Below are 54,358 nucleotides of genomic sequence, written 5' to 3'. Positions count from 1 at the left end.
CCAGCGCTCGACATATTTCTGCCCGAACTGCCAAAAGTACTGAAAGCCCGGCAGACTATTGGCACGCCAGCGCCATGCGGGTGCTAATATTTGTAAGCAACCCTTACACACCTTGACTCGCTCATTCAATCAGCAATTCGACCAGCACGGCGCCTGGCGGCGCAACTTCGCGCACCGCCTCAAGTGGCTGGCCCGCTGGCTCGACGAGAACGAACTGCTCGATCAGAGCGTGGCGGAGCGTTTGCGCGAACTCGAATCGCAAATGCGCACCAGCAAGGTCATGGTCGCGTTCGTGGCCGAGTTTTCACGCGGCAAGTCCGAGCTGATCAATGCGATCTTCTTTGCTGCGTACGGACGCCGCATCATGCCGGCGAGCGCGGGCCGCACGACGATGTGCCCGACCGAGCTGGGCTACGACGCCGGCGTTGCGCCCTGCCTGCGGCTCTTGCCCATCGAAACCCGGCTGGAGCCGCATTCGCTCGCACATTGGCGCGACAAGCCAGAGCACTGGACCGAGATCCCGATTGACGTCGAAGACGCCGAGCAGCTCTCGCAGACCATGAGCAAGGTGGCCGAGGTCCGGCGCGTGCCGCTGGCCGAGGCGCGCTCACTGGGCTTCTGGAGCGACGAATCGCCCGACGACAATCCCGTGCCCGATGGCGAGGGCCAGCTCGAGATTCCGCGGTGGCGGCATGCGTTGCTGAACATGCCGCATCCCTTGCTCGAGCAGGGCCTCGTCATCCTGGACACCCCGGGCCTCAACGCCATCGGCGCCGAGCCCGAGTTGACGGTGAGCCTGATTCCGCAGGCCCACGCCGTGGTCTTCATCCTCGCCGCGGACACTGGCGTGACCCGTTCCGACCTCGCCATCTGGCGCGAGCACCTGATCACTGAGGGCGATCCGGGCGAGACCCGCATCGTGGTGCTCAACAAGATCGACACGATGTGGGACACGCTGAGCACGCCGGCCCAGATCGATGCGCAGATCCAGCGTCAGCGCAAGGGCGCTGCCGAACTGCTGGGCGTGCCGCTCACGCAGGTGCTTCCGGTGTCGGCGCAAAAGGGCCTGCAGGCCAAGATCCGCCGCGACGTGCCTTTGCTGCAGGCGAGCCGACTGCCGGCGCTGGAGTCCGTGCTGGGCGAAGGCCTGCTCGGCAAACGCGAGCGCATGCTGCGGTTGGCCGTCGACGCCGGCATCTCGGCCTTGCATGCCGAGGCAGCGCGAATTCTCAAGGTGCGCCAGCGCGACCTGTCGGAGCAGGCGCTCGAGCTACAGGGCCTGCGCGGCAAGAACGTCTCGGTCATCCGCCACATGCGCACCCGCATCGAGCAGGAGCAGGCCGAGTTCGAGGGCAGCAACACCCGCATCCTGGCGCTGCGGTCGGTGCAGGGCAAGTTGCTGCGCGAGGTCTACGCAGTGCTCGGCAGTACGGCCCTCAAGGCCGACATGGCTCGCCTGTCCTCGTCTCTCAAACGGCCCGGCATCAAGTTCAACGTGCGCAAGGTGTACGGTGCGACTTTCGACGCATTGCGCAACAACCTGCGCGAGGTGCAGGCGACCACCGCCGAGATCCAGTCGATGCTGCACGCCACCTTCCGCCAGCTGAATGCCGAGCACGGCTTCGCGCTCCAGGCGCCGGCAGAGCCAGACCTGACGAGCTTTCAGGAGCAGCTGATCCAGATCGAGCGCAGCCACATCCACTATCTCGGCATCGGCAATGTGCTGAAGCTCGCGCAACCCGACTTCTGCGACAAGCTCGTGCGCGCGCTGGCCAGTCGGCTGCGCGTGGTCAACGAGGCGGCCATGACCGAGGTGGAGCGCTGGAGCAAGGGCGCCGGCGCCCAGCTCGACACGCAGCTCAAGGAGCGCCGCCGCAACTTCACCAAACGAATCGAGACCGTCGAGCGCATCCAGAGCGCCGCTGGCAATCTTGACGAGCGCCTGGCCGAGCTTGCCACTCAGGAGGCGGGCCTGGCCGAGCTGCACGTGCGCCTGCGCGAGTTCACGGCGCTGTTGACGAGCAATGAGGCGCCCTCAGCGGCTGCCGCGCGCGGCGAACTCAGTGCCGCTTGAAGACCGGGAGTCGGCGGCCCCTGGGCTGCCTGAGGACTTCGCCACGCGGGTGGTGGCATGGCAGCGCAGCCACGGGCGCAGCGAGCTGCCGTGGCAGAACACCCAGGACCCGTTCCGCGTGTGGCTTTCGGAAGTCATGCTCCAGCAGACCCAGGTCTCGACCGTGCTGGGTTACTTCGCCCGCTTTCTCGACCGCTTTCCGTCGGTTCAGGCCTTGGCTGCGGGCAGCGAAGACGAGGTGCTCGGCCTGTGGAGCGGCCTGGGCTACTACAGCCGAGCGCGCAACATGCATCGGTGCGCCCAGGACGTGGTGTCGCGCTTCGGCGGCGTCTTCCCGCGAACGGCGGCCGAGCTGCAGACGCTGCCCGGTATCGGCCGTTCCACCGCCGCCGCCATCGCCGCTTTCTGCTTCGGCGAGCGCGTCGCGATCCTCGACGGCAACGTCAAGCGTGTGCTGACGCGAGTGCTGGGCTTTGAAGGCGACCTGGCGTCGGCCGCACAGGAGAAAGCGCTCTGGGCGCTGGCGACGGACCTGCTGCCGCCGCCCGCTCAGCGGGATGCCATGGCCGGATACACGCAGGGGCTGATGGACCTGGGCGCGACCGTCTGCCTGCCGCGCAAGCCCAGCTGCATGATCTGCCCGGCCAGCGAGCTGTGCCTGGGACGGCGAGCGGGCGCGCCGGAGCGCTTTCCGGTCAAGACGCGCAAGCTGCGGCGCAGCGCGCAATCGCTTTGGATGCTGAAGGCATTCGACCGGAAGGGGCGCATATGGCTGGAAAAGCGTCCGCCGCGCGGGATCTGGGCCGGCCTCTACTGCCTGCCGGTTTACGAGAGCCGTGCCTTGCTGCTGGACGAGCTTGCGCCCGATGCGCATGGTGCCGCGCAGGACGACCCGGCCTTCCTGCACGTGCTCACGCACAAGGACCTGCACCTGCATCCGGTGTCTGTCGCGTATGCGGCGGAGCGCCCGCCGACTGCGTCGGGAAGCTGGTTCGAGGCCGGCGAATGGCCAGTGCTCGGTCTGCCGGCGCCAGTGCGCAAGCTGCTCGCGGCCAGCGACTAGCTCAAGGCGTCCAGCTCGCGGTGACGCTTGAGGGCGGCCCAGCGTCTGCTGAAGCCGCGGGCCAGCTGTTCCACCAGGAAAACCGAGCGGTGCTGCCCGCCGGTGCACCCGATCGCCACCGTCACATAGCTGCGATGGTCGCGCGCCAACGCATCGAGCCAGCGATCAAGGAATTGCTCGATGTCGCTTTGCATGCGCGCGACGTCATCGTGCTCGCGCAGCCACTCGATGACGGGCACGTCCCGGCCGGTCAAAGGCCGCAGCGTGGGCACGTAGTGCGGGTTGGGAAGCATGCGCACGTCGAACACGTAGTCGGCATCGAGGGGCACGCCGCGCTTGAAGGCGAAGGACTCGAAAACCAATGTGAGTGCGCTCTCGGGCGCGGCAATCAGTGCCTTGATGTAGCTCTGCAGCTGCGCCGGCCGGATGATGCTGGTGTCGATCACGTCCGCACCGTCGCGCAACTCGGCCAGCAACTCGCGTTCGAGCTCGATGGCCTGCACGAGGACGCGCTGCTGCTCCGGCGCATCCGTGCGGCCATCGTTGCGCGACAGGGGATGGCGGCGCCGCGTTTCCGAATAGCGTCGCACCAGCGCGTCGGTGGTCGAGTCGAGAAACAGCGAACGCAGCGACACGCCCTCGTTGCGCAGGCGCTCGAGCTGCTGCGGCACCAGCGGCAGCGAAATGCCGCTGCGCACATCCATCGCGATCGCCACGCGTCCTGCCTGTTGCTCGCGCTGCAGGGCGATGAAGGGCATGAGGAGCTCGGGCGGCAGGTTGTCGACGCAGTAGTAGCCTGCGTCTTCGAGTGCGTGCAGGGCGACCGACTTGCCCGAGCCGGACATCCCGGTGATCAGCACCAGCTCCAGGCTTGCTGGAGTGCCTTCGTTTTCGACTGCGGTGCTGTCCGCTTTCGGAACGGCCGTGTGGCTCATGCAGGAACCTCCGGCGTCTTCTTGCCCAGCATTTCTCGCGCATGCGCGAGCGAGGTCTGGGACACGCGCTCGCCGCCCAGCATGCGGGCGATCTCGCGGGTGCGGTTGTCGTCGTCGAGCGTCGACACGCTGCTCTCGGTTCGAACGCCGCCCAGGCTTTTTGCGCTCGTCTGCTGCTTGGCGACCAGCAGGTGGTGATCTGCGCAGGCAGCCACCTGCGGCAGATGGGTGACCGCAAGTACCTGGCGATCGCGGCCCAACTGCTTCATGAGGCGGCCGACGGTCTCGGCCACTGCGCCGCCGACCCCGGCGTCAACCTCGTCGAAGATCAGGGTCTGCGCGGCGCCGAGCTGGCTTGTCGTGACCGCGATCGCCAGCGCGATGCGCGAGAGCTCGCCGCCGGAGGCGACCTTGCCGATTGCGCGTGGCGTGCTGCCCGGATGGCCCGCGACCAGGAAGGCCACGTCCTCCAACCCATGGCGGGCAGGCTCGGCCAGCGTTTCCAGCGCGACCTCGAAGCGCCCGCCCTGCATGCCGAGGCCCTGCATCGCCTGGGTCACGGCCTGTGCCAGCCGCGGGGCCGCCTGCTTCCGGGCCTTGCTCAAGGCCCTGGCGGCCTTCGTGTAGGCCTGTTGCGCCGCGTTCTCGGCGCGCTCCAGCGCTTCCAGATCACTTTGCGCATCCAAGGCCTGCAGGTCGGCCTGCCAGCTCGCGAGCAGCGAAGGAAGCTCGGCCGGCGTGCGCTTGTAGCGGCGGGCGAGCGACATCCACAGGCCCATCCGCTCGTCGAGTTCGGCAAGCCGCTGCGGGTCCGCGTCGGCTTGGCGCAAATAGCCGTGCAGGGAGTGCGCGGCATCCGAAGCCTGAGCCACGCTCGAAGCCAGCACTTCGCCCAATTCCTTGAAGGCAGGCTCGATATGCTCGCAGTTCTGCAGCAGCGTGACGGCCCGGTTCAGCGCGGCCAGGGCACCGCTCTCGTCGTCTTCCAGCGCGCCGCAGGCGCCTTCGGCGGCGTCGATGAGCGCCTGCGCATTGGATATACGGGTGTGGCTCGCCGCGAGCTCTTCCCACTCATCGGCACCCGGGGCGAGCTTCATGACCTCGCCCACTTGCCATTGGAGGCGTTCGCGCTCGCGCTGCAGCGAATCCTGGGCCGAGCGCGCCTTGTCCAGCGCTGTGACAGCGTGACGCCACCCTTGCCAAGCCTGCGCGAGAGCCGCAACTGCATCTTCGGCGCCGGCATAGGCGTCGAGCAGCCGGCGCACCGCCTCGGGGCGCGTCAGGCTTTGCCACGCGTGCTGGCCGTGGATGTCGAGGAGCCGGTCGCCGAGTTCGCGCAGTTGCGTTGCCGTCGCGGGGCTGCCGTTGATCCAGCCGCGGCTTCGGCCTTGGAGATCAACCGTCCGGCGCAGCAGCAACGCATCGCCGGCCTCGAAGCCGCCTTCGTCCAGCCAACCGGCGAGAGCAGGCTCGCTATCGAACTCGGCGCTGACGTCGAGGCGCTCCGCGCCTTCGCGAACCGCGCTGGCGTCCGCACGATTGCCGAGGGCCAATTGAAGCGCGTCGATCAGGATCGACTTGCCGGCGCCGGTCTCGCCGGTCAGCACGGTGAAGCCGGTGGCCAGATCGAGTTCGAGCGCGCGCACAATCACAAAATCGCGCAAGGCGATGCGTCGCAGTGCCATGTCAGTGCCCGCTCGAAATACTGAAGGGCGCAACATGCGCCCGGGAGCGGTGGCGAACAGATTGAGCATGCGGGCTCACTGGAGTGCCTTCGCCTTTGGCTACAGTGCTTTTCGCCGTCGAGGCGGCCGTGCGGCTCATGGATCAGGAACCTCCTTCGTTCCAGTGCAGTTTCTTGCGCAAGGTGTCGAAATAGCTCCAGCCCCGGGGGTGCAGGAAACGTACGCGGTAGTCGGAGCGCCGCACCACGATCTGGTCGCCGATTGCCATGGTTGCCAGCGACTGCATGTCGAAATTGGCGCTCGCGTCCCGGCCGCCGACCAGTTCGATCGAGACCTCGTCCGCGTCCGGCAGCAGGATCGGGCGGTTGGAGAGCGAGTGCGGTGCGATCGGCACCATCACCCAGCCCGGCACAGCCGGATGCAGAAGCGGGCCGCCGGCCGATAGTGCGTAGGCGGTGGAGCCGGTAGGCGACGCGATGATCATGCCGTCGGCGCGATGGTTGGCGACGAAGTGATGCCCCACCGAAACCCGGAGTTCGACCATGCCCGAGGTTGCGCCGCGGTTGACGACCACGTCGTTCATGGCAAGCGCATTGAATACGGAGGCGCCTTTGCGCACCACCTTCGCCTGCATGAGGCTTCGGTGGTCTTCCTCGTAGTCGCCGGCCAGCATCGGGATCAGCGTGGTCTGGTAGTCGTTCAGCGCAATGTCGGTAATGAAGCCCAGCCGCCCACGATTGATGCCGATCAACGGCAGGCCGTAGCATGCCAGTTGGCGCCCGATGCCGAGCATCGTTCCATCGCCGCCCACCACCAGGCCAAGATCGCATTGCCGGCCGATCTCCTCGACAGACAGGGCGGCGTAGCGAGTCCGCTGCGGCTCGCCGTCTTCCCCCTGCTCGACGAAGACCTCGCAGCCCTGAGATTCGAGGAACGCCCCGATGCCCTCCATGATCTCGTCCAGCGCGCCGGCTGGCGCCCGCGCGCCAGATGCCTGGTACTTGCCGATCAATGCGACGCGCCGGAAGCTGGATGTCATCGGTAAATTACAACACTAAAATCTTTCGATGCTGGACGATCGCGCCAAGTTGCTGCTCAAGACGCTGGTAGAGCGTTACATCGCCGAAGGGCAACCGGTGGGCTCCCGTACGCTCTCCCGAGCTTCGGGGCTCGAGCTCTCGCCTGCGACCATTCGCAATGTCATGTCGGACCTGGAGGGGCTTGGGCTCATTGCCAGTCCTCACACTTCGGCAGGACGCATTCCAACGGCGCGGGGCTATCGCCTGTTCGTCGACACCATGCTGACGGCACAGCGCGAGCAGTTCGCGGCTCCCAGCCTGCCGCCCGACCAGCCGCAGAAGGTGATCGCCAATGCGGCGCATTTGCTCTCGAACCTGTCGCAGTTCGTCGGCGTGGTCATGGCGCCGCGACGCGCCTCGGTATTCCGGCAGATCGAATTCCTGCGCCTGTCAGACCGTCGATTGCTGGTGATCATCGTCGCACCCGACGGCGACGTGCAGAACCGTGTGATCTTTCCCGAGGTCGACTATTCGCAATCGCAGCTGGTCGAAGCCTCGAACTACATCAATGCGCATTTCGCCGGCCTGTCCATCGAACAGGTGCGCGACCGGCTGCAGTCCGAAATGGAGCAACTGCGCGGAGAGATTGCCGCCCTCATGCAGGCAGCGGTGCAGGTCAGTTCGGAGGTGATGACGGAGGCGCAGGACGAAGTGGTGATCGCGGGCGAGCGCAACCTGTTCTCAGTCACCGATTTCTCCAGCGACATGAGCCATCTGCGCAGAGCTTTCGAGCTCTTCGAGCAGAAAGCGCAGCTGCTTCGCCTGCTGGACGTATCAAGCCAGGCCGAGGGCGTTCGGATCTTCATCGGCGGGGAAAGCCAGGTCGTGCCTTTCGACGACCTCTCGATCGTCAGCGCGAACTACGAGGTCGATGGCGAGGTGGTGGGAACACTCGGCGTCATCGGGCCGACGCGCATGCCTTACGAGCGCATGATCCAGATCGTCGACATCACGTCGAAGCTGGTCAGCAATGCGCTGAGCCACCGCAAATAGACAAGGGCGAGCCGCCCACTAGAATCCCGGCTGCGTGGGCCGTTAGCTCAGCTGGTTAGAGCAGCGGACTCATAATCCGTTGGTCGATGGTTCAAGCCCATCACGGCCTACCACCGCACTGCGTCGTCCCCCGGTACAGCTCTGCGGGCATGCTATACTCGCAAGCTGTGCGGCTGTAGCTCAGTTGGATAGAGTACTTGGCTACGAACCAAGGGGTCGTGGGTTCGAATCCTGCCAGCCGCACCACCAACAAGAAAGCCTGCAACGAGAGTTGCAGGCTTTTTTCCTTTGGAGCTTCAGGCCATGAGCAAGGCATTCACCAAAGAGAACGACGCGGACGACGACGACGATGACGGCACGGCCGGCGTGCCGCCGCTCCCCGCCGGCGGCAAGAACTACATCACGCCGCAAGGCTATGCGCGTCTGCGCGACGAGTTGCTCGAATTGATGGACGTCGAGCGGCCGAAGGTGGTCGAGGCGGTTCACTGGGCGGCCAAGAACGGTGACCGATCCGAGAATGGCGACTACCTCTACGGAAAGAAGCGCTTGCGCGAGATCGACCGGCGCATCCGCTTCCTGACCAAGCGACTCGAGGTCGCCGAGGTGACGGATCCATCCGTCCACCATGGCCGCGACCAGATCTTCTTCGGTGCCACTGTTCGCTACACGGACGAGACAGGCGATGAGCGGCAGCTGACCATCATTGGCATCGATGAAGCCGAGAGCGCGCACGGACAGGTGAGCTGGATTTCCCCGATCGCCAGGGCTCTGCTGAAGGCGCGTGAAGGCGATGTAGTCAAGTTGGCAACGCCGGGAGGCGTGCACGAGATCGAGGTGCTGTCGGTCAGCTATCCGCCACCATCGTCCGCCGTGGGCTGAGCCTCAGGAAGCCGGAACGGTCCGCGAGGCGGCGAGCACGGAAGGAGTACGTCGCGCAGCCCGCAGCACGGCCTCGAGGTGAGTCCGGTCGCGCACCGCGATCACGAAGCGCAGGTCGGTGGAGTCCTGCGGCGTCTCGTCGGCCATCTCCACATGCGTGATGTCGGCCTCGGCATCCGCCAACGTGGCGGCGACCCGCGCCAGCACACCCTTGTCGTTGCGCACGGTGATGACCACGCCAGTCTCGAAAGTGCGCACCGGTTCGTCCGCCCATTCGACGGCGAAGAAGCGTTCGCTGTCCTTGTGCCGCAGGCGCTGCCCGACGCCGCAAGCTTCGGTATGCACCACCAGGCCTTCGCCGTGGCCGAGATAACCTACGATCGGATCATCGGGAATGGGCCGGCAGCACAGCGCGAAGCGCACGGAGGAGTTCTCGCTGCCGTCCAGTGTGACGGCGCCCTGGGAGACGGCCTCGTGGGCGGTGAAGCGCTCGCGGCTCAGCATCAGTGCGTCCGGCTTTTCGCCGCGTTCTGCCAGCAGCCCCATCAGCCGCTTGGCGACGATGGTGGCGATGCGCTTGCCCAAGCCGATGTCGGTCAGCAACTCCGAGCGGGTGCGGTTGCCGGTGAAGCGCAAGAGCTTTTCCCAGATCTGCTGGTGCTCGTCGTCATCCTCCGGCAGGTTCCCGAGGCCCTCCGCGCGCAGGGCCTGCGCCAGCAGCTTTTCACCCAATCCTTCCGACTCGGCATGCGCGAGGGTCTTCAGGTAGTGGCGGATTTTCGAGCGTGCGCGGCCGGTGCGTACGAAGCCAAGCCACGCCGGATTGGGCGTCGAAACGGGTGCGGTGATGACTTCCACCACGTCGCCGTTCTTGAGCTCGGTGCGCAGCGGAACCTGGTCCCCGTTGATGCGCGCGGCCGAAGTGTGGTCGCCGATGTTGCTGTGGATGGCATAGGCGAAGTCGACCACCGTCGCACCGCGCGGCAACGCCAGGATCTGGCTCTTTGGCGTGAAGACGTAGACAGCATCAGGGAAGAGATCGACCTTGACGTGGTCCCAGAATTCGGCAGCGTCGCGTGTTTCGTCCTGAATGTCGAGCAGCGATTGCAGCCATTTGGTGCCCAGCCTCTCGCCGGTCGCCGCGCTCGGTTCGGACGCCTTGTAGAGCCAGTGGGCGGCCACGCCGGACTCGGCCACGACGTGCATGGCTTCGGTACGCAGCTGGAATTCGACGCTCACACCCGCCGGCCCCACCAGCGTGGTGTGCAGCGACTGGTAGCCATTCAGCTTCGCAATGGCAATGTGGTCCTTGAACTTGCCCGGCAGCGGCTTGTACATCTGGTGCAGGATGCCCAGACCGGTATAGCAGGCGATCACCGACGGCACGATGAGGCGAAAGCCGTAGATATCGGTCACCTGGGCGAAGCTCAGGTGCTTTTCTTCCATCTTGCGATAGATGGAATAGAGCGTTTTTTCGCGGCCGGCGATCCGCACGCTCATGCTGGCTGCCGCGAAGGCGGTTTCCAGTTCCTGCTGTACCTTCTGGATCAGGTCACGGCGCCGTCCGCGTGCCTTGGCAACCGCCTTCGCGAGGATCGCGTAGCGCCAGGGACGCAGGTGCCGAAAAGACAGATCCTGCAGTTCCCGGTAGGTCTGGTTGAGCCCGAGCCGGTGCGCAATCGGCGCGTAAATGTCGAGGGTCTCGCTGGAGATCCGGGCCCACTTCTCGCGCGGGGCATCTTCGAGCGTCCGCATGTTGTGCGTGCGGTCGGCCAGCTTGACCAGGATGACGCGCACGTCACGCGCCATCGCCAGCAGCATCTTGCGAAAGGACTCGGCCTGGTTCTCCTCGCGGGTGTTGAAGCGCAGCTTGTCGAGCTTTGTGAGGCCATCGACCAATTCAGCCACTGGCGCGCCGAAGCGCTCGATCAGCTCCGACTTGGTGACGCCGCAATCCTCGATCGCATCGTGGAGCAGGGCGGCCATGAGCGCCTGCGCATCGAGCTTCCATTCCGCACACTGCGCGGCCACGGCGATCGGATGAGTGATGTACGGTTCGCCGCTGTTGCGCAGCTGGCCCAGATGCGCCTCGTCGGCAAAGCGGTAGGCGCGGCGCACCTGCTCGACGTCTTCGGCGCTCAGGTAATCGAGCCGATCGGTGAGCGCGGCGAAGCTGGCGGCAGCTGCATTCAGCGCCGCCGGACTCGGCCTGGGCGTGCCTTTGGGGGCACCTGACTGGGGCTTGACAACCGCGCTCATGCTTGTCACTTTAGCTTGGCGACTGGTTAGATGTCTTTGTGCAATAAAAAAGCACCGCGTTGCGGTGCTTCTTTGTTGCAGGTGTGCGTCAGCTCAACCGGGGACCTTCTTGAGCATTTCGAGCCCGATCTTGCCTTCGGCGATTTCTCGCAGGGCCGTGACGCCAGGCTTGTTCTTGCTCTCGATCTTCGGCGCATGACCTTGGCTCAGCATGCGCGCACGGTAGGTGGCGGCCAGCACGAGCTGGAAGCGGTTCGGGATGTGTTGCAGGCAGTCTTCGACGGTGATGCGGGCCATTTGGGTCTTTCGGCTTACAGGCGAGGCCTGGTCGGGATCATGGAATGTTCAGGGCAGCGAAGGTGTCGGCACGCGCGCGGCGCTGTGCGGAATACCGGAGCCGCTGAGCGTGGACGATCGCCTTCAGGTCGAAAAGTGCGCGCTCAAATAACTCATTGATTATAACGAAGTCGAATTCGTTGGCACGCGCCATCTCCTCGGCGGCATTCCGCAAACGCAGCTCGATCACTTCGGCGCTGTCTTCGCCGCGCCGCTCGAGACGGGACCGCAGCTCTTCCCAGCTCGGTGGCAGGATGAAGATCATTACCGCGTTCGCAAAGGTCTTGCGGATCTGAATCGCACCCTGGAAGTCGATCTCCAGGATCACGTCGGCACCTTGGGCGATGCGATCCTCGATCGCCTTCTTCGAGGTGCCATAGCGCTGTCCGTGTACATGGGCCCACTCGACGAATGCTTCGGCCGCGACCATTGCATCGAATTCCGAAAGCGGGACAAAGAAGTATTCGCGGCCATGCTTCTCCTGGCCACGCGGTGCCCGTGTGGTGTGCGAGACGGAGGGCTGTACGGCGGAGTCCAGCTCCATCAAGGCCTTGACCAGGCTCGACTTGCCGGCGCCGCTGGGCGCCGCGACCACGAAGATGTTGCCGGGGTAGTCCATTCGCGCGTTCCCTGTTACTCGATGTTTTGAACTTGCTCGCGCATCTGTTCGACCAGCACTTTCATGTCCACCCCGATGCGGGTGAGCTCCAGCGTGGCCGACTTGGATCCGAGAGTGTTGGCTTCGCGATGCAGCTCCTGAATCAGAAAGTCGAGGCGCTTGCCAATCTCGCCGCCCTTCTTCACCAGCCGCTCGATTTCATCCAGGTGTGAACCCAAGCGCGTGAGTTCTTCAGCGACGTCGATGCGGATGGCGAAGGCCGTGGCTTCCGCGAGCGCACGGTCCTGTGCGGCCTCCGGTGGAGTTCCGCCGCTCGCGCCCAGGGCTTCCTGCCAACGTTCGAGGAAGCGGTTGCGTTGCTGCTGGACGAGCTGGGGAACCAGCGGCAGCGCCTGCGCCACCAGGACGCGCAGTTGGGCCAGATGGTCCTGCAGCATCTTGGCGAGCCGTGCGCCCTCGCGCTCGCGTGCGGTCATCAGGTCCTTGAGCGTCTTCGTCGCCAGCCCCGAAAGCTCCGGGCCCCAGTCGCTGCGGGCGGCCGTTTCGCCGGCCGCCAGGCGCAACACGTCGGCCACGCTGAGCTCGCGCGCGGCGGGCAGCCAGGCTTGGATGCTGTCCTGCAGCCCATTGAGCCGCTGCAGCAGCTTGGTCGAAGGCTCGCCGATCCCCGCTGCGGCGCCGCTCTCGATTGCCGCGCGGACCTCGACCTTGCCGCGCTTGAGCTGGCCGGTCAGCAGCTCGCGCAGCATCGGCTCGTGCTGGCGCAGCTCTTCGGGCAGCTTGAACGTGAGGTCGAGAAAACGGCTGTTGACCGAGCGGATCTCGATTCCGAGCCGGCCCGCGCCGGGGGGGCGCGGCTCGGCGTCCGGGTGACCGCTGCCCGCGGCGGTCTGGCCGCTGGCATAGCCGGTCATGCTGTAAACTGGCATCGTGCCTCGCTCTTGAATTGGTGTGCACGCCCCGAGACGACGGCACCACCTTCGCTTGCCGCACTCCCGCCTTCGGGCGAAACTCCCGGATTATGTCAAAGGTCAAACCTTCGCCCTTGTTGCCAGACACGGTCATCGGCGGATATCGCGTCGTGCGGCGCATCTCGGCAGGTGGGTTCGGCGTGGTCTACCTCGCTGTCGACCACAGCGGCCAGCAGGTGGCGATCAAGGAATACCTCCCGTCTTCGCTCGCCACCCGCGGCACCGGCGAACTCGCGCCGCAAGTGCCGCCTGAGAAACTATCGCTTTACCGTTTGGGGCTCAAGAGCTTTTTCGAGGAAGGGCGTTCGCTCGCGCAGATCTCGCATGCCTCGGTGGTCAGCGTGCTCAATTTCTTCCGAGAGAACGAGACCGTCTACATGGTCATGAACTATCTGGAGGGCGCCACCCTGCAGGACTTCATCGTGACGGCGCGCGACCTCAAGAAGCAGAAGGTCTTTCGCGAATCCACCATCCGCTCCCTGTTCGACGAGATCCTGCGCGGCTTGCGAATCGTGCACCAGCACAAGATGCTCCATCTGGACATCAAGCCAGCCAATATCTTCGTGACCGATGATGACCGCGCCGTGATGATCGACTTCGGCGCCGCGCGCGAAGTGCTCTCCAAGGAAGGCAACTTCATCCGCCCGATGTACACCCCCGGCTTTGCGGCGCCCGAAATGTACCGCCGCGATTCCTCGATGGGCCCCTGGACCGACATCTACGCCATCGGCGCCTGCATCTATGCCTGCATGCAGGGCTATCCGCCCAACGACGCGCCGCAGCGCATCGAGAAAGACCGCCTCGGCCTGTCGCTCTCGCGCCTGCGCGGCATCTATTCGGACAACCTGATCGAGGTGGTCGAGTGGTGCATGTCGCTTGACCCGCTGTCGCGACCGCAATCGGTTTTTGCGCTGCAGAAGGAGCTCAGCCGTGAAGGCGAGCGCCGCTATACCAAGCTCACGGTCAGCGAGAAGGTGCGGCTGTCGATCGACAATATGCGTTCCTTCGAAAAGAAGGGCCTGCCCAAAGCGGCGGCTCCGACCACGCGTCCGGCATGATGACCTCCCACGTTGCTAACTTCCCGAGGCGGGTGCTGTGAAATTTTCCGTCTTCCAGGTCAGCCGCAAAGGCGGCCGTCTCAAGAACGAAGACCGCATGGGCTACTGCTACACGCGCGAATCGGGCCTGTTCGTGCTGGCCGACGGCATGGGCGGGCATCCGGAAGGCGAGGTGGCCGCCCAGATGGCGCTGCAGACCATCGCGGCGCTGTACCAGCGAGAGGCGCGGCCGATGGTGAAGGATGTGAAGGCCTTTCTCACGGCTTCGGTGATGGCTGCGCACCAGCAGATCATGCGTTACGCAGGCAACAAGGGCATGCTCGACACGCCCCGCACAACCGTGGTGGTGGCGGTCCTGCAAGGCACCACCGCTACCTGGATCCACTGCGGAGACTCCCGTCTCTACGTGGTTCGCGACGGCGAGCTGCTGACGCGCACGCGCGACCACTCCCATGCCGAGCGGCCGCGCACCGGCGGAGCCACCGGCGCCGAAATCGTCAACCGCAACCTGCTGCTGACCTGCCTGGGCTCGCCCACCACGCCCCTGTTCGACATCTCCGCTCCGCTGCAGCTGCAGCGTGGCGATCGCATCATGCTGTGCTCCGACGGGCTGTGGGGCGTGCTGGACGAGAGCCTGATCGTGCGCAGCCTGTCGTCCGGCAAGCCCGTGTCCGACGTTGCGCCCGATCTCGCCGAAATGGCCTTGCGCAACGGCGGCACCCACAGCGACAACGTCACGCTGATCGCGCTCGAATGGGAGACGCCGGATGCGACAGGCCAGACGCGGGGCGTATCCACCGACAGCATCAGCGATGGCGTCTTCGCCTCCACCATCCAGGCGGGCATGCCCTCCGACAGCGAGCTCGACGATCTCGACGAAGATGCCATCGAGCGCTCGATCGCCGAGATCAACGAAGCCATCAAGCGCTCCTCCGCAGCGCGCAAGCCCTGATCCGTTCTCTTTTTCCTGGGTTGACATGACAGTTTTCGTACGAAGCGGCGACCGTGCCGCTGACCAGCTGCGTCCGGTGCGCATCACCCGCGGTTTCACCATCCACGCCGAGGGCTCGGTGCTGATCGAGTTCGGGCAGACGCGCGTGCTCTGCACCGCCTCCGTCGAGGAAAAGGTGCCGCCGCACAAGCGCGGCAGCGGCGAGGGCTGGGTCACGGCCGAGTACGGCATGCTGCCGCGAGCCACCCACACCCGCAGCGATCGCGAGGCCGCGCGCGGCAAGCAGAGTGGCCGCACCCAGGAAATCCAGCGCCTCATCGGCCGCTCGATGCGCGCCGTCTTCGACCTCGCTGCCCTTGGCGAGCGCACCATCCATCTCGACTGCGACGTGCTCCAGGCCGACGGCGGCACGCGCACGGCGGCCATCACCGGCGCCTTCGTGGCGGCGCAGGATGCAGTCAACAAGCTGCTGGCGGCCGGCACCCTCGCGGCTTCGCCGATCCGGGGCCACGTCGCCGCCGTGTCCGTCGGCATCGTGCAAGGCACTCCGCTGCTCGACCTCGAGTACATCGAGGATGCTGCGTGCGACACCGACATGAACGTGGTGATGACCGGCGCGGGGCATTTCGTGGAAGTGCAGGGCACGGCCGAAGGGGCAGCGTTCTCGCGCGACGAGATGAATGCATTGCTGCTGCTCGCCGAGAAGGGCATCGCCGAACTGACTGCGTTGCAGGCGCGGGCGCTGGCCGGCTGATCGGGCGAAGGCGCGATCCGGGGATTGCCGATGAAACTGGTTCTGGCCTCCAACAACGCCGGCAAGCTCACCGAGCTGCAGCAGCTGTTTGCGCCGCTCGGCGTCGAGCTCGTGCGACAGGCAGAGCTTGGCGTCGGCGAGGCCGAGGAGCCCTTCTTCACTTTCGTCGAGAACGCGCTGGCCAAGGCACGGCACGCCGCCGCGGCGACCGGCCTGCCGGCAATCGCCGACGATGCGGGCCTGTGCGTCGAGGCATTCGGCGGCCTGCCGGGCGTGGCCACCGCCTACTACGCCACGCGCTTCGGCTACGAGAAGGGCGACGCGAACAATGTTCGCGCGCTGCTCGAGCAGATGGCGGGCATCGACGATCGCCGCGCCGCGCTCGTCAGCACGCTCGTGGCGCTGCGCAGCCCCCGGGATCCCGAGCCGCTGATCGCTGTCGGACGTGCCGCGGGCCAGATCACCCGCGAGCCGATCGGCGAGAACGGGTTCGGCTTCGACCCTGTGATGTGGCTGCCGCAAGTCGGCAAGACCTTCGCCGAGCTGCCGCCCGAGCTGAAGAACGCCCACAGCCATCGCGGCCAGGCAGCGCGCGCGATGCTGGCCCTGATGCGGGAGCGCTGGCTGTGAGCCTCCCCATCCTGATCTCCGAAGAGCGCGCGCAGCCGCGCAGCGGCGACGCGGAGCGGGCAAACGACGTGCTGCATTGGATGCGCCCCGGCCCCCTTCAACTGTCGGCGCTGCCGCCGCTCTCGCTCTACGTGCACCTGCCCTGGTGCCTGCGCAAATGCCCCTACTGCGATTTCAACTCGCACGAGTGGCGCGGCGATGGCGCCGAGGCGCCCCTGCCCGAGCAGCGCTACCTGGACGCATTGGTCGCCGACCTCGACGCGGCCCTGCCGTTGGTCTGGGGCCGCAGCGTGCACAGCATCTTCATCGGCGGCGGCACCCCCAGCCTGTTCTCGCCGGCCACCATCGACCGCCTGCTCGGCGACCTGCGGGCGCGGCTCAAGCTGGTGCCCGAGTGCGAGATCACGCTGGAGGCCAATCCCGGCACCTTCGAGCGCGACCGCTTCCGCGGCTACCGCGCCGCCGGTGTCACCCGCCTCTCGGTGGGCGTGCAGAGCTTCAACGATGTGCACCTGAAGGCGCTCGGCCGGGTGCACGACCGCGCCCAGGCCATCGCGGCCATCGAGGAAGCGGCGGACGCCTTCGACACCTTCAACCTGGACCTCATGTACGCGCTGCCGGGCCAGACGCCCGATGAGCTCGACGCCGACCTGACCCAGGCGCTCGCGCTCGCGCCGCCGCATCTTTCGGTCTACCACCTCACGATCGAACCCAACACCTACTTCGCCAAGTTTCCGCCAAAGGTGCCGGAGGACGACATGGCCTACGACATGCTCGACCGCATCAGCGAGCGCACCGCGCAGCGGGGGCTGGAACGCTACGAGATCTCCGCCTACGCACGTGCCGGCCATCGCTGCGCGCACAACCTCAACTATTGGCAGTTCGGCGACTACCTCGGCATCGGCGCCGGTGCGCACAGCAAGCTGAGCTTTGCGCATCGCATCGTGCGGCAGGTCCGCTTTCGCGAGCCGCGCCTCTACATGGATAACGCGCTTGCCGACCGTGCGGTCGCGCAGAGCGACGAGGTCGGCATCAGCGAGTTACCCTTCGAGTTCATGCTCAACGCGCTGCGCCTGAAGCACGGTTTCACGCTGGCGCAGTTCGGCGAGCGCACCGGCCTGGCGGTTACCGCGATCCAGCGCGGGCTCGAGGACGCCGAGCGCAAGGGCCTGATCGAACGCGACCTCGCCCGCGTCTGGCCCACCTCCCGCGGCCTGGACTTCCTCAGCGACCTGCAGGCCATCTTCCTTCCCGAGAGCTGAGACCACCAGCGCTGCCATGCCGACCCGAACCTTGCCGGAAGAAGAAGTCATCAAGCGTCGATCCCGCGGACGGCCGAGCCCCGAGCAGGCCGCCGCACTGCGGGAAGCCTTTCTTGGCGCTGCGCTGAAATCCTTCCTCGAGCACGGCTACGCCGCCACGAGCATCGAGGCCGTCGCGCGCGATGCCGGAGTGGCCAAGATCACCATCTACCGCCAGTTCGAGAACAAGGAGGCTTTGTTCCGCGAGGTCGTCCACCGTGCGGTGAGCAGCGCCCGCGAGACGATGCAGGCCACGCTCGTGCGCTCCGACGCTGATGAAAGACAGGTGCTGCTCGACCTCGTGGAGCGCATGTACCTGGGCGCCACCGAGCCCCAGACCCTGGCTCTGCTGCGCCTCGTGATCGCCGAGGCCGTGCGCTTTCCGGAGCTCGCGAAATCGCTCTACGCCGAGAACAGCTATGTGCTTGCCCCGGTGGTCGAGTACCTGGCCGAGGCGAACCGTGGTGGCAAGCTGCATGTGCCAGATCCCCAACTGGCCGCGGTGCAGCTCTCGACGCTGGCCTTCGGCGGGGTGCGCTTCTTCATCTCCAAGCCGCTGGCCGGCGCCGAGGAGCGCCGCGCGTGGGCCGAAGGCGTGGTGGATCTGGTGTTGCGCGGCTGGCTGCCCGCGCCCGCCGCTGTCGAGCGCGACGGGCCGAGTGAAGCCAGCAGCTAAAATCGCCGACTTGCGGAGAGTTGGGTGAGTGGTTTAAACCAGCAGTCTTGAAAACTGCCGACGGGCAACCGTCCGTGAGTTCGAATCTCACACTCTCCGCCAGATTCGGGCAGCCTGCCGTCGATCAGCCAAGGTCGGTGTCGCAGCAGCACCTGGGCTTCCGCTGCCGTGCAACATGCAGAACAACCTCAAGAACCTCGGCAACATCGACACTCCCTCGGCCATTGTGTCGCTGCAGCGCATGCAACAGAACATCGCCCGCATGCAGCAGCGGGCGAACGCGCTGGGCGTGCGCTTTCGCCCGCATGTGAAGACCACCAAATGCGCCAATGTGGTCGCCGCCCAGCTTGATGCCGGCGCGGCAGGCATCACGGTGTCGACGCTGAAAGAGGCCGATCAATTCTTTGGCCACGGTGTGACCGACATCCTCTATGCCGTCGGCATGGCGCCCCACCGGCTCCCGCATGCGCTGGACCTGCGCCAGCGCGGCTGTGCGCTGCAGATCCTGACGGACAGCGTCGAGGGCGCACGGGCCATCGCCGAATACGGCCGCCAACACGGGCACGCTTTCGAGGTGCTCATCGAAATCGACACCGACGGCCACCGCTCCGGCATCAAGCCGGCCGAGGACGTCCTGCTCGATGTCGGCCGCGAGTTGCACGAGGGCGGCATGCGCCTGGCGGGCGTGCTGACGCATGCGGGCTCCAGCTACGAACTGCACACGCCTCAGGCCCTTGCCGCGCTTGCCGAGCAGGAACGCGCCGGCTGCGTGCATGCCGCACAACGCCTTCGCGCAGGAGGCCTGCCGTGCCCCATCGTGTCGGTGGGCTCCACGCCCACTGCGCTGGAAGCGGCGTCGCTGGAGGGAGTCACCGAGCTGCGCGCCGGGGTTTATGTGTTCTTCGACCTCGTGATGCGCAACGTCGGCGTCTGCAGCACCGAAGATATCGCCCTGACCGTGCTCACCACTGTGATTGGGCACCAGGCAGACAAGGGCTGGGCCATCGTCGATGCAGGCTGGATGGCCATGAGCCGCGACCGGGGCACGGCCAGGCAGCAGCGTGACTACGGCTATGGCCAGGTGTGCACGATGGACGGAGTGCCGATAGAGGGCTACCTGCTGTCGGCGGCCAACCAGGAGCACGGCATCCTGTCGCGAGAGGGCTCTGCAGACAAGGACATCGTGGCGCGCTTCCCGACCGGAAGCCGGCTGCGGATACTGCCCAACCATGCCTGCGCCACCGGCGCGCAGTTTCCCGCCTACGAGGCGCTGGCCGCGGATGGCATGGTGCAAACCTGGGAGCGCCTTCATGGCTGGTGAAAACGCGGCTCAACCGAAGCGCACCTCCGGCCCGTCGATGTGTCGATGCTTGCGCTGGCCAAGCCAGGCGGCGACTACAGCCGTGCTGCCGTTGGCGGCGGGCCGCCAAGCTCGGCCGGTCATCGCCGCTCGGGAACCTTGGGGCAGGTTCGAGAACCCAAACCACCATCTTTCTCCGAGGTCGACCACCGACCTTCTTGCCCTGGTTGGCAACAGCCAGGGCTTTCTCGTGAGGGGGGCCAGTCCGTGCCGCGGCAGCGCCCAAAGAGACTGCCGCCGGCAGGCCTATTGGCTGGCATTCCGACGAGCGGCGCGCACATAATTGCGCCGCGGCCGTGCCGGGACCGCCTCTCCTTTACGCGATGAAAGGTCTGCGGCGCCACGACGCAGAGCCAGGGTTTCCGTTTCTCCGGCGCAAGGACGACCACGATGAGCTCATTGCAGAAGTTGCTGCCGGCCTGCGAGCCGGCGCGCAGCGAGGCCTTGGCCTTGCTCGCCAAGGCGCATCATCTTCCGCGGCACCTGGTCAAGGGCATTGCAAGCCGCGGCTTGGCCGCTGTCGGCGTGCCGCAGCACCAGCAACAACTGCCACAGCAGCCGGAGCCCGTGCCAAGCCCGAAGTCGCCAGAAGCGCCGCTCCAGGCCAGCTGATCCCGACATCTCTCATGGCGCACCGGCCGCATTCCACGAATGCGGTTCGGCGCTATCGTGTGCCGCCTCTCAGATCAGGGGCGCACTGGCTTCCTTGAGCACCCGCAGCACGAAGTGCGACTGGCTGTGGCGGATGCCCGGTATCTTGTAGAGCCGCTCGCGCAGCAGGCGCTCGTAATCTCGCGTGTCGCGAACCGCAATGCGGATGTAGTAGTCGTAGTCGCCTGAGACCAGGTACGCCTCCTGGACCTCCGGGATGCTTGCCAGCACGCGGCCGAATTCGTACAGCGTCTCGTCGCTGTGGCTTTCCAGCGTGAGCTGCACGATCACGGAGTCCTGGTAGCCCAGCTTGGCCGCGTCCACATCGACCGTGTAGCGCTTGATCACGCCGCTGGCCTCCAGCTTCTTGATGCGGCTCCAGCAAGCGGTGGCCCCCAAGCCGACCTCGGCCCCGATCTCCTGCAATGTCTTGCGCGAGTCGTGCAGCAGCACGCGAAGGATCGCCATGTCGATTTTGTCAAAAAGTTCTTCGCTGTTACCTGTCTTTTTTCGATTGATATTCAAGAAGACCGCCAAATCCATCAAACAAACGAAGCACATTCTGCCCCCAAGGCGGAAAAATCGACGCATGCAATCTCTTGTTCCCATGCCGGCGCTTCTCTCGCTGCGCAACGGCGCCCAGGCAGTGCTTCAGACGCTGGTCGAGTGCGGTGTCGACACGGTCTTTGGCTACCCCGGCGGCGCGGCGCTGCCCCTCTACGACGCGCTCTTCGACGAGCCGCGGCTGCGCCATGTGCTGGTGCGGCACGAGCAGGCCGCCGTGCACGCGGCGGAGGGCTATGCGCGCAGCACCGGCAAGGTCGGAGTGGTGCTCGTCACCTCCGGTCCCGGCGTGGGCAATACGATGACGGGCCTGCTCGACGCGATCAGCGATTCAGTGCCGATCCTGTGCATCAGCGGTCAGGTCGCGACCGCGGTGATCGGCACGGATGCCTTCCAGGAAAGCGACGCCCTCGGCATGTCGCGGCCGGTGACCAAATGGAACCACCAAGTGCGCTCGGCGGAGGAGATCCCGTCCCGCATTCGCTTCGCGCTGGAAGTCGCGGCGGGTGGCCGGCCCGGGCCGGTGCTGCTCGACGTGCCCAAGGATGTGCAGCAGGCGCTGCTCGGCCGCGAGGCCGACGAGGATGCAGCGGTGCGTCGGTACCGCAGCGGCGCCGACGCCCGGCTGCCGCGAACCAGCCTGGCGCGCGCCGCCGATCTGCTGTCCACCGCGCGCCGGCCCGTGCTTTACGGCGGTGGAGGCCTGGTCAACGCCGGGCCGGACGCCTGCAAGGCTTTCGCCACGCTGGTGCGCCGGCTCGACGCGCCCTGCACACTGACACTGATGGGCTTGGGCGCGTTTCCGGCCTCCGACCCACGCTTCCTCGGCATGCTGGGGATGCACGGCACCCTGCAGGCCAACCTGGCCATGCATGAAGCCGACCTGGTGCTCTGCGTCGGCGCGCGCTTCGACGATCGCGTGACCGGTAAGGTGGCCGAGTTTTGCCCGCAGGCGCGCAAGATCCACATCGACATCGATCCGGCGAGTATCGACAAGGTCGTCAAGGTCGACGTGCCGATGGTCGGAGACTGCGGCACGGTGCTGGACGCGCTGCTCGCCACACCCGCTCTCGGCGAGCTGGCCCCCGAGCGCCTTGCGCCCTGGTGGAAGCGCATCGAGGGCTGGCGCTCGCGGCGCTGCCTGGATTTCGCGCCGCGTTGCGATGTGATCCTGCCGCAGCAGTTGATGGTCTCGCTGCAAGAGGCGCTCGCCGGCCGCGATGCCATCGTCTCCACCGATGTCGGCCAGCATCAGATGTGGGCCGCGCAGTACCTGCGCTTCGAGGGCCCGCGGCGGTGGCTGACCTCGGGAGGCGCCGGGACCATGGGCTACGGCTTGCCCGCCGCCATCGGCGCGCAGATCGCGCACCCCGAGGCGCTCACCGTCTGCGTGAGCGGCGACGCCTCGGTGCTGATGAACATCCAGGAGCTCTCCACCGCCGTACAGCACCGCGCCCCCGTCAAGCTGGTGCTCTGCAACAACGGCTACATGGGGATGGTGCGCCAGTGGCAGGAGCTCAACCACGGCAACCGCCTGAGCCACAGCTGGAACGAGGCACTGCCCGACTTCGTTGCGCTGGCTCGGGCCTTCGGCTGGGGCGCGCGGCGTGTGGCCGATCCGGCCGAACTGCACGACGCCCTCGCGGAATGCCTGAACTACCCCGGCCCGTTCTTCCTCGACGTGCAGGTGGCGGCGCAAGAGAACTGTTTCCCGATGATTCCCGCGGGGCAGGGCCACCACCGCGTGATGCTGGCCAAAGGCACGTGGTACGAAGAGGCGCCGACCTGATCAGCTCGCCACGCGTGCCTGGAAATCCGTGCTCCGCAGGCAGATCTCTACCCGGGGGTTTTCGCGATAACGGGCCGTTGCCAGCGCGTCGATGGAATCAGCGTTCCGGTCGTAAGTTCGTACCAGTTCCAGTTCGCCGTCCGCCGCCTGGAAGCGGGCGTGCAGCGCCTCTTCGTCGATCTTTGCAATGATGCGGGCGCCGTCGTACCCGTCGGGGTAGATGGCGAACTGGACGCTGCCGGCTGCAGGAAGGAAGATTGCTTCAGAGGCCATAGGAACTTTGGTATTCGTTCTGGCAGTATCTGTTTTTCGGTCGACGCAAAAAATACGCCAGATGGTCTATATGGCCAACAAGCTGTGACGTATTTCACATTCGCCGCGCTTTTGGATCGCCGAAGCGGCGGGCACCGGTCCATCGACCGAGTTGCGAAGCGGTCGCCCTTGTCAGTGCTCGGCCAGCATCCCTCGGTCCTCGATGAAGGAGACCACCGCGTCCAGCCCGTCCTTGGTCTTGAGGTTGGTCATCACGAAGGGCCGCTGCTTGCGCATGCGCCTGGTGTCGGCTTCCATCACGCCGAGGTCGGCCCCCACATAGGGCGCAAGATCGGTCTTGTTGATCACGAACAGGTCGCTCTTGGTGATGCCTGGACCGCCCTTGCGTGGGATTTTCTCGCCGGCTGCAACGTCGATCACGTAGATGGTGAGGTCGCTGAGCTCGGGGCTGAAGGTGGCCGCCAGGTTGTCGCCGCCGCTCTCGACGAAGACCACGTCCGCATCGGGAAACTCGGCCAGCATGCGGTCGATGGCCTCGAGGTTGATCGAGGCGTCCTCGCGGATCGCGGTGTGCGGACAGCCGCCGGTCTCCACGCCCATGATGCGCTCCGCAGGCAGCGCGCCCGCCACTGTGAGCAGGCGCTGGTCTTCCTTGGTGTAGATGTCGTTGGTGATGGCGATCAGGTCGTACTTGTCGCGCATCGCCTTGCAGAGCATTTCCAGCAGGGTGGTCTTGCCGGAGCCGACCGGGCCACCGATGCCCACGCGAAGGGGCGGCAGTCTCTTGGTGCGATGGGGGATGTGGTGCAGGGCGGAGCTCATGGCGGGGTTGGGATCAGCTTCGAAAAAGGCGCGAGTACTGCGTTTCGTGGCGCGCCGACAGAACGGCGAGCATGGGAGAGAAGGCCTGGCGCTCATCATCCGCCAGCGCGAGGGCCCGGTCCACTGCACCGGGAATGTCGGCGGCCAGGCGGCCGAGGATGCGCTGGCCCGCGCTCTGGCCCAGCGGCACGGCCCTGACGGCAGCAGCCGCCATGTTTTCGGCCCAGCCGAAGGCGAAGGTGAGGCAGGCGTCGCGCGTTGGCGCCTCGGTGCGGCTGGCCGCAAAGGCGAAGGCGATCGGATAGCTCGCGGGCAGAGTCTCGAAGACATCGGCGGCATCGGCGTGCCGCAGCTTGAGCCATTCGACGAACGAACGCCCCATCTGTTCGGTCTGCAGCCGGAACTCGGCCGATTCGCGGGTCTGGAACACCCAGTCGTTGAGATCGCGGATGCGTGCGAGCTCGCCGTTGCGCCAGGCACCGATGGCCTGGGCGACGACGGCCAGGTCGCCGCGCGCCAGGCTCAGGTGCAGCTGGTCGACCAGCCAGCCGGCCGCTGATTCCTCGTTCCCGATGCCGGCCCATTCGATGGCCGCCTCCAGGCCTTCCGAATAGGAGAAGCCGCCCACCGGCAGCGCCGGCGAGGCCAGCCAGATCAGCTGCAGCAGGCTGGCCGCGGGCAGGGAGCCCGGCGCGTCAGCCATCAATTCGAATGGCCGCGGCCATGCGCGTGATCGTGCGAGTTGCCGTGGTGATCGTGGCCGTGATCGTCCGCGGGCGCCGCGGCGTAGGCATCCGGATGCAGCACCGGCCCGACCGGCGCGGCACCGTGCGAGTGGCCCTGCGCCCCATAGGCGCCGCCTTCGGGCTCGAAGGCCTCCTCGGCCTCGCGCACGATCAGGTGCATCGAGCGCAGCATGGCCGCCAGCACGTGATCGGGCTCGATCTTCAGGTGGTCGGGCTTGAGCTCGATGGGCACGTGCCGGTTGCCCAGGTGATAGGCCGCGCGCATGAGGTCGAAGGGCTTGCCGTGCTCGCTGCAGTGCGTGATGACCAGCACCGGCTGCCTTGCCGCGGTCACCTTGATCAACGAGCCGTCTTCCCCCACGAGCACGTCGCCGCCGCGCACCAACGTCCCTCGCGGCAGGAACACGCCGAGCTGGCGGCCCTGCGAGTCGGTCGCGTCGAAGCGGCTTTTCTGGCGCACGTCCCAGTCGAGTTCGACGGTGGCGGCGCGTTTCAGGAGCACGGACGCGAGGCCGCCGCCCTGGGGCATGAGTTTATTGGCTGTGAGCATGTCAACTGGTAAAGAATACGGTACTGCGCGCGTTAGCGGAGAGCGACACTGGCGAGTCGCCTAGAACAGAAAATACCGCTGCGCCATCGGCAACACCACCGCCGGATCGCAGGTGAGCAACTGCCCGTCGGCCCGCACCGCATAGGTCTGCGCATCGATCTCCATCTTCGGCGTGTAGCCGTTGTGCACCATGTCCTGCTTGCGCACGCCGCGAACGTTCTTCACCGCGCTGAGCGTCTTGGCAAGGCCATAGCGCTCGCCGATGCCCGCCGCCAGTCCGGCTTGCGAGACGAAGGTCAGCGAGCTCCTGGCCAGCGCGCCGCCGAAGGCACCGAACATCGGCCGGTAGTGCACCGGCTGCGGCGTCGGGATCGAGGCGTTGGGGTCGCCCATCGCGGCCATCGCGATGCTGCCGCCCTTCAGGATGGTGAAGGGCTTGATGCCGAAGAAGGCCGGCTTCCACACCACCAGGTCGGCCCACTTGCCGACCTCGATGCTGCCCACCTCGTGCGAGATGCCGTGCGCAATGGCGGGGTTGATCGTGTACTTGGCCACGTAGCGCCTGGCGCGTCCGTTGTCGTTGCGGCTGCCGTCGTCGGGCGACTTGCCGCGCTGGGCCTTCATCTTGTGCGCCGTCTGCCAGCAGCGGATGATCACCTCGCCCACCCGCCCCATGGCCTGGCTGTCGGAGCTGAACATGCTGATGGCGCCCAGGTCGTGCAGGATGTCCTCGGCCGCGATGGTCTCCTTGCGGATGCGGCTCTCTGCAAAGGCGAGGTCCTCGGGAATGCCGGCGTCGAGGTGGTGGCACACCATCAGCATGTCGACGTGCTCGTCGAGCGTATTCACGGTGTACGGCATCGTCGGGTTGGTGGAAGAGGGCAGGAAGTTCGGCTCGCCCACCACGCGCAGGATGTCGGGCGCATGCCCGCCGCCCGCGCCCTCGGTATGGAATGCGCAGATGCCGCGGCCCTTGACAGCCGCGATCGTGTTCTCGACGAAGCCCGACTCGTTCAGCGTGTCGCTGTGGATCGCCACCTGCGTGTCGGTGGCATCGGCCACGTCCAGGCAGTTGCTGATCGCCGATGGCGTGGTGCCCCAGTCCTCGTGCAGCTTGAGGCCGATCACGCCGGCGTCGATCTGCTCGTGCAGCGCGGCGGGCAGGCTGGCGTTGCCTTTGCCGAGAAAGCCGAGGTTCATCGGAAAGGCGTCGGCCGCCTGCAACATGCGCTCGATGTGCCAGGGGCCCGGTGTCGCCGTGGTCGCGAAGGTGCCGGTCGCCGGGCCGGTGCCGCCGCCCAGCATGGTGGTGATGCCCGAGGCCAGTGCCTCCTCGATCTGCTGCGGGCAGATGAAATGGATGTGGCTGTCGATGCCGCCGGCGGTCACGATGTTGCCTTCGCAGCTGATGACTTCCGTGCCCGGGCCGATGACGATGTCCACGCCCGGTTGCACGTCCGGATTGCCGGCCTTGCCGATGGCGACGATGCGCCCGCCCTTCAAGCCGATGTCGGCCTTGACGATGCCCCAGTGGTCGAGGATCAGCGCGTTGGTCATGACCGTGTCGACCACGCCCTCGGCGCGCGTGCGTTGCGATTGGGCCATGCCGTCGCGAATCGTCTTGCCGCCGCCGAACTTGACCTCCTCGCCGTAGCCGCCGGCGCGCAGGGTGTAGTCGTCCTCGACCTCGATCACCAGGTCGGTGTCGGCCAGCCGCACGCGGTCACCCACGGTGGGCCCGAAGATTTCGGCGTAGGCACGCCGCCCGATCGTTGCCATGCTCAGAGCTTCCCTTGAACCAGTCCGCGGAACCCATGGACCACCCGGTCGCCGGCGAAGTCCACCAGTTCGATCGTGCGTTGCTGGCCGGGCTCGAAGCGCACCGCCGTGCCAGAGGCAATGTTCAGCCGCATGCCGCGCGCAGCCTCGCGGTCGAAGTCGAGCGCGCCGTTGGTCTCGGCGAAGTGGTAGTGGGAGCCGACCTGGATCGGCCGGTCGGCGGCGTTGAGCACGACCAGCGTCAGCGTGCGGCGGCCTGGGTTGAGCACATGTTCGCCCTCGTCGGTGATGAGTTCGCCGGGAATGATCATGCGATGCCGCCGAGCAATGCGATACCGAAGATCGTGACCGCGGCGCCTGCGACCCGCGGCATCCAGCGGTGCCCGCGGCGCAGCGCCCAGCCCACCGCAATTCCAGCGGCGTGAAGCAGCGCCGTTGCAGCGAGCATGCCGGCCAGCGTCAACGCGGCGCCCGCTTCCCCGGCCAGTTCCTGCCCGTGTGCGACGCCGTGGAACAGCGCGAACACGCCGACCAGCGCCGCCGCGGCCGGGGCCGGCAGCCGGCGCTGCGTGAAGACCAGCAGCCCCAGCACCAGCAGCGAGGCCGCGATCATCGGCTCCACGGCCGGGAGCGTGGGGCCCGCCAGCCCCAGCATCGCGCCTGCCAGCAGCATCAGCCCAAAGCCCAGTGGCGCCCACAGCAGGTCGGGCCAGGCGCGGCGCGCGGCGAGGGCGCTCCACAGTCCCACCGCCACCATCACCGCCAGGTGATCCGCACCGGTCAGCGGGTGCAGGAAGCCGGTGGCCAGGCCGTGATGCAGGCCGGCGTCGGCGCCGGTGTGGGCGGCCGCGGCCAGCGGCAACCCGGCGATCAGAAGCAGGGGCGCTTGGCGAAGAAGGCGCAGGGTCATGGTGTGCTCTTGATGAGGTGTCGGTCAGACGATGGGTTGGTGGACCGTGACGAGCTTGGTGCCGTCGGGGAACGTGGCCTCGACCTGGATGTCCGGGATCATCTCGGCCACACCTTCCATCACGTCGGCGCGCGACAGGATGCTGCGGCCCTCGCTCATCAGCGCGGCAACGGTCTTGCCGTCGCGCGCGCCTTCCATCACGGCGGCCGAGATCAGTGCCACGGCTTCGGGATAGTTGAGCTTGAGCCCGCGTGCGCGGCGCCGCTCTGCCAGCAGTGCAGCGGTGAAGATCAGGAGCTTGTCTTTTTCGCGCGGTGTCAGTTCCATGGGCGGGAGTGGATCGCTTCGTCGTGGCGGGTCATTATGGGCAACCCAGGGGCATTGCAACAGTCGTGCCGATGGCACGGAATCTGCACCTCCGGCGATGTGGACTCGACCGCCGTTCCCCCGCTCGCCAGCGACGACGCGCCGCAGCGCATCGTCAAGGTCCGGCGCGACTACAACAGCTGGGTGGCGCGCGAAACGCTGGAGGACTACGCGCTGCGCTTCACGCCGCAGCGCTTTCGCCGCATGTCCGAATGGCGGGTGGCGAGCACGGCCTTCGGTGGCGCCGCCTCCTTCCTGATCCTCGAGGCGGTCGGCGCGACGCTGCTGGTGCAGTACGGCTTCGTCAACGCGGCCTGGGCCATCCTGGTCACGGGGCTGATCATCTTCCTCGCCGGCCTGCCGATCAGCGTCTATGCCGCGCGCTACGGCGTGGACATGGACCTGCTCACCCGTGGCGCGGGCTTCGGCTACATCGGCTCGACGTTGACCTCGCTGATCTACGCCTCCTTCACCTTCATCTTCTTTGCGCTCGAGGCGGCGGTGATGGCCTACGCGCTGGAACTCGCGCTGGGCATCCCGGCGGCCTGGGGCTACCTGGTCTGCGCGCTGGTGGTGATCCCGCTGGTGACGCACGGCATCTCGGCCATCAGCCGGCTGCAGGTCTGGACCCAGCCCATCTGGCTGGTGATGCTGGTGGTGCCCTTCGTCTATGTGTTGGTGCGCGATCCTGGTGCGTTCGCGGGCATTGCGCACTACAACGGCGTCAAGGCGAGCGAGACCGGGTTTGACTTGCACCTCTTCGGTGCCGCGCTGACCGTCGGCATCGCGCTCATCACCCAGATGGGCGAGCAGGCCGACTACCTGCGCTTCATGCCCGTGCGCACCGCCGCCAACCGCGGCCGCTGGTGGGCCGGCGTGCTGGCGGGCGGCCCGGGCTGGGTGGTGTTGGGCGTGCTCAAGATGCTGGGCGGGGCGCTGCTGGCCTATCTCGCCATCGGCCACATGGTGCCCCCTGAGCGCGCGGTGGACCCGAACCAGATGTACCTGGCCGCCTACGAGTACGTGTTCCCGCAGTACGGCTGGGCGGTGGCGGCCACGGCATTGTTCGTGGTGATATCGCAGCTCAAGATCAACGTCACCAACGCCTACGCCGGCTCGCTCGCCTGGAGCAACTTCTTCTCGCGTGTCACGCACAGCCATCCGGGCCGCGTGGTGTGGGTGGTGTTCAACGCGCTGATCGCCTTCATGCTGATGGAGATGAACGTGTTCGAGGCCCTGGGCGATGTGCTGGGCCTGTACGCGAACATCGCGATCGCCTGGATGATGGCCGTGGTGGCCGACCTCGTGGTCAACAAGCCATTGGGGCTGTCGCCGCCGGGCATCGAGTTCAAGCGCGCGCACCTGTGGGACATCAACCCGGTCGGCGTGGGCGCGATGGCGCTGGCCTCGGTGCTGTCCATCAGCGCGCACCTGGGCGCCTTCGGGCGGACCGCGCAGGCTTTCTCCGCGCTGATCGCACTGGGCACCGCCTTCGCCACCGCGCCGCTGATCGCCTGGGCCACGCGTGGCAAGTACTACATCGCGCGGCTGTCGGATGAATGCGGTGCCGCGCCCTTCGCACCGGCAACAGGGCAGCGCGCAGTGCGCTGGGCGCGGGTCGAATCCGAAGTCGGCAGCCATCGGCGCCTGAGCACGCAGCGTTGCGTGATCTGCGAGCGCGACTACGAGGGCCCGGACATGGCGCACTGCCCGGCCTACCAGGGCGCGATCTGCTCGTTGTGCTGCACGCTCGATGCGCGTTGCGGCGACCTGTGCAAGCCCATGGCGAGCCTGTCGGCGCAATGGTCGGGCGCCCTGCGCTGGCTGCTGCCGCGACGGGTCTGGCCCTATCTCGACACCGGGCTCGGACACTTCCTGCTGCTCATGCTGATCGTGGTGCCCTTGCTTGCCGCGGTGTTCGGCGTGCTCTACCAGCAGGAACTGCGTGGCATCGGCGAGCGCGCGCTGGCCGACATGGCGCAGTCCACCACTTCGCTGCGCTCCGGCTTCCTCAAGGCCTACATGGCGCTGATGCTCATCGCCGGCATCGTCGCCTGGTGGCTGGTGCTGGCGCACCAGAGCCGCAAGGTGGCGCAGGAGGAATCGAATCGCCAGACGCGTCTGCTGATGCGCGAGATCGAACTGCACCGCGAGACCGACCGCGCGTTGCAGGCTGCCAAGCAGACGGCCGAGCAGTCCCGCGAGCAAGCAGACCAGGCCAACCAGGCCAAGAGCCGCTACATCAGCGCCATCAGCCACGAACTGCGCACGCCGCTCAACAGCATCCTCGGCTACGCGCAGCTCATGGGCGAGGACGCGGCCGTGCCGCCGCACCGGCGGCAGGCCGTGGCGGTGATCAAGCGTGGCGGCGAGCACCTGCTGTCGCTGATCGAGGGCACGCTCGACATCGCCCACATCGAGGCCGGCAAGCTCACGCTTCACGCCCGGCCCATGCAGTTCGCCGACCTGATGGTCGAGCTGGCCGACATGTTCGAGTTGCAGGCGGCCGAGAAGGGCCTGGCCTTTCACTTCGAACCCGAAGGCGATCTGCCCGAGCTGGTTCGAGCCGACGAGAAGCGTGTGCGGCAGATCCTCATCAACCTGCTGGGCAACGCCATCAAGTTCACCGCCAGCGGGCGCGTGACGCTGCGCCTGCGCTACGCGCGCGAGTTCGCGGCCATCGAGGTCGAGGACACGGGCCCCGGCATGTCGGCCGAGGAGCTGGGCCGCATCTTCGAGCCCTTCGCGCGTGGTGCCAGCGCCGGCCCGTCGGCGCCGGGCGCGGGCCTGGGCCTGACCATCGCGAAGATGCTGATCGACCTGATGGGCGGCGAGATGAAGGTGCAGAGCGCGCCGGGCGCGGGCTCGCTGTTCCGGGTGCGGCTCTTTCTGCCGCGCGTGCACCACACGAGCGGCGCGGGCATCCGGCGCGTCGCGGCGGCGACGCCGCGTCAGCGCAGCGGCTACGAAGGCCCGCGCCGGCGGCTGCTGGTGGTCGACAACGAAGAGGCCGACCGCGAGCTGCTCGTGCAACTGCTTGCGCCTCTGGGCTTCGAGCTGCGCACCGCCGCCAGCGGCCATGATGCGCTCGACCTGGTCGCGGCCGGCTGGCATCCGCATGCCATGTTCGTGGACCTGGCGATGCCCGGCATCGACGGCTGGGAAACCATCCGCCGCGCCCGCGCCGTCGGCCTGGCCGATGCGCAGGTGGCCATCGTCTCGGCCAACGCGTTCGACAAGCGGCTGGACAACGACGTCGGCATCGTGCCCGAGGACTTCTTCGTCAAGCCCGTGCGCCACAGCGAACTGCTCGAGTGGCTGGAGCGCCGGCTCGCGCTGCGATGGACCGACAGCGCCCCTGCAGCGCAGCCCGCTCCGGCCGGGCCTGCAGTGGTGCTGCCCGACGCTGCGCGCCTGCGCGTGCTCGGCGATGCAGTGAGCCTGGGCTACTTCCGCGGCATCATGAACGAGCTCGATGCCATCGACGCCGCCCAGCCCGAGTGCGCGGCCTGGACTGGCGCGCAACGCGGGCTGGCGCGCCAGTTCCAGTTCGAGGCCATGAGCCGCGCGTTGGCCGCGGCGGGGAGCACCCCATGAGCCGGGAAGAGAGCCCGCCGCCGCTGATCAGGAGCCTGCGCGAGGATGCCGGCACCGGCGACCTGGTGCTGATCGTCGACGACGTGCCCGACAACCTCGCCGTGCTGCACGACGCGCTGGACGAATCGGGCTACGCCGTGCTGGTCGCCACCAGCGGCGAGCAGGCGCTGCAGCGTGCTGCGCAAGCGCGGCCCGACATCGTGCTGCTCGATGCGATGATGCCGGGCATCGACGGCTTCGAGGTCGCGCGCCGGCTCAAGGCCGATGCGGCGACGGCCCACATCCCGATCGTCTTCATGACCGGTCTCACCGAGACCGAGCACCTCGTCGCGGCGCTCGAGGCGGGCGGTGTCGACTACGTCACCAAGCCGATCAAGCCCAAGGAGGTGCTGGCGCGGATGAACGTGCATCTTCAGGGCGCGCGCCGCGCGCGGCAGGATGCGCAGCAGGCCGGCCAGGCGCGCAATGCGCTCGATGCCTTCGGCTACGCCAGCTTCACCGTGCGCATGCCCGAAGGCAGGCTCGTCTGGCAGACCGCACTGGCGCGCGAGCTGCTGCAGCGCTACTGCGGCACCAGCGCGCCCGCGACGCCGCCGATGGTGCTGGAGTGGCTGCACCGGCACCTGCCGGATGCGCGCCAGCACCAGATCGAGCCGCCCGTTCTCGCCATTGCGCACGGCGCTGCCACGCTCAACCTGCGCCTGCACCAACAGACCGGGCAGGACGAGACGGGCGACGACTGGCTGATCATCATGCGCGAGGTCTCCGGTTCGGCGGTGATCGAGGCCATGAGCCTCAGCCTGAAGCTCACGGCACGCGAGGCCGAGGTGCTCTATTGGGTGGTCAAGGGCAAGACCAACCGCGACATCGGCGAAATCCTCGGAAGCAGCCCGGCGACCGCCAAGAAGCACCTGGAACGCGTCTACGTGAAGCTTGGCGTCGAGACCCGCACGGCAGCCGCCGGCGTGGCGATCAAGCGCATCCGCGAGCTGCAGCCGCAGTTCGAGCTGTGAGGGTCTGTGCCCGGGTGAACTGACCGGCTCGCTCCTAGAATCCGCGGCCATGATCGCACGCGCGTGGACCGTCTCCCTTTGCCTCGCTGCAACATCGGCCCAGGCCGGCGGACACTTCGACGTGGACGATGCAGGCATGCTCGATCCCGGCCAGTGCCAGTACGAGTTCTGGGGGACACGCGTGCGCAGCGAGCACAGCACGGTGTGGCACCTGGGGCCGGCCTGCCGCGTCGGGCCGGTGGAGCTCGGGCTCAACATCGACCGGATCTCTGTGCCGGGCGATACGGTCCATGTGCTTGGGCCGCAGCTCAAATGGACCTTCTTCGGAACGACACCCGAAGCCCGCTGGAGTGCAGCAGTGTCGATGGGCTACATCTCTCAGCAGCCCCGGCGGGGCGGACGCGACGGCGGGCAGTTCGTGGTTCCCGTGACATGGCGCGCCACCGAGAGCCTGATGGTCCATGCCAACCTGGGCGCCGACTGGGCCACCGGCAGCGGCGCACGCACCGGCCGCGGCGGGCTGGCGGGCGAGTGGGCGCTGAACGACACGGTCTCGCTCATCGCTGAGCGCAACCGCGCCTCCGGCCTCTGGACCTCGCGCTTCGGGGCACGCGTCAGCATCACGCCGTTGATCAGCATCGACCTCAGCGCGGCGCGCACCGGGCCGAGCGGCGTGCGCAGCTTCTCGGTCGGGCTGAATCACGAGTTCGGGCGCTGACGCTGCCGACAGCTTGCAGCGGGCGAGCATGCCCTGCTGGTGGAGATCCCCTCGCCGCTGCGCTACGCGCCTGATGGCACAGCACCATCCGTCGGTGGCCGGGCCCTTGGCCACAGTGCTCGGACTGCGTGCCCGGACGCATTGACGGCCGAGGAGGCGCCCCGCTGTCTCGGGTCCTTCAGCCGCCGACCAGCGCCCGGTAGTCCCGCCGCGTCGCCGGTGCCACCGAGTCGACCAGCTGCGCATGGGGCGTCTTGTGCCGCGCCAGCATGCGGGCCGAAGCGACTGCCCTGGACCGGCAGTACCAGTGGCAGGTGTGCTGCATGAGGAAGAGCTCGGCCGACATCGTGTAGGCCTTGTCGCGGGGTGTCCGCTGCAGGCTGTTGGCCGCCGCTTCGGCGATGCCGCGGGCGTGGATCGCGAGGGCGCGCCGCATGTCGAAGCTGTACGCCGGAAACAGGCGGTGGGCGAAGGGGAGGACCAGCGGCAGCGTGCTCACCCGCGCATCGGCGTCGTCGACGCGCGCGAAATCGGCGGCAAAGCGCTGGAACTGGCCGGCGAGCGTCTGCTCGGTGGTGTCGAGCAGTTTCCAGATCTGCTCGCGCCGCGCAGGGTCGTTTTCGCCGAGGCAGCGCAGGTAGCCTTCGGTCAGGGTTTCCATCAACTTCTCGATCTGGTAGCGGCCGAGATGGCTGGCGAGCAGCTGGATTCGCTTCTTTTGCTCGCGGGTCTTCAGCAAGTGGATGGCCAGCAGGAGCACGGCTGCCAGGGTGAGGAATTCCATGAGATGTATCCGGGCGGCGAATCGAGGCAGCAGGCGAATGTCGGTTAGTGAGCGAGGCCGCGGCCTATTGCCACAGGGCGTCGAAGCCGCCGGGCGGCTCCAGCCGCTTGCCGCGCAGCACCAGGCGCAGTGGCCCCGGCATCACGCGCGCGCGTTCCGGGTGCAGCGGGTCTCCGGGATAGGCGGCGGCGCGGTGGCCGTCGATGTCGAAGGTCAGCGGGCGCACCAGGCAGGGGGCGCGGCCTTCGGCCTCGGCCATCAACGAGTCGACGCTGGCATGGCGGCCCAGATGGGCGAGGCTCATGATCTGCGGCGCCGCCAGCGCGATCTCGCCGCGCCAGTAGCGCTCGAGCGCCTCGCGCGGACGCAGCCAGGCGCAGAGCACGGCTTCGTGCGCGTCATGCAGCGGCTCCTGGCCGGCGGGCGCGCGGGCGACGAAGAAATGCGTGTCGAAGCGCTTGCCCGGCGCATGCAGGGGCTGCATCGGCGTGATCCAGCGCGACCAGGGCCGCATGGCACGCGTGGCCACCCGCAGCCCGAGGCGACCGAGCATGTCGTTGAAGGGCATGGCCTGCGCGCTCAGTGCGGCGGCTTGCAGTGCGCCTGCGCGGTCGATTCCCGCGGCGAGCAGCAGCCCGCATTCCTCGAAGACTTCGCGCACGGCGGCGACGTGGATCGCCGCTGCGGTGGCGGCGTCGATGTCCGGATCTGCGAGCAGCGCCTGCAGGCGCTCGGGCCGGTCGTCGAGATGGGTCGCCGGGTCGAGCCGCGCATCCGACGCATCCACCTTGCCGCCGGGGAACACGTAGGAGCCGCCGTGCACGTCCGACAGTGCATGCCGCTGCATCATCAGCACCTCGGGCCCGGCCGCGCCATCGCGACAGATGAGCACGGTGGCGGCGGGTCGAATGGGGATCGGGATTTCGGTTTCAGCAGTGTTCATGGGGTTTCCGCACCTTCCACCAGAAAGCGTACGCGCCGCACGCCTTGCCATTCGTCCGCATCCAGCCGGAACGCGATCACGACGCGCGCAGGCAACGGCTCGGTGTGGCCGAACCAGATGCCGTCCACCGGCTGGCCCTTGTGCCGCAGCTTGAGCGCGAGATGCTTCTCGCCCACCAGCCGCTGCGAGATGACCTCCACCTCCTCGCTGAAGGTGGGTGGGGCGAAGCCCTGGCCCCAGACCTCGCGATGCAGCGTGTCGACCAGGTCCACGCGCAGGTACTCGGGCGCGAGCGGGCCGTCGGTGTCCAGGCGGCGCATCAGGGCGGCCGCATCGAGCCACTCGGCGGCGACCTGCGCCAGCGCGCGCTCGAAGGTCTCGAAGTGTTCGTGGGCCACTGTGCAGCCTGCCGCCATCGCATGGCCGCCGAAGCGCAGCAGCACGCCGGGGTGCCGCTTGGCCACCAGGTCCAGCGCGTCGCGCAGGTGGAAGCCCGGGATCGAGCGGCCCGAGCCCTTGAGCTCGCGTTCCTTGCCTGGCGCGCCGCTGGCGGCAAAGACGAAGGTGGGGCGGTGGTAGCGGTCCTTGATGCGCGAGGCGACGATGCCGACCACGCCTTCGTGGAACTGGGCATCGAAGACGCTGATCGCGGCAGGGGGCGTCTCGCTGCCGCCCTGGTCGAACAGCGACTCGGCCATCAGCAGCGCCTGTTCGCGCATGCCGCCCTCGATGTCGCGCCGCTCGCGGTTGATGCCGTCGAGCAGGCGCGCCAGTTCCTCCGCGCGGGCGCTGTCGTCGGTCGTCAGGCACTCGATGCCCAGCGTCATGTCGGCCAGCCGCCCGGCCGCATTGATGCGCGGGCCCAGCGCAAAGCCGAAGTCGAAGGTGGTCGCCGCCGCTGCATTGCGGCCGGCGGCCTTGAAGAGGGCGGCCAGCCCGGCGGGCATGGCGCCGGCGCGGATGCGGCGCAGGCCCTGGGCGACGAGACGTCGATTGTTCGAATCCAGCCTCACTACGTCGGCCACGGTGCCGAGGGCGACCAGCGGCAGCAGGGCATCCAGCTTCGGTTGGCTGGCCAAATCGAACACGGCACGCGCCCGCAGCTCCGAACGCAGCGCCAGCAGCACGTAGAACATCACGCCGACGCCCGCGATGCTCTTGCTGTCGAAGCCGCAGGCGGGCTGGTTGGGATTCACGAGCACATCGGCCGCGGGCAAGGCCGGGCCGGGCAGATGGTGGTCGGTCACCAGCACCGTGAGGCCGCGCGCCTTGGCGGCGGCCACGCCCTCGACGCTGGCGATGCCGTTGTCGACGGTGATCAGCACGTCGGCGCCGGTCTCGGCCACGCGCTCGGCGATCGGGGGCGTCAGGCCGTAGCCGTCGATCACCCGGTCGGGCACCAGGTAGCTCACGTGCCGCGCGCCCAGCAGCCGCAGACCGCGCAGGGCCACGGCGCAGGCCGTGGCGCCGTCGCAGTCGTAGTCGGCGACGATGCACAGGCGCTTGTCGTCGCGGATCGCGTCGGCCAGCAACACGGCGGCCTCGCGCGCGCCGTGCAAGCCATCGGGCGCGAGCAGGCGGGCCAGGCCGTCGTCGAGCTCTTCACGGGTCTGCACGCCGCGGGCGGCATAGAGCCGCGCCAGCAACGGATGAACGCCGGCCTGCTCCAGTGCCCAGGCACTGCGCGGCGGGATGGAACGGGTCACGATCTTCATCACAGCGCCTCCAGCACCGCCGGCGCGCTGGCACGCTGGAACAGGGATCGGGCCCAGCGCGCCAGCCCGCGCTGCTGCACGCCGAAGCGCTGCGCATTGCGGTCGCCGCACAGGGTGAGCGTGACCTCGGCGCCTGCGTTGTAGGCCGCCAGCAGTTCGGCGACAGGCCCCTCGTCCAGCACGGCCCAGGCCTGTGCCCAGGCCGCGCCGTCGTCGCGCAAGGCCGCCTCGCGCAGTCCATCGGCCACCCGCGGCTCCGTCTCCGGCAGCGCGGCATCGGATGGCAGCCGCCCCGTGCCGCTGAGCCAGAAGGAATTGATCGGTGGCTCGCCGCGCGCGGTGCGCTCGTCGTTGACGCGCTCGGTGTAGAGCAGCATCTGCATCTCGTTCTGGAGCCGGCGCAGCGGACGGGCGCCGTCGGACAGCGGCGACCATTGCGCGATGGGGTGCCCGACCGCACGGTCGATCGATGCGGTCGCCAGGCTGTCGAACATGCGGCCCCGCGCCAGCCAGCGGTGTGGCGTGGCCGAAGCATGCAGCGCGATGCCGTCCTCCTCGAAGTAGGGCCTGGCGATTTCCAGCAGGGCTTCCGACTCGGCCGCGTCGATGCGAATCGCGCCCGGATCGCCCAGCACCACGTCGTCGATGCCCACCTGCCAGTGGCACAGGGTGGCGATGCCCCAGCTGCCGTCCTCGCCGGCGCCGTCGAGGCCGGCGCGCCGTGCCTCCAGCGCGGCCCAGGGGATCTGCCCGTCAGGCGCCGAGATGCCGAGCGCCGCGGCCAGGGCACGTTCGTGCGGAGGGGAGAGGGTGCTTTCGTCCTGCAGGTCTTCGTGCACGAGCGCGAGACGGGAGAGCAGGCTTTCCAGCCTGGGCAGCCGCAGGCTGCCTGTCGCCTCCCGGCAAGTCGGCGTGCCGCGGCCGGCGAAAGGAATGAGCAGATGGGAGGCAGAGGGCGGCGCGGGCATGGGCCTATTGTCCGGGATGCCACAATTCCACTTCTATGCCTCTCCCCTATGAACTGCAACTCGGCTGGCGCTATACGCGCGCGGGCCGGGCCACGCGGCGCAACGGCTTCATTTCCTTCATATCCGGCGTCTCCATGCTCGGCATCGCGCTGGGGGTGGCGGCGCTGATCATCGTGCTCTCGGTGATGAACGGCTTCCAGAAGGAGGTGACCGATCGGATGCTCGGCGTGATCTCGCACATCGAGATCTTCTCGCGCGACGGCCAGGCACTGGCGGACATCGACGCCATCGCCGAGGCCGCGCGCAAGAATCCCAACGTCATCGGTGTCGCGCCCTTCATCGCCGCCCAGGCGCTGATCGCGCGCGGCGAGGACATGAAGGGCACGCTCGTGCGCGGCATCGAGCCGTCGCTGGAGCCACAGGTGACCGACATCTCCACCACCGCCCAGAAGGGCGCGCTGGACAAGCTGGTGCCGGGCGAGTTCGGCATCGTGCTCGGCGTCGAACTGGCCCGCTCGCTCTTCGTGCAGGTGGGCGACCGGGTGACGCTCATCGCGCCTGGCGGGCAGGTCACGCCGGCCGGCGTGGTGCCGCGATTGAAGCAATTCACGGTGGTCGGCACTTTCGATTCGGGGCATTACGAGTACGACTCGGCGCTCGCCATGATCCACGAGCAGGACGCTGCGCGCGTGTTCCGGCTCGAAGGGCCGAGCGGCCTGCGCCTGAAGCTCAAGGACCTGCACCGTGCGCGCGAGGTGGCAGACGAGCTGGCCGTCACGCTGCCCGGCGAGTTCCTGATCCGCGACTGGACGCGCCAGAACAGGACCTGGTTCGCCGCGGTGCAGGTGGAGAAGCGGATGATGTTCATCATCCTCACGCTGATCGTCGCGGTCGCGGCCTTCAACCTGGTGTCCACGCTGGTGATGACGGTGACCGACAAGCGCGCCGACATCGCCATCCTGCGCACGCTGGGCTCGAGTCCGAAAAGCATCATGAGCATCTTCGTGGTGCAGGGCGCCATGGTGGGCGTGATCGGCACGCTTGCCGGACTGCTGCTGGGCCTTGGCATCGCCTACAACATCGATGTGATCGTGCCGGCGCTGGAGCGGCTCTTCAACGCGCGCTTCCTTCCGCAGGACATCTACCTCATCAGCAGGATGCCCAGCGATCCGCAGCGCGGCGACATCCTGCCGATCGCGCTGATCTCGCTGGCGTTGTCCTTCGTGGCCACGCTCTATCCGAGCTGGCGCGCGAGCCGCGTCAATCCGGCGGAGGCGCTGCGCTATGAATGAAGCCGCAACGCTCGGCTCCGGCGTGTCGTCGCTGCGTGCCGAGGAGGCCGCTGCAGGCTCGCAGCGCCCGGTCGTGCTGCAGGTGAGGGGACTGACCAAGCGTTTTCATGAAGGGCGCATCGACCTCACGGTGCTGCACGGGGTCGACCTCGACGTGCGCGCCGGCGAGACGCTGGCGATCGTCGGCGCCTCGGGCTCCGGCAAGAGCACGCTGTTGCACCTGATGGGCGGGCTCGATGCGCCCACCGCCGGCACCGTGGAACTGCACGGCAAGAACATTGCGCATGCGGACGCGGCCGAGCAGGGCCGGTTGCGCAACGCGCACCTGGGCTTTGTCTACCAGTTCCACCATCTGCTGCCGGAGTTCAGCGCGCTGGACAACGTTGCAATGCCGCTGAAGATCCGCCGCACGCCGCCTCAGCAGGCGGCGGAGGCTGCCGCTGCGATGCTGGCGGCCGTGGGACTGGCCGAGCGACTCCATCATCGCCCGGCCGAGCTCTCAGGCGGCGAGCGCCAGCGCGTGGCGATCGCCCGCGCATTGGTCACCCAGCCCGACTGCGTGCTGGCCGACGAGCCCACCGGCAACCTCGATCGCAACACCGCCGATGGCGTGTTCGCGCAGATGTTGAAGCTGGCGCGCGAGCGCCGCACCGCGTTCGTCGTGGTTACGCACGACGAGGCGCTGGCCAGTCGTTGCGATCGCGTGCTGCGGCTGGCGGCGGGGCGGCTGGACAACGGGCGTTAGGGGCTGCTGCGGCCGTGTTTTTCGATTTACCCATATGGTGGGTAAAGTCGGATTTACCAGTTTAACGAGTATTTTGCATTTACCCGTGGCATGGGTAAGATGCGGACTATTCGTCTCATGGGCAATGCCATGCGCCAGGTCCTCTCCACACCGTCCCAACTCGGCCCGCTCCTGAAATCCGGCCGCCGCGCAGCCGGCCTGCCGCAGGCCGAACTGGCCCGACGCATGGGCATCAGCCAGAGCCGCATCTCGCACATGGAGCTCCACCCGGAATCGGTGAGCCTCGAACAGCTGCTCGCGCTCTTCGGCCTGCTCGGCATGGAGCTCATCGTCCAATCGAGATCCGAAGCGCCCCCGGCGCAGGAATGGTGAGCGATGGGCCGGAGGTCGCATTCGCAGGCCCTGTCGATCTGGGCCAACGGCGAGCGGATCGGAGCGTGGCGCATCCCCGCGCGTGGGGAGCCGGAGCTCGTCTACGACCCCGCCTGGATGGCTTCGCCGGCCGGGCGTCCCCTGTCGTTGTCGCTTCCGCTGGCGGCGGGCGGTCTCAAGGGCCAGGTCGTCAACAGTTATTTCGACAACCTGCTGCCTGACAGCCGCGCCATCCGCGAGCGCCTCGCCACGCGTTTCGGGACGGCATCCACGGACGCCTTCGCGCTGCTGCGAGCCGTCGGACGCGATTGCGTCGGCGCCATTCAATTGCTCGCCGAAGACGAGGCGCCCGAGGGTCTTCGGCAGATCTCAGGCTCGCCGATGTCGCCTGCCGAAGTCGAGGCCCTGCTTCTCCAGACCGTGACGCCGGGCCGCCTCGGCGGCCTGCCCGGGGAGGAGGACGTGTTGCGAATCTCGCTGGCAGGGGCGCAGGAGAAGACCGCGCTCCTGTGGCACGACCAGCAGTGGATGCGGCCGCACGGCGCGACGCCAACGACGCACATCCTGAAGCTGCCGCTGGGGCTCGTCGGGCATCGCCAGGCCGACTTCAGCACCTCGGTCGAGAACGAATGGCTCTGCCTCAACATCCTTCAGGCGTACGGCCTGCCAGTTCCCCGCTGCGCCATCCTCGGCTTCGGCGCGCAGAAAGTGCTGGCCGTCGAGCGCTTCGACCGGCAACTGCACTCCTCGGGAAGCTGGCTCATGCGCTTGCCACAGGAAGACTTCTGCCAGGCGCTCGGCATCCCTTCGCATCTGAAGTACGAGGCTGACGGCGGCCCGGGCCTGCTGAACCTGGCCGCGATCCTGCGCCAGTCCGTCAGCGCACGCGAGGACCTGCGGACACTGCTCGCCGCGCAGCTGGTCTTCTGGATGCTTGCTGCACCCGACGGCCACGCCAAGAACTACAGCATCCACCTGTTGCCGGAAGGGCGCTTCAGGCTCACGCCGCTCTATGACGTCATGTCGATCTGGCCGGTGGAGGGCGCCGGGCCCAATCAGTTCTCGCGCCATGACGCCACTCTGGCCATGGCCATGATCGGGAAGAACAAGCACTACCGGAGATCGACCATCCGCAGGCGCCATTTCAATGCCACCGCGCGCCTGTGCGGCTATGGCGCGGACGCCGAGGACATCATCGGCTTTTTGCTCGACAGCACGCCCGGCGTGATCGCCCGCATGGAGGCGCAGCTGCCGGCCGGCTTTCCGGCGAAGGTGGGGCAGCCGATTCTGCAGGGGCTCGCCGCGTCTGCTGCGGCGCTGGAGGCGATGCCGAGGGAGTAGGGACCAACGCAGGCGTTGGCACAGGCTTCGGCCGCCTCGCTGGAGGTCAGCGGGGGCGGCGCCTGGCGATCATTTTGGGCATTCCCTTTCTTTCCATCTGGGTCTTGAATCACCCATCGGGTGTGTCCAGCTCAAGCTACAGGAACAGCCCCGGGTCCACCATCGCCCGGTTCAGCATCACCGACCAATGCAGGTGCGGGCCCGTCACGCGGCCTGTAGCTCCCACCGCACAGAAGCGCTCACCAGCCTTCACCACTTCCCCCGCCTTCACATCCATCGCGCTCAGATGGCAGTACATCGTGAGCAGCCCGCCGCCATGATCGAGCCAGACGGTGCCGCCGTTGAAGAAGTAGTCGCCGGTGTCGATCACGCGCCCCGCCATCGGCGCCTTCACCGGCGTGCCCGTGGCCGCCGCAATGTCCATGCCGCTGTGCGGATTGCGCTTCTCGCCATTGAACACGCGCCGCAGGCCGAAGGAACTGGAACGCCGCCCCGGCACCGGGACCTGCATGCGCAGATCGCCTTCGGGCGGGGGCTCGCTGAAGGTGGCCATCACGCCCTGCAGGTGCGCGCGCTCGCGCTCGTAGCGCGCCATGTCTTCGGCCGAGAGGTCGACCTGGCCCGGCGCGACCTTGAGCTGCTGCTCCCGGTACCGCTTGGGCGCGACGACGTAGGGCAGCTCGCGGGTGCCGCCCTCCTCGCGCAGGGCCCGGATGCGAGCCTCGCCCGGTGGCGCGCCGAGGGGAATGCCCACCAGCGCGTGCCATTCGATGACATCGCCCACCACCAGCAACGGCACGTCTTCCACGGTTCGCGCCTGCGGCCGGCGCGCCGCCGGGCCCAGAGAGAGCCGGGCCACGCCCCCGGGGACATGCAAGTCGCGGGGCCACACGGCCTCTTCCTCGGCCGCGCGGGCTGCCGGCAGGGCCATCGATCCGAGTGCGCCCAGCAGGGCATCGCGGCGATTCAGGTGCATGGACTCAGGCCTTCGGCTTGCAGGCATGGACGAAGTCGCCAGCGCGCACGGTCGGCGAGAGGGGGCGGACCTGGCGGTCCGATGCATTGGGCGAGACGCCGAGGTATTCAAGCGGCATGGAAGCTCCTGGGGAAGGTTGGCGGAAGCAGACGCTGGACCCGATGGCCTCCACCGCGGACTTGGATGGCACCATCATGCAGCATGACCACCAGCGGCTCTACACCTTCGACGCAAGGACCCGATCCCATGACCACCCTCACTGACGACGCGCTTCTCGATCCGCTGTTCGACATCCGCTTCAAAGGCTACCCGCGCACGCGACCGCCCATGCGGCGCAGCGAGATCGGCCAGGCCGGCTGGCATGTGCTGGCCGGCGACCTGCCGCTGCCGGTGGCCGTGCTCAAGCGCGAGGCGCTGGAGCACAACCTCGCCTGGATGCAGGCGCGCGTGCGACAGTGGGGCATCGACCTCGCACCGCACGGCAAGACCACCATGTCGCCGCAGCTGTTCCGGCGCCAGCTGGATGCCGGCGCGTGGGGGCTGACTTTCGCAACGGTCACGCAGCTCGCCGTCGGCGTGGCGGCCGGCGCGCGCCGCACGCTGATCGCCAACCAGGTGGTGAACGACGAGGACCTGGCCGGCATCCAACTTCTGTTGGGCGAACACGCGGACCTGCGGATCGTGTTCCTGGTCGATTCGCTGGCCCAGCTCGCGCTGATCGAAGCCTGGCGCGAGCGCCATCACGAGAGCCTGCCCTTCGAGGTGATGCTGGAGATCGGCGTCGAGGGTGGACGCACCGGTTGCCGCACGCAGGAGGAGGCCACCGCACTGGCCATCGCCCTGCACCGGAGCCCTGCGGTGCGCCTGGTGGGCATCGAGTGCTACGAGGGCCTTGCCGCGACCGGCGAGACCGGCCCCGACACCGCATACGCCAAGGCGCTGATGGACCGTGTCGAAGCCGTGGCGCGCCATTGCGATGCGCAGGGCCTGTTCGATGGCGACGAGGTGATCGTCTCGGCCGGCGGCTCGGCCATCTTCGACCTGGTGGCCGGCCGCCTGAAACCGGCGCTCAAGCGCGGCGTGCGCGGCATCCTGCGTTCGGGCTGCTACGTCACCCACGATCACGGCTTCTACAAGCGGATGCTCCGTGCAGTGGACCAGCGTCTCGGTTGCGATTGCGAGCAAGGTGAGGGCGGGAGCCTGCGCCCGGCAATGGAAGTGTGGGCGATGGTGCAGTCACGCCCGGAGGCCGGGCTTGCCATCCTCGCGGTGGGCAAGCGCGACATCTCCTTCGACCTGTCGCTGCCCGTGCCCATCGCACGCGCCGCGCGCGGCAGCCTGGTGCCCGAAGGCGTGCCCGCCGGTTGGAAGATCACCGGCCTGAACGACCAGCACGCCTACCTGCGCTGGGACGATGCCGCCTCGCCGCAGGCGCCGATCGTCGGCGAGCGCATCGGCCTGGGCATCTCGCATCCCTGCACTACCTTCGACAAGTGGCACTGGATGCCGATCGTGGAGGAGGACTACTGCGTCAGCGATGCGGTGTCGATGCATTTCTGACGGCGCCGACCGCGGCCTGCTGCGCGTGGGCGATCTCAAGCAAGGCGGAATATCCCGTCGCCATCACCGACACGGTCGATCCCATCGTCGACACCGGCCCCTTCACTGCCACCCTCACCGGCGCCATCACCGGGCCTGGCGAGCTAGGCAAGATCGGAACAGGCAGCTACGCTCGCTCGGGCGCCGACATCTTCCGCGGCGCCCCCTGGCGATCGTGAACCGCGCTTGCTGGCCAGCCCGCTAAAGTGCCCGTCACCATGCATGTCGAGCCCTGTTTTCTTCCCACGCTTCGACGAGGACTTGCAAGCGCGGCCGTCGCGCTGCTGGCCTTGTCCTCTGCGGCCGGCCGTGCCGGCCCGCTGTGCCTGGACACGGCACTCCGGTCCGCGCCACCGCCACGCGCCCAGGCCCTGGCGGCGGCGGCCCGACAGGAGCACGAGGCTTTCGGCGGCCAGGCATTCGATGCCGAAGGCCGGCTCGTCGAAGCGGGCTATTCCGAAGCCGAGGCGCTGCGCAGGCCGTCGCTTGTTCCGGCGCCGTGGGAGCGCGTCATGGGCTACTGGCGCGCGGTCGACGCAGGGGAGGGCCGGCTTCCCGCCCAGGTGGCGTTCGGCGCGTGGCGTCCGGCCGATCGAGGCCTGCTGCGGCAGGCGCTGAACCAGGCCACCGCGGCCCACTTGCAGGGCCTGGGCGTCGGGCCTGACCAAGGCCTTGCGTCGCATGAACTGCGCGCGCTGCAGACCGCCCTGGACCGCGTCGCCGTGATCGACACGCCCTGGTCCGCGGCCTTCGTGAGCTGGCTCGCACGCAAGGCCGGGCTCGGGCCGCAGGAGTTCGTCTTCTCGGAGGCGCACGCCGACTACGCGGCTGCCGCATGGCAGGCCGGCACCGACGAGGTGCAGGGCCGGCCCACCACCTATGCCATGCGCGCCTGCGATCTCGCGCGCACGCCGCCGCGTGTCGGCGACCTGGTTTGCCATGCGCGCGGCGACCATGAAGGGCTCGCCGACTTCGAGGGTCTCGGCCGCAATCTGGCGACGCGCCGTACCGGCGGAGGCGCATTGCCCATGCATTGCGACGTGGTGGTGGGCGTCGATGCCACGGGCTTCGACGCCATCGGCGGCAACGTGCTGCAGTCCGTCACACTGCGGCGTCTTGCCTTCGCACCCGGCACCCGATCGCTGGACCCGAGCTACCGAGGCTGCGGAACCGGCACCCCGGGCTGCGTCGATCGCCACCTGAGCCGGCAGCCCTGGTCCTTGCTGCTGCAGTGGCGTTGACGCGAGCGGCGCGACGCGATCAGCTGCGCGTCATCGCACGCGACAGCGTGGCCTGCGGCAGATAGGCGCCTGCCTCCCTCAAGCGTTCCACCAGCGTCTGCGTATCCAGATCGCAAGCCGGCTGCCCGGTCGCGATCGACTGGGCCGCTGCCGTCCCGGCGGCCTGTCCCATCATGTAGGCCGCCGACTGCGCGCGGATCGAGCCGTGCACCTTGGTGTCGCTCGAATGGCAGCGCCCCGCCACCCACAGATTGCCGGAGCCACGCGGCACCAGGATGCTGTACGGGATGCCCACGCTGCCCCCGCGGCCCAGGTTGTCCTTGCCATGAAAGTCGTTCAGGAAGCGCTCGTACTCCGCCTTGGAGGTGTCGGTCGGATGCACGTCGGTCGGTCGGTTGTACACCGCGATCTGATCGGCGAACTGGCGCCGGTTGCGGAAGTCCTCGATGCCGAGCTCGAACTCGCCGACGATGCGGCGCGAATCGCGCACGCCCATCACAGGCGCAGTGGTGAGCAGCTCCAGGTCCTCGCAGCCGGGCACGTACTTGCGATAGAACTCCAGGTACTCCACCGCGAGCTTGCGGCCGAACACCATGCCGTCGGAGAGGCTGCGGTTGGACAGCGGATTCAGGTTGAACACATGGCCGGCGTTCAGCGTGGCGCTGCGCTCGCCGATCTTGTTCATGCCAGGCATGAAGCGGTCTTCCTGGGTGAAGTGCCCGTCGGCGATGGCATGGGCGAGCAGCTCGGTCTTGGTGTGGTTCTTGACCTCGTCGATCCCGTGCCAGTCGCTGCCATAGGCCGGATGGTCCCAGTGCATGCCGCCGAGCAGCGAGCACAGCGTGCTCGGCGCCACCGTTTCGGTATCGCGCAGCACCACCTTGCATTCGGCGCCCGCGAGTGCGGCGAGCGCAGCGTCGCCGGTCGCATCGACGAAGGCTCTTGCGCGCACGTAGCGCAGTCCCTCCACGTTGCTCAGGACCACGCCATCGACGCGCCGCCCGCGGGTCTCGGCCTCGATCACGCGCGTGAAGAAGCGCAGTTCCACGCCGGCCGACACCGCGAAGTCGTCGAGGATGCGCTTCAGGTGCTCGGGCTTGAACGGGACCCAGCGATTGAGCTGGGCGTTCAGGAAGTCGGGCACTACGTGCTGGCCGAAGGCCTTCTGGGCCCACATGGTTTCGAGCAGCTCCTTCATGAAGCCGCCGACCAGCATGCGCTCGCCGTCGGCCACCGGCCCGAAGGACGCGACCAGCCCCGAGGTGCCCATGCCGCCGAGGCAGCCAGTGGCTTCGACCAGCAAGGTCTTGAGGCCCAGCCGCGCGCCGCACACGGCTGCCGCGGTGCCTGCCGGGCCGCCGCCTGCCACCACGAGGTCGTAACTGTCGCCGGCTGGAATCCGGCGCGTCAAGGTATAGGTGTCGTCGTCGTTCATGGGTGATGTCAGTTGGTGGGTGCGCCGAGCGGCCTGGTGACTTCGGCGAAGCGCCGGATCTCGCTCTGGATGAAGGCCTTGAATTCGTCCGGCCCCTGCGGCGAGACCTCCACGCCCATCTCGGCCATGGACTTGGCGACGTCGGGCATCGCGAGCACCGCGGCAATGTCGTCGGCGAGGCGCTGCGCGATCTCGCGCGGCACGCCGGCCGGCGCCGCGAAGCCGGCCCAGTTGACGGCCTCGTAGCCCGGCAGCGTCTCGGCGATTGCCGGCCAGTCGGGGTAGAGCGGGCTGCGCTTCGTGCTGGTCACGCCGAGCACCTTGAGCTGGCCGCCCTTGACGAAGGTCTCCGCCGAGCTCGCGACCGAGAAGCCCATCGGGATCTGCCGGCCCACGATCTCGGTGTACATCTTGGCCGCGCCGTTGTAGGGCACGTGTTGCAGCTGGATGCCGGCCATGTGGTTGAGCATCTCGCCGGCGAGCTGCGCGGAAGTGCCGATGCCGTTGGAACCGAACGAAAGCCTTCCGGGCTGCTTCTTCGCCAGCGCGATCAGCTCGCGGATGTCGTTGGCCGGGAAGTCGGCCGCCGCGACCAGCGCCACCGTGTAGTAGCCGACGCGGGCGATCGGCTGCAGGTCTTTCACGCTGTCGTAGGGCAGGTCCTTGCGCTGCACGGCATTGATGCTGAGCGAGCTGCCGAGCAGGCCCATCGTGTGGCCGTCGGGCGCTGCGCGTGCGGTCGCCAGCGTGCCGATGACCACGCCGCCGCCCGGCTTGTTCTCGATGATGACCGACTGCTTCCAGCGCGCTTCCAGCCGCTCGCCGAGCACGCGCGCGAGCCGATCGGCCGCGCCGCCGGGGGGCTGGGGCAGGTAGATGCGCACGGGCTTGCTCGGGAACCCTTCTGCGCGCAGCGAGGGGGCCAGGGCCATCAGGGCCGCGGCCTGCAGCAGGCGGCGGCGCGCAGGGCCGATGTTCGTCTTCGTCATGGCTTGTCTCCATCTTTTTTCTCTCCCCGCCGGGGGAGTCAGACCCATTGTTCGGCGCGCACCGCCCGCGGGCAAATGAAAAGACATGGCCATGCCTTAACCTTTGGTTATGAACCTGCGTCACATGGAAGTCTTCCGCGCCGTCATGCTCACCGGCAGCGTGGCCGGGGCGGCCGAGCTGCTGCACGTCTCGCAGCCGGCGGTGAGCAAGCTGCTCGCCCATGCGGCGCGACAGAGCGGGTTGACCCTGTTCGAGCGCGTCAAGGGCCGCCTCGTGCCCACGCCCGAGGCGCAGCAGCTTCACGCCGAGATCGAGAACCTCTGGCGCGGCGTCGAGCGCGTTCGCGACGTCTCGCGAACACTGGCCCGGCCCGAGACCGGCACGCTGCGCCTGGCCGTCTCTGCCAGCCTGGCCTCGCACCTTGCGCCGCGCGCGGTGGCCCTGCTCTACGAGCGCTTTCCGCTGCTCAAGAGCCGCATCGAGATCCTGGTGTCGCCCATCATGGTCGATGCGCTGCTCGATCATTCCGCCGATCTTGCGATCGGCCTCCTGCCCAACGAGCATCCCAATCTGGTGACCGTCAAGAGCTACGCCTGTGGCCTGGCCTGCGTGATGCGCGAGGACCATCCGCTTGCAGCGAAGGCCCTGGTCACGCCTTCCGACCTGCGCGGCCAGCGCGTGATCACCTCGCCCGCCAGCACGCCGTACGGCCAGAGCCTGCACCGCGCCTACGGCAAGGCCGCTGCGGATCTGCGCCTGGACATCGAGGTGCGCTCCGCCACCACTGCCTGCTGGTTTGCCCAGGCCGGTGCCGGCATCGCCGTCATCGATCGCGCGGCCGTGGCGGGCCAGTCATTCACCGGGCTCGCGGTGCGGCCCTTCAAGAGCAGCGAACGGCTGGAGGTCCGCATCATCCGCAACCGTTACCGGCCGATGTCGGTGGTGCAAGAGGCCTTCTGCGACGTGTTCGACCGTGTGTGGGACGAGGCGCTCAAGACGCCCGCGTCGCCGCGAATCCAGCGCTGAGTCCCGACACGGCCCCACGACGGCGATGCCGCCGCAGTCACCGCGTCAGGCCGCGATCGAATAGCCGCCGTCGACGGGAATCGCCGTGCCTGTGACGAAGTCGGAGGCGGGGCTCGCCAGGAAGACCGCGATGCCCGCCAGATCCTCCGGCCTGCCCCAGCGTCCGGCGGGCGTGCGCGTGTTCACGCGATCCTCCAGGCCCTGCACCTGGACGCGCGCGCCGTCGGTCAGCTCGGTGCGGATCCAGCCCGGCAGCACGGCGTTGACCTGGATGTTGTCGGGCGCCCAGGAGGCCGCCATGGCGCGCGTCAGCTGCACGATCCCGCCCTTGCTCGCGCCATAGGCCGGCGCATAGGGGGCGCCGAAGATCGACATCATCGAGCCGATGTTGATGATCTTGCCGCCGCCGGCCTTCCTGAGATGCGGGTAGGCCGCGCGGCAGCACAGGAAGGCGCTGGTGAGGTTGGTGTCCATCACCTGGTGCCACTCTGACAGCGCGAGCTGGTCCACCGGCTTGCGCACGGTGGTGCCGGCGTTGTTGACCAGGATGTCGAGCCGGCCGCAGCGCTCGGCCGCCTCGTCGACGAGGCGCTGCACCGAGGCCTCGTCGCTCACGTCGGCCGCCAGCGCGAAGCTGTCGCTGCCCAGCGCGCGCAGGGCCTCGACCGCGGCGGTCGATTTTTCCGAATTGCGCGCCGCGATCACGACGCGGGCGCCCGCCTGCGCCAAGCCTCGCGCCATGCCCAGGCCGATGCCGCCATTGCCGCCGGTGACGAGGGCCGTCTTGTCTTCGAGATTGAACATGCGGCGAGTGTCGCCCGGTTTCGGCCTACGCGCCGCACTCCTCACAGGATGCGGTTGAACCAGAGCAGCGAGAGTCCGGCCGACAGCAGCGCCAGCACCGCGGCGCCGAGCGCGAACAGGGCCGAGATCTCGGTTTCCTTCTTCTCGACCGTGAGCCGCGAGCTCAGCGTGTTGTAGACCTTGGTGAGGTCGGCCGCGGTGCCCGCGTAGTAGTACTCGGCCTGCGTCTTGTTGGCGATGGCCTTGAGCGTCTCCTCGTCGAGGCGCACGCGCATCGACCAGCCTTCGAAGCCGATGGTCTCGCCGTCCACCGTGCCGATGCCCACCGTGTAGACACGCACGCCGCGCTCGGCCGCGACCTTGGCCGCGTCGAGCGGATCGACGCCGGTGGTGCGCTGGCCGTCGGTCAGCATGATGATCGCTGCCGAGGTGTAGGAACCCGGTGCCACGGGCGTGAATTCCTTGGGCGGCGGCTTGCCGGCCTGGTCGAGAGGAACGCCGCGCGTGCGGTTGCTGCTGTTGCTGTTGCCGTTGCTGCTGTTGATGCCGTTCGGGCCGAAGTTCGCGATGTCGATGCCGGCGTCCGGGAACAAGGTGGCCAGCGAGACGACGATGGCGTTGCCGGTGGCGGTGGCGCGCTGCAGCTGGAAGGAATCGATCGCCTGGACCAGGTCCTCGCGGTTGGTGGTGGGCAGCTGCGCGACGTTGGCGCTGCCCGCGAAGGCGACGATGCCGACCTTCACGTGGCGCGGCAGGTCCTTCAGGAAGGCCTTGGCCGCTTCCTGCGCTGCCACCAGCCGGTTGGGCTGGACGTCAGCCGCGCGCATGCTGCCCGAAACGTCCATCGCCAGGATGATGGTCTGCTGGTTGGAAGGCAGCACCACCACCGCCATGGGCCGCGCCGCGGCGATCAGCATCGCGACCATCGCGAGCAGGAACAGGAAGGGCGGGATATGGCGCCGCACACTCTGGCGCACGCCCATCGCCTCGCGCACGATCGACAGGCTGGCATAGCGCAGCGCCAGCTTCTTCTTGCGCCGCAACAGCCAGACATAAAGCAGCACCAGCAGCGGCACGGCAGCCAGGAGCCAGAGGAATTGAGGCCAGAGGAAGTTCATGCGGCCACCGCCTTGGGCTGGGACGAACCGGCGCGCACGCGGCGCTTGCGCATGTCGGCAAAGCGCACGATCGCTTCCACCAGGTCGTCGTTGGTCGAGAGTTCGAGCGTGTCGACGCCGACCTTGGCCAGCGTCTCGCGCAAGGTGTTTTCGCGTTCGGCAGCGAGGTGGGCGAAGCGCTTGCGGAAGGCGGCGTCGTGGGTGTCCACCCAGAGTTGCTCGCCGGTCTCTGCGTCGGTGAGCGGCACCAGGCCAAGATCGGGCAGCTCGAGCTCGAGCGGATCGAACAGGCGCACCGCCACCACCTCGTGGCGCCGCACCAGCTGCGCCAGTGCACGGTCCCAGCCCGGCTCGCTGAGGAAGTCGGACACCACGAACACGGTCGAGCGGCGCGGCATGAGCACGGCCGCGGACTTGAGCAGCTCGGCCAGGCGGGTCATCCCCTTTTGCCTGGGCTGGTCTTTCTGGGCGGCGCGGCGCTCCATCGCGTGCAGCAAGTGAAGCACGTGGCGCCGGCCGGTGCGCGGCGGAATCACCGCCTCGACGTCGTTGCCGTAGACCAGCGCGCCGACCCGGTTTCCGTGCCGCGTGAGCAGGCGCGCGATCACGCCGACGAAGCCGGCCGAGATCTCGCGCTTGGCCTTGCGCCCGGAGCCGAAGTCCACCGACCGGCTCAGGTCGAGGATGAACCAGGCCGCCATCTCGCGGTCTTCGGTGAACACGCGCACATGCGGCGTCTGCAGGCGGGCCGTGACGTTCCAGTCGATGTGGCGCACGTCGTCGTGGTGCTGGTACTCGCGCAGGTCGGCCAGGTCCAGGCCGGTGCCGCGCATCAGCGTGCGGTAGTCGCCCTGCAGCAGGCCGTCGAGCCGGCGCACCACTGTCCACTCGAGCCGGCGCAGCGCGCGCTCGGCGCCGCCGGCCGCGGCCTCGGCGGCCGCGAGCTGTTCGTCGTTGGCCGCTGGGCGGCGGCTAGGCCACCAGTTTTTCATGTTCGAGCGGCTTGGCCGGCGGCGGCACGGCCCGCATGATGCGTTCGACCACGCCGTCGGGGGTGAGGCCTTCGGACAGGCCCTCGTAGGAGAGCGTCACGCGGTGCCGCAGCACGTCGGGGACCAGGGCCGTCATGTCCTCGGGCAGCGCATAGCTACGGCCACGCAGGAGCGCCAACGCGCGCGCGCCCTCGGTCAGGTTGATGGTGGCGCGCGGGCTGGCACCGTAGGTGATGAAGCGGCGCATGTCCTTCAGCCCGTGCCGCTCGGGCGTGCGCGTGGCCGACACCAAGCGCACCGCGTATTGGATGAGCGACGGATCGACGTACACCTGCCGCGCTTCCGCCTGCAGTGCCGCAAGCTGGTCGGTGGTCGCGACCGGGCTGGCCTCGACCGCGGGGCCGATCACGCGCTCGACGATCACGAACTCTTCCTCGTCCGTCGGATAGTCGACCAGCACCTTCATCATGAAGCGGTCGACCTGCGCCTCGGGCAGCGGGTAGGTGCCCTCGGTTTCGATCGGGTTCTGCGTCGCCATCACCAGGAAGGGGCGCGGCACGCGGTGGGTCTCGCCGGCGATCGTGACCTGGCGCTCCTGCATCACCTCGAGCAGCGCACTCTGTACCTTGGCTGGCGCACGGTTGATTTCGTCGGCCAGCAGCAGGTTGGCGAACACGGGACCGAGCGAGGTGCTGAATTCGCCGGTCTTCTGGTTGTAGATGCGGGTGCCCACCAGGTCGGCGGGCACCAGGTCGGGCGTGAACTGGATGCGCTTGAAGCGTCCGCGCACTGCTTCGGCCAGCGTCTTGACCGTGAGGGTCTTGGCCAGGCCCGGCACGCCTTCGACCAGCAGATGGCCGCCCGCCAGCACGGCCACCATCACGCGTTCCAGGAAGCGGTCCTGCCCGACGACGACACGCTTGACCTCGTAGAGGATCTGCTCCATCAGCTCGGCGGTGGTGGCGGAAGGCGCGAAAGTCGATTCGGTCTCTGTGCTCATGCGGTGCTTTCTAGAGGGCTGGGCCAGGAGGGTCAGAAGGGCGGCGAACCGGCGGCCGAGGCGGCGTTCTCGATCGGTACTGCAAATCCGATGCCAATGAAGGTGCGCTGCTGCGTGGGGTTGAGGATGGCGGTGACGATGCCGAGCACCTCGCCGTTCATGTTGACGAGCGGCCCGCCCGAGTTGCCTGGGTTGGCGGCGGCGTCGAACTGGATCAGGTTCCCGAGCTCCTGCTTGCCTTCCGGCGAGCGGAAAGAGCGCTTGAGGCCCGAGACGACGCCTGCGGAAACCGACGGCCCGATGCCGAAGGGAAAGCCCACGGCGGCCACCTGGTCGCCGGGTTGCAGGTCGGCGGTCGAGCGCATCACGGCCGGGATCAGGTCGTCGGGCAGCTTCTGGGCCTGCAACACGGCCAGGTCGTTCTCGGGCTGCACGCCGGTGATGACGGCGGGTGCCTCGAGGCCGTCGGCGAAGGTGACCTTGATCTTCTCGGCGCCCGCGACCACGTGCAGGTTGGTGAGGATGATGCCCTTGTCGACGATCACAACGCCGGTGCCGACGCCACGCTCGACCTCGCCGGGCGGCTCGTCCGGCTGCGCCTCCGGCGCCTTGCCCTTGGCCATGTTGCGGCCCTGCTTCTGGGTCTGGGCTTCGGGCGTTTTCTTCTCGGGACCGTAGCCCACCACGCGCACCACCGAGGGACGGATGATCTCTGCGGCCTTGGCGGCCGGCGAGGGCAGGGTGGCGGTGTGCAGGGTGCGCAGGACGGCGGCGTCGATGTCCTTCTGCGTGTACTGGCGGATGTTCTGGCGCGGCCACAACGCGACGCTGGTGGCGGCCGACCCGATGCTGAGCGCGAGCAGCAGCGCGAAGCTGCGGCGGCCGGGCTGCCAGCCACGCTTGGCGGCAGGTGCAGCGGCCGGAGCCGATGCGTCGCCGGGGGACCCGTCGGGCTGCTGCGGCGTCCCGGCATCGGCCGCGTCATCGAGCGGCGTGCGGGGCGAGCGACTGTAGAAAGCTGGCCTGCGCATCGGGACACCTCCGGCTAAAAAAGTCCACGCGTGAGCAGGCACGGTAGCACGCTTTCCGCGCCTGTGCATGCCTTCGGGCATCATCTGCAGATGGCTGTCTTCGTCGATACCCATTGCCACCTGGATGCCCCGGAGTTCGGCGGCGAGATGCCCGCCGTGCGCGCGCGCGCGGCCCAACGCAACGTGGCGCTTTGCGTGATTCCGGCGGTGGCCGTCGCGAATTTCGCAAGGGTGCGCGAGCTCGCGCATGCGCAGGACGACGCCTACGCACTCGGCATCCATCCGCTGTGTACCAACGAGGCGCAGGATGAGCATCTTGCGCAGCTCGATGCGGAGCTCGCGCGCCGCCGCGAGGACCCGCGCCTCGTCGCAGTGGGCGAGATCGGGCTCGACTTCTTCGTCCCCGGGCTCGATCCGGCGTGGCAGGCGCACGTCTTTCACACACAGTTGCAGCTTGCCCGCAAGCACGGGCTGCCGGTGATCATTCATGTGCGTCGCTCGGTGGACCAGGTGCTCAAGCATCTGCGCCAGGTGGCGCCCGAGGGGCATTGGCACGGTATCGCCCACGCCTTCAACGGCAGCAT

At 67.9% G+C, this 54,358-nt stretch carries 53 protein-coding genes and 3 tRNA genes (2 of these 56 only partly in view); 28 read left to right on the top strand and 28 right to left on the bottom strand.

Annotated elements, in window-relative coordinates; translation table 11 throughout:
• The 3 genes from mutM to mutY all read left to right on the top strand — a co-directional run.
• On the top strand, nucleotides 1-43 hold the 3' end of the coding sequence (gene mutM, locus G3W89_RS23250) for a bifunctional DNA-formamidopyrimidine glycosylase/DNA-(apurinic or apyrimidinic site) lyase (protein WP_162576371.1). Its footprint begins 773 nt before the window's first position; 43 of the gene's 816 nt are visible here — the last part of the coding sequence; its start codon lies beyond the left edge, outside the window; the stop codon is at nucleotides 41-43.
• 69 nt (nucleotides 44-112) lie between these two features.
• Nucleotides 113-2,074: a dynamin family protein gene (locus G3W89_RS23245; RefSeq protein ID WP_162576370.1), complete on the top strand. Its 1,962-nt coding sequence runs from the start codon at nucleotides 113-115 to the stop codon at nucleotides 2,072-2,074.
• 25 nt (nucleotides 2,075-2,099) lie between these two features.
• The gene (gene mutY, locus G3W89_RS23240) at nucleotides 2,100-3,137 is read left to right on the top strand and encodes an A/G-specific adenine glycosylase (protein ID WP_232076851.1); all 1,038 of its coding nucleotides are present in this window, start codon (nucleotides 2,100-2,102) and stop codon (nucleotides 3,135-3,137) included.
• Here mutY and rapZ read toward each other — a convergent pair.
• The 3 genes from rapZ to G3W89_RS23225 all read right to left on the bottom strand — a co-directional run bounded on the left by rapZ (nucleotide 3,134) and on the right by G3W89_RS23225 (nucleotide 6,796).
• Nucleotides 3,134-4,072: an RNase adapter RapZ gene (gene rapZ / locus G3W89_RS23235; RefSeq protein WP_162576368.1), complete on the bottom strand. Its 939-nt coding sequence runs from the start codon at nucleotides 4,070-4,072 to the stop codon at nucleotides 3,134-3,136. The genes mutY and rapZ overlap by 4 nt on opposite strands.
• A complete protein-coding gene (gene recN, locus G3W89_RS23230) occupies nucleotides 4,069-5,757 on the bottom strand; it encodes a DNA repair protein RecN (RefSeq protein ID WP_162576367.1) in 1,689 nt (562 codons plus the stop codon). Before recN ends, rapZ begins: the two co-directional genes overlap by 4 nt.
• A gap of 142 nt (nucleotides 5,758-5,899) precedes the next feature.
• On the bottom strand, nucleotides 5,900-6,796 hold the full coding sequence (locus tag G3W89_RS23225; protein ID WP_162576366.1) for an NAD kinase: 897 nt from the start codon (nucleotides 6,794-6,796) through the stop codon (nucleotides 5,900-5,902).
• Nucleotides 6,797-6,824: 28 nt separating this feature from the next.
• Here G3W89_RS23225 and hrcA point away from each other — a divergent pair, with 28 nt between their 5' ends.
• The 4 genes from hrcA to greB all read left to right on the top strand — a co-directional run bounded on the left by hrcA (nucleotide 6,825) and on the right by greB (nucleotide 8,708).
• The gene (hrcA, locus tag G3W89_RS23220) at nucleotides 6,825-7,829 is read left to right on the top strand and encodes a heat-inducible transcriptional repressor HrcA (protein WP_162576365.1); all 1,005 of its coding nucleotides are present in this window, start codon (nucleotides 6,825-6,827) and stop codon (nucleotides 7,827-7,829) included.
• Between the two features lie 36 nt (nucleotides 7,830-7,865).
• A tRNA-Ile gene (locus G3W89_RS23215) sits at nucleotides 7,866-7,942 on the top strand.
• 56 nt (nucleotides 7,943-7,998) lie between these two features.
• Nucleotides 7,999-8,075, top strand: a tRNA-Arg gene (locus tag G3W89_RS23210).
• Nucleotides 8,076-8,132: 57 nt separating this feature from the next.
• On the top strand, nucleotides 8,133-8,708 hold the full coding sequence (greB, locus tag G3W89_RS23205; protein WP_162576364.1) for a transcription elongation factor GreB: 576 nt from the start codon (nucleotides 8,133-8,135) through the stop codon (nucleotides 8,706-8,708).
• A gap of 3 nt (nucleotides 8,709-8,711) precedes the next feature.
• Here greB and G3W89_RS23200 read toward each other — a convergent pair whose 3' ends face one another.
• The 4 genes from G3W89_RS23200 to G3W89_RS23185 all read right to left on the bottom strand — a co-directional run bounded on the left by G3W89_RS23200 (nucleotide 8,712) and on the right by G3W89_RS23185 (nucleotide 12,851).
• Nucleotides 8,712-10,967 carry a RelA/SpoT family protein gene (locus tag G3W89_RS23200; RefSeq protein WP_162576363.1) on the bottom strand — a complete coding sequence of 752 codons (2,256 nt, stop codon included), beginning with the start codon at nucleotides 10,965-10,967 and terminating at the stop codon, nucleotides 8,712-8,714.
• 93 nt (nucleotides 10,968-11,060) lie between these two features.
• The gene (rpoZ, locus tag G3W89_RS23195) at nucleotides 11,061-11,264 is read right to left on the bottom strand and encodes a DNA-directed RNA polymerase subunit omega (RefSeq protein ID WP_028249368.1); all 204 of its coding nucleotides are present in this window, start codon (nucleotides 11,262-11,264) and stop codon (nucleotides 11,061-11,063) included.
• Between the two features lie 37 nt (nucleotides 11,265-11,301).
• Complete coding sequence (gene gmk, locus G3W89_RS23190; RefSeq protein WP_162576362.1) at nucleotides 11,302-11,922, bottom strand: guanylate kinase; 621 nt, start codon at nucleotides 11,920-11,922, stop codon at nucleotides 11,302-11,304.
• 14 nt (nucleotides 11,923-11,936) lie between these two features.
• Nucleotides 11,937-12,851: a YicC/YloC family endoribonuclease gene (locus G3W89_RS23185; RefSeq protein WP_162576361.1), complete on the bottom strand. Its 915-nt coding sequence runs from the start codon at nucleotides 12,849-12,851 to the stop codon at nucleotides 11,937-11,939.
• Nucleotides 12,852-12,943: 92 nt separating this feature from the next.
• Here G3W89_RS23185 and G3W89_RS23180 point away from each other — a divergent pair, with 92 nt between their 5' ends.
• From G3W89_RS23180 to G3W89_RS23140, 9 genes are all read left to right on the top strand, one after another.
• On the top strand, nucleotides 12,944-13,951 hold the full coding sequence (locus G3W89_RS23180; protein ID WP_068681569.1) for a serine/threonine protein kinase: 1,008 nt from the start codon (nucleotides 12,944-12,946) through the stop codon (nucleotides 13,949-13,951).
• Between the two features lie 37 nt (nucleotides 13,952-13,988).
• Nucleotides 13,989-14,903 carry a PP2C family protein-serine/threonine phosphatase gene (locus G3W89_RS23175; protein ID WP_162576360.1) on the top strand — a complete coding sequence of 305 codons (915 nt, stop codon included), beginning with the start codon at nucleotides 13,989-13,991 and terminating at the stop codon, nucleotides 14,901-14,903.
• 25 nt (nucleotides 14,904-14,928) lie between these two features.
• Entirely contained in the window at nucleotides 14,929-15,657 is a 729-nt protein-coding gene (gene rph, locus G3W89_RS23170) for a ribonuclease PH (protein ID WP_162576359.1), read from the top strand.
• A gap of 30 nt (nucleotides 15,658-15,687) precedes the next feature.
• Nucleotides 15,688-16,287: an RdgB/HAM1 family non-canonical purine NTP pyrophosphatase gene (gene rdgB / locus G3W89_RS23165; RefSeq protein WP_162576358.1), complete on the top strand. Its 600-nt coding sequence runs from the start codon at nucleotides 15,688-15,690 to the stop codon at nucleotides 16,285-16,287.
• Nucleotides 16,288-16,367: 80 nt separating this feature from the next.
• Entirely contained in the window at nucleotides 16,368-17,549 is a 1,182-nt protein-coding gene (hemW, locus tag G3W89_RS23160; RefSeq protein WP_162577617.1) for a radical SAM family heme chaperone HemW, read from the top strand.
• A gap of 16 nt (nucleotides 17,550-17,565) precedes the next feature.
• Nucleotides 17,566-18,264, top strand: coding sequence for a TetR/AcrR family transcriptional regulator (locus G3W89_RS23155; protein ID WP_162576357.1), 699 nt, complete (start codon nucleotides 17,566-17,568; stop codon nucleotides 18,262-18,264).
• Nucleotides 18,265-18,278: 14 nt separating this feature from the next.
• Nucleotides 18,279-18,366, top strand: a tRNA-Ser gene (locus G3W89_RS23150).
• A gap of 73 nt (nucleotides 18,367-18,439) precedes the next feature.
• Nucleotides 18,440-19,585, top strand: coding sequence for a DSD1 family PLP-dependent enzyme (locus G3W89_RS23145; protein WP_162576356.1), 1,146 nt, complete (start codon nucleotides 18,440-18,442; stop codon nucleotides 19,583-19,585).
• A gap of 429 nt (nucleotides 19,586-20,014) precedes the next feature.
• Nucleotides 20,015-20,236 carry a hypothetical protein gene (locus tag G3W89_RS23140; protein ID WP_162572184.1) on the top strand — a complete coding sequence of 74 codons (222 nt, stop codon included), beginning with the start codon at nucleotides 20,015-20,017 and terminating at the stop codon, nucleotides 20,234-20,236.
• A 69-nt stretch (nucleotides 20,237-20,305) separates the two neighbouring features.
• Here G3W89_RS23140 and G3W89_RS23135 read toward each other — a convergent pair whose 3' ends face one another.
• Nucleotides 20,306-20,743 (bottom strand): Lrp/AsnC family transcriptional regulator, encoded by a 438-nt coding sequence (locus G3W89_RS23135; protein WP_162576355.1) that lies wholly within the window; start codon nucleotides 20,741-20,743, stop codon nucleotides 20,306-20,308.
• A gap of 121 nt (nucleotides 20,744-20,864) precedes the next feature.
• On the opposite strand from G3W89_RS23135, the gene ilvB reads away from it, so the two are divergent.
• Nucleotides 20,865-22,628 (top strand): biosynthetic-type acetolactate synthase large subunit, encoded by a 1,764-nt coding sequence (gene ilvB, locus G3W89_RS23130; RefSeq protein ID WP_162576354.1) that lies wholly within the window; start codon nucleotides 20,865-20,867, stop codon nucleotides 22,626-22,628.
• Here the strand turns inward: ilvB and G3W89_RS23125 are convergent, their stop codons facing one another.
• The 8 genes from G3W89_RS23125 to G3W89_RS23090 form a co-directional block, all read right to left on the bottom strand.
• Nucleotides 22,629-22,901 (bottom strand): hypothetical protein, encoded by a 273-nt coding sequence (locus G3W89_RS23125; protein WP_162576353.1) that lies wholly within the window; start codon nucleotides 22,899-22,901, stop codon nucleotides 22,629-22,631.
• A gap of 171 nt (nucleotides 22,902-23,072) precedes the next feature.
• Nucleotides 23,073-23,723, bottom strand: coding sequence for an urease accessory protein UreG (gene ureG / locus G3W89_RS23120; protein WP_162576352.1), 651 nt, complete (start codon nucleotides 23,721-23,723; stop codon nucleotides 23,073-23,075).
• A 13-nt stretch (nucleotides 23,724-23,736) separates the two neighbouring features.
• Complete coding sequence (locus tag G3W89_RS23115) at nucleotides 23,737-24,426, bottom strand: urease accessory protein UreF (protein WP_162576351.1); 690 nt, start codon at nucleotides 24,424-24,426, stop codon at nucleotides 23,737-23,739.
• The gene (gene ureE, locus G3W89_RS23110; protein WP_162576350.1) at nucleotides 24,426-25,019 is read right to left on the bottom strand and encodes an urease accessory protein UreE; all 594 of its coding nucleotides are present in this window, start codon (nucleotides 25,017-25,019) and stop codon (nucleotides 24,426-24,428) included. The genes G3W89_RS23115 and ureE overlap by 1 nt, the downstream gene beginning before the upstream one ends.
• A 60-nt stretch (nucleotides 25,020-25,079) precedes the next feature.
• Complete coding sequence (gene ureC / locus G3W89_RS23105) at nucleotides 25,080-26,798, bottom strand: urease subunit alpha (RefSeq protein ID WP_162576349.1); 1,719 nt, start codon at nucleotides 26,796-26,798, stop codon at nucleotides 25,080-25,082.
• A gap of 2 nt (nucleotides 26,799-26,800) precedes the next feature.
• Complete coding sequence (locus G3W89_RS23100; RefSeq protein WP_162577616.1) at nucleotides 26,801-27,106, bottom strand: urease subunit beta; 306 nt, start codon at nucleotides 27,104-27,106, stop codon at nucleotides 26,801-26,803.
• Nucleotides 27,106-27,708, bottom strand: coding sequence for a HupE/UreJ family protein (locus tag G3W89_RS23095; RefSeq protein WP_162576348.1), 603 nt, complete (start codon nucleotides 27,706-27,708; stop codon nucleotides 27,106-27,108). The genes G3W89_RS23100 and G3W89_RS23095 overlap by 1 nt, the downstream gene beginning before the upstream one ends.
• A 24-nt stretch (nucleotides 27,709-27,732) precedes the next feature.
• Nucleotides 27,733-28,035: an urease subunit gamma gene (locus G3W89_RS23090; RefSeq protein WP_068681614.1), complete on the bottom strand. Its 303-nt coding sequence runs from the start codon at nucleotides 28,033-28,035 to the stop codon at nucleotides 27,733-27,735.
• A gap of 36 nt (nucleotides 28,036-28,071) precedes the next feature.
• Between G3W89_RS23090 and G3W89_RS23085 the strand changes: the two genes are divergently transcribed.
• Genes G3W89_RS23085 through G3W89_RS23075 form a run of 3 tightly spaced genes read left to right on the top strand, consistent with a single transcriptional unit; the run spans nucleotide 28,072 to nucleotide 33,402 of the window.
• Complete coding sequence (locus G3W89_RS23085) at nucleotides 28,072-31,671, top strand: hybrid sensor histidine kinase/response regulator (protein WP_162576347.1); 3,600 nt, start codon at nucleotides 28,072-28,074, stop codon at nucleotides 31,669-31,671.
• A complete protein-coding gene (locus G3W89_RS23080) occupies nucleotides 31,668-32,684 on the top strand; it encodes a response regulator transcription factor (protein ID WP_162576346.1) in 1,017 nt (338 codons plus the stop codon). The genes G3W89_RS23085 and G3W89_RS23080 overlap by 4 nt, the downstream gene beginning before the upstream one ends.
• A 49-nt stretch (nucleotides 32,685-32,733) precedes the next feature.
• Nucleotides 32,734-33,402: a hypothetical protein gene (locus tag G3W89_RS23075; protein ID WP_232076698.1), complete on the top strand. Its 669-nt coding sequence runs from the start codon at nucleotides 32,734-32,736 to the stop codon at nucleotides 33,400-33,402.
• A 178-nt stretch (nucleotides 33,403-33,580) separates the two neighbouring features.
• On the opposite strand, the gene G3W89_RS23070 is transcribed toward G3W89_RS23075, so the two are convergent.
• From G3W89_RS23070 to G3W89_RS23055, 4 genes are all read right to left on the bottom strand, one after another.
• The gene (locus G3W89_RS23070) at nucleotides 33,581-34,186 is read right to left on the bottom strand and encodes a hypothetical protein (RefSeq protein ID WP_162576345.1); all 606 of its coding nucleotides are present in this window, start codon (nucleotides 34,184-34,186) and stop codon (nucleotides 33,581-33,583) included.
• A gap of 64 nt (nucleotides 34,187-34,250) precedes the next feature.
• A complete protein-coding gene (locus G3W89_RS23065) occupies nucleotides 34,251-35,129 on the bottom strand; it encodes an NUDIX hydrolase (RefSeq protein ID WP_162576344.1) in 879 nt (292 codons plus the stop codon).
• Nucleotides 35,126-36,844, bottom strand: coding sequence for a single-stranded-DNA-specific exonuclease RecJ (recJ, locus tag G3W89_RS23060; protein ID WP_162576343.1), 1,719 nt, complete (start codon nucleotides 36,842-36,844; stop codon nucleotides 35,126-35,128). The genes G3W89_RS23065 and recJ overlap by 4 nt, the downstream gene beginning before the upstream one ends.
• Entirely contained in the window at nucleotides 36,844-37,812 is a 969-nt protein-coding gene (locus G3W89_RS23055) for a hypothetical protein (RefSeq protein WP_162576342.1), read from the bottom strand. The genes recJ and G3W89_RS23055 overlap by 1 nt, the downstream gene beginning before the upstream one ends.
• Nucleotides 37,813-37,847: 35 nt before the next feature.
• Between G3W89_RS23055 and G3W89_RS23050 the strand changes: the two genes are divergently transcribed.
• From G3W89_RS23050 to G3W89_RS23035, 4 genes are all read left to right on the top strand, one after another.
• Nucleotides 37,848-39,104, top strand: a complete 1,257-nt coding sequence (locus G3W89_RS23050; RefSeq protein ID WP_162576341.1) for a lipoprotein-releasing ABC transporter permease subunit — start codon at nucleotides 37,848-37,850, stop codon at nucleotides 39,102-39,104.
• On the top strand, nucleotides 39,097-39,849 hold the full coding sequence (gene lolD, locus G3W89_RS23045; RefSeq protein WP_162576340.1) for a lipoprotein-releasing ABC transporter ATP-binding protein LolD: 753 nt from the start codon (nucleotides 39,097-39,099) through the stop codon (nucleotides 39,847-39,849). The genes G3W89_RS23050 and lolD overlap by 8 nt, the downstream gene beginning before the upstream one ends.
• A 129-nt stretch (nucleotides 39,850-39,978) precedes the next feature.
• Nucleotides 39,979-40,221 carry a helix-turn-helix domain-containing protein gene (locus tag G3W89_RS23040; RefSeq protein ID WP_162577614.1) on the top strand — a complete coding sequence of 81 codons (243 nt, stop codon included), beginning with the start codon at nucleotides 39,979-39,981 and terminating at the stop codon, nucleotides 40,219-40,221.
• Between the two features lie 3 nt (nucleotides 40,222-40,224).
• Nucleotides 40,225-41,562, top strand: a complete 1,338-nt coding sequence (locus G3W89_RS23035; RefSeq protein WP_162576339.1) for a type II toxin-antitoxin system HipA family toxin — start codon at nucleotides 40,225-40,227, stop codon at nucleotides 41,560-41,562.
• Nucleotides 41,563-41,698: 136 nt separating this feature from the next.
• Here G3W89_RS23035 and G3W89_RS23030 read toward each other — a convergent pair whose 3' ends face one another.
• Entirely contained in the window at nucleotides 41,699-42,538 is an 840-nt protein-coding gene (locus G3W89_RS23030; protein WP_232076697.1) for a peptidoglycan DD-metalloendopeptidase family protein, read from the bottom strand.
• Nucleotides 42,539-42,784: 246 nt separating this feature from the next.
• Between G3W89_RS23030 and G3W89_RS23020 the strand changes: the two genes are divergently transcribed.
• The gene (locus tag G3W89_RS23020; RefSeq protein WP_162576337.1) at nucleotides 42,785-44,098 is read left to right on the top strand and encodes an amino acid deaminase; all 1,314 of its coding nucleotides are present in this window, start codon (nucleotides 42,785-42,787) and stop codon (nucleotides 44,096-44,098) included.
• A gap of 257 nt (nucleotides 44,099-44,355) precedes the next feature.
• Nucleotides 44,356-45,378, top strand: coding sequence for a DUF2272 domain-containing protein (locus G3W89_RS23015; protein WP_162576336.1), 1,023 nt, complete (start codon nucleotides 44,356-44,358; stop codon nucleotides 45,376-45,378).
• A gap of 19 nt (nucleotides 45,379-45,397) precedes the next feature.
• Here G3W89_RS23015 and G3W89_RS23010 read toward each other — a convergent pair whose 3' ends face one another.
• Nucleotides 45,398-46,813: an FAD-dependent oxidoreductase gene (locus G3W89_RS23010; RefSeq protein ID WP_162576335.1), complete on the bottom strand. Its 1,416-nt coding sequence runs from the start codon at nucleotides 46,811-46,813 to the stop codon at nucleotides 45,398-45,400.
• An 8-nt stretch (nucleotides 46,814-46,821) separates the two neighbouring features.
• Nucleotides 46,822-47,802, bottom strand: coding sequence for a tripartite tricarboxylate transporter substrate binding protein (locus tag G3W89_RS23005; RefSeq protein ID WP_162576334.1), 981 nt, complete (start codon nucleotides 47,800-47,802; stop codon nucleotides 46,822-46,824).
• Nucleotides 47,803-47,926: 124 nt separating this feature from the next.
• On the opposite strand from G3W89_RS23005, the gene G3W89_RS23000 reads away from it, so the two are divergent.
• A complete protein-coding gene (locus tag G3W89_RS23000; RefSeq protein ID WP_232076695.1) occupies nucleotides 47,927-48,829 on the top strand; it encodes a LysR substrate-binding domain-containing protein in 903 nt (300 codons plus the stop codon).
• A gap of 45 nt (nucleotides 48,830-48,874) precedes the next feature.
• On the opposite strand, the gene G3W89_RS22995 is transcribed toward G3W89_RS23000, so the two are convergent.
• The 5 genes from G3W89_RS22995 to G3W89_RS22975 are packed head-to-tail and all read right to left on the bottom strand — an operon-like array spanning nucleotide 48,875 to nucleotide 53,774.
• Nucleotides 48,875-49,633 carry an SDR family NAD(P)-dependent oxidoreductase gene (locus G3W89_RS22995; protein WP_162576332.1) on the bottom strand — a complete coding sequence of 253 codons (759 nt, stop codon included), beginning with the start codon at nucleotides 49,631-49,633 and terminating at the stop codon, nucleotides 48,875-48,877.
• Nucleotides 49,634-49,674: 41 nt separating this feature from the next.
• Nucleotides 49,675-50,751, bottom strand: coding sequence for a VWA domain-containing protein (locus G3W89_RS22990; protein ID WP_162576331.1), 1,077 nt, complete (start codon nucleotides 50,749-50,751; stop codon nucleotides 49,675-49,677).
• Nucleotides 50,748-51,743 carry a DUF58 domain-containing protein gene (locus G3W89_RS22985; protein ID WP_162576330.1) on the bottom strand — a complete coding sequence of 332 codons (996 nt, stop codon included), beginning with the start codon at nucleotides 51,741-51,743 and terminating at the stop codon, nucleotides 50,748-50,750. Before G3W89_RS22985 ends, G3W89_RS22990 begins: the two co-directional genes overlap by 4 nt.
• On the bottom strand, nucleotides 51,724-52,743 hold the full coding sequence (locus G3W89_RS22980; RefSeq protein ID WP_162576329.1) for an AAA family ATPase: 1,020 nt from the start codon (nucleotides 52,741-52,743) through the stop codon (nucleotides 51,724-51,726). The genes G3W89_RS22985 and G3W89_RS22980 overlap by 20 nt, the downstream gene beginning before the upstream one ends.
• 32 nt (nucleotides 52,744-52,775) lie before the next feature.
• On the bottom strand, nucleotides 52,776-53,774 hold the full coding sequence (locus tag G3W89_RS22975; RefSeq protein WP_162576328.1) for a S1C family serine protease: 999 nt from the start codon (nucleotides 53,772-53,774) through the stop codon (nucleotides 52,776-52,778).
• Nucleotides 53,775-53,864: 90 nt separating this feature from the next.
• Here G3W89_RS22975 and G3W89_RS22970 point away from each other — a divergent pair, with 90 nt between their 5' ends.
• On the top strand, nucleotides 53,865-54,358 hold the 5' portion of the coding sequence (locus G3W89_RS22970; protein ID WP_162577613.1) for a TatD family hydrolase. The gene runs 367 nt beyond the window's last position; the window shows 494 of its 861 coding nt (coding positions 1-494); its start codon is at nucleotides 53,865-53,867; its stop codon lies off the right edge, out of view.

Source organism: Variovorax sp. PBL-H6, assembly GCF_901827155.1.
GTDB lineage: Bacteria > Pseudomonadota > Gammaproteobacteria > Burkholderiales > Burkholderiaceae_C > Variovorax.
The sequence above is the reverse complement of the archived record's forward strand: the minus strand, read 5'-3'. Positions and strand labels throughout refer to the sequence as shown.

What these genes read in the sequence shown, in the direction of transcription:
- rapZ (WP_162576368.1), bottom strand. Translation starts at nt 4,072, where the DNA reads ATGAGCCACACGGCCGTTCCGAAAGCGGACAGCACCGCAGTCGAAAAC.
- recN (WP_162576367.1), bottom strand. Translation starts at nt 5,757, where the DNA reads ATGGCACTGCGACGCATCGCCTTGCGCGATTTTGTGATTGTGCGCGCG.
- G3W89_RS23225 (WP_162576366.1), bottom strand. Translation starts at nt 6,796, where the DNA reads ATGACATCCAGCTTCCGGCGCGTCGCATTGATCGGCAAGTACCAGGCA.
- hrcA (WP_162576365.1), top strand. Translation starts at nt 6,825, where the DNA reads ATGCTGGACGATCGCGCCAAGTTGCTGCTCAAGACGCTGGTAGAGCGT.
- greB (WP_162576364.1), top strand. Translation starts at nt 8,133, where the DNA reads ATGAGCAAGGCATTCACCAAAGAGAACGACGCGGACGACGACGACGAT.
- G3W89_RS23200 (WP_162576363.1), bottom strand. Translation starts at nt 10,967, where the DNA reads ATGAGCGCGGTTGTCAAGCCCCAGTCAGGTGCCCCCAAAGGCACGCCC.
- rpoZ (WP_028249368.1), bottom strand. Translation starts at nt 11,264, where the DNA reads ATGGCCCGCATCACCGTCGAAGACTGCCTGCAACACATCCCGAACCGC.
- gmk (WP_162576362.1), bottom strand. Translation starts at nt 11,922, where the DNA reads ATGGACTACCCCGGCAACATCTTCGTGGTCGCGGCGCCCAGCGGCGCC.
- G3W89_RS23185 (WP_162576361.1), bottom strand. Translation starts at nt 12,851, where the DNA reads ATGCCAGTTTACAGCATGACCGGCTATGCCAGCGGCCAGACCGCCGCG.
- G3W89_RS23180 (WP_068681569.1), top strand. Translation starts at nt 12,944, where the DNA reads ATGTCAAAGGTCAAACCTTCGCCCTTGTTGCCAGACACGGTCATCGGC.
- rph (WP_162576359.1), top strand. Translation starts at nt 14,929, where the DNA reads ATGACAGTTTTCGTACGAAGCGGCGACCGTGCCGCTGACCAGCTGCGT.
- rdgB (WP_162576358.1), top strand. Translation starts at nt 15,688, where the DNA reads ATGAAACTGGTTCTGGCCTCCAACAACGCCGGCAAGCTCACCGAGCTG.
- hemW (WP_162577617.1), top strand. Translation starts at nt 16,368, where the DNA reads ATGCGCCCCGGCCCCCTTCAACTGTCGGCGCTGCCGCCGCTCTCGCTC.
- G3W89_RS23155 (WP_162576357.1), top strand. Translation starts at nt 17,566, where the DNA reads ATGCCGACCCGAACCTTGCCGGAAGAAGAAGTCATCAAGCGTCGATCC.
- G3W89_RS23145 (WP_162576356.1), top strand. Translation starts at nt 18,440, where the DNA reads ATGCAGAACAACCTCAAGAACCTCGGCAACATCGACACTCCCTCGGCC.
- G3W89_RS23140 (WP_162572184.1), top strand. Translation starts at nt 20,015, where the DNA reads ATGAGCTCATTGCAGAAGTTGCTGCCGGCCTGCGAGCCGGCGCGCAGC.
- G3W89_RS23135 (WP_162576355.1), bottom strand. Translation starts at nt 20,743, where the DNA reads ATGGCGATCCTTCGCGTGCTGCTGCACGACTCGCGCAAGACATTGCAG.
- ilvB (WP_162576354.1), top strand. Translation starts at nt 20,865, where the DNA reads ATGCAATCTCTTGTTCCCATGCCGGCGCTTCTCTCGCTGCGCAACGGC.
- G3W89_RS23125 (WP_162576353.1), bottom strand. Translation starts at nt 22,901, where the DNA reads ATGGCCTCTGAAGCAATCTTCCTTCCTGCAGCCGGCAGCGTCCAGTTC.
- ureG (WP_162576352.1), bottom strand. Translation starts at nt 23,723, where the DNA reads ATGAGCTCCGCCCTGCACCACATCCCCCATCGCACCAAGAGACTGCCG.
- G3W89_RS23115 (WP_162576351.1), bottom strand. Translation starts at nt 24,426, where the DNA reads ATGGCTGACGCGCCGGGCTCCCTGCCCGCGGCCAGCCTGCTGCAGCTG.
- ureE (WP_162576350.1), bottom strand. Translation starts at nt 25,019, where the DNA reads ATGCTCACAGCCAATAAACTCATGCCCCAGGGCGGCGGCCTCGCGTCC.
- ureC (WP_162576349.1), bottom strand. Translation starts at nt 26,798, where the DNA reads ATGGCAACGATCGGGCGGCGTGCCTACGCCGAAATCTTCGGGCCCACC.
- G3W89_RS23095 (WP_162576348.1), bottom strand. Translation starts at nt 27,708, where the DNA reads ATGACCCTGCGCCTTCTTCGCCAAGCGCCCCTGCTTCTGATCGCCGGG.
- G3W89_RS23090 (WP_068681614.1), bottom strand. Translation starts at nt 28,035, where the DNA reads ATGGAACTGACACCGCGCGAAAAAGACAAGCTCCTGATCTTCACCGCT.
- G3W89_RS23085 (WP_162576347.1), top strand. Translation starts at nt 28,072, where the DNA reads ATGGGCAACCCAGGGGCATTGCAACAGTCGTGCCGATGGCACGGAATC.
- G3W89_RS23080 (WP_162576346.1), top strand. Translation starts at nt 31,668, where the DNA reads ATGAGCCGGGAAGAGAGCCCGCCGCCGCTGATCAGGAGCCTGCGCGAG.
- G3W89_RS23075 (WP_232076698.1), top strand. Translation starts at nt 32,734, where the DNA reads ATGATCGCACGCGCGTGGACCGTCTCCCTTTGCCTCGCTGCAACATCG.
- G3W89_RS23070 (WP_162576345.1), bottom strand. Translation starts at nt 34,186, where the DNA reads ATGGAATTCCTCACCCTGGCAGCCGTGCTCCTGCTGGCCATCCACTTG.
- G3W89_RS23065 (WP_162576344.1), bottom strand. Translation starts at nt 35,129, where the DNA reads ATGAACACTGCTGAAACCGAAATCCCGATCCCCATTCGACCCGCCGCC.
- recJ (WP_162576343.1), bottom strand. Translation starts at nt 36,844, where the DNA reads ATGAAGATCGTGACCCGTTCCATCCCGCCGCGCAGTGCCTGGGCACTG.
- G3W89_RS23055 (WP_162576342.1), bottom strand. Translation starts at nt 37,812, where the DNA reads ATGCCCGCGCCGCCCTCTGCCTCCCATCTGCTCATTCCTTTCGCCGGC.
- G3W89_RS23050 (WP_162576341.1), top strand. Translation starts at nt 37,848, where the DNA reads ATGCCTCTCCCCTATGAACTGCAACTCGGCTGGCGCTATACGCGCGCG.
- lolD (WP_162576340.1), top strand. Translation starts at nt 39,097, where the DNA reads ATGAATGAAGCCGCAACGCTCGGCTCCGGCGTGTCGTCGCTGCGTGCC.
- G3W89_RS23040 (WP_162577614.1), top strand. Translation starts at nt 39,979, where the DNA reads ATGCGCCAGGTCCTCTCCACACCGTCCCAACTCGGCCCGCTCCTGAAA.
- G3W89_RS23035 (WP_162576339.1), top strand. Translation starts at nt 40,225, where the DNA reads ATGGGCCGGAGGTCGCATTCGCAGGCCCTGTCGATCTGGGCCAACGGC.
- G3W89_RS23030 (WP_232076697.1), bottom strand. Translation starts at nt 42,538, where the DNA reads ATGCACCTGAATCGCCGCGATGCCCTGCTGGGCGCACTCGGATCGATG.
- G3W89_RS23020 (WP_162576337.1), top strand. Translation starts at nt 42,785, where the DNA reads ATGACCACCCTCACTGACGACGCGCTTCTCGATCCGCTGTTCGACATC.
- G3W89_RS23015 (WP_162576336.1), top strand. Translation starts at nt 44,356, where the DNA reads ATGCATGTCGAGCCCTGTTTTCTTCCCACGCTTCGACGAGGACTTGCA.
- G3W89_RS23010 (WP_162576335.1), bottom strand. Translation starts at nt 46,813, where the DNA reads ATGAACGACGACGACACCTATACCTTGACGCGCCGGATTCCAGCCGGC.
- G3W89_RS23005 (WP_162576334.1), bottom strand. Translation starts at nt 47,802, where the DNA reads ATGACGAAGACGAACATCGGCCCTGCGCGCCGCCGCCTGCTGCAGGCC.
- G3W89_RS23000 (WP_232076695.1), top strand. Translation starts at nt 47,927, where the DNA reads ATGGAAGTCTTCCGCGCCGTCATGCTCACCGGCAGCGTGGCCGGGGCG.
- G3W89_RS22995 (WP_162576332.1), bottom strand. Translation starts at nt 49,633, where the DNA reads ATGTTCAATCTCGAAGACAAGACGGCCCTCGTCACCGGCGGCAATGGC.
- G3W89_RS22990 (WP_162576331.1), bottom strand. Translation starts at nt 50,751, where the DNA reads ATGAACTTCCTCTGGCCTCAATTCCTCTGGCTCCTGGCTGCCGTGCCG.
- G3W89_RS22985 (WP_162576330.1), bottom strand. Translation starts at nt 51,743, where the DNA reads ATGAAAAACTGGTGGCCTAGCCGCCGCCCAGCGGCCAACGACGAACAG.
- G3W89_RS22980 (WP_162576329.1), bottom strand. Translation starts at nt 52,743, where the DNA reads ATGAGCACAGAGACCGAATCGACTTTCGCGCCTTCCGCCACCACCGCC.
- G3W89_RS22975 (WP_162576328.1), bottom strand. Translation starts at nt 53,774, where the DNA reads ATGCGCAGGCCAGCTTTCTACAGTCGCTCGCCCCGCACGCCGCTCGAT.